Origin of the sequence: Streptomyces sp. NPDC048521 (assembly GCF_043199855.1) — a bacterium.
Classification (GTDB): Bacteria; Actinomycetota; Actinomycetes; order Streptomycetales; family Streptomycetaceae; genus Streptomyces.
Genome location: NZ_JBICWR010000007.1, coordinates 339,675 through 387,454, shown reverse-complemented (window position 1 = coordinate 387,454; position 47,780 = coordinate 339,675). Strand labels below are relative to the sequence as shown.

Here is a 47,780-nt window from a genome sequence, read left to right as displayed (position 1 = left end):
AGCTGAACCCGGTGGAACTGCTGTGGTCCTCGCTCAAGAAGCGTGAACTCGCCAACCTCGCCGGCGACCACCTCGCCGATGTCGCCGACGCCACCCAGCAAGGCATCCACCGCATCAACGCCAACCCCCGACTGCCATGGTCATTCCTCGCCCATACCGGCCTGACCATCCGCCCACCACATCCACCGAACTTACGAAAAGATCAGTAGGGCCCGTATCACGGCACCCCGGCGGAGCCCACGGCACCCCCAGCGGAGTGCCTCGGCTTCCGACTGTCGGTGGGGGATGGCAGGCTAGTTCCGTGACCGAGATTGACGCAAAGATCGATGCTCTCGTCCCCGCCTGGCTCACCCTCCCCGACATCGCCGAACAGCTCGGCGTCGAGGTGACGCGTGTGCGGCAGCTGGTCAAGGAGGGCCAGCTCATCGCCGTACGCCGAGGTGAGAACCGGGCGCTGCACGTCCCCGCCGCCTTCATCGACGGGGACAAGGTCGTCAAGGGCCTGTCCGGGACCCTGACGCTCCTGCGGGACGACGGCTTCACGGTCGAAGAGATGATCGAGTGGCTCTTCACCCCCGACCCGACCCTGCCCGGCACCCCCGCGCAGGCCCTGAGCGAGAATCGCGGCACGGAGGTGAAGCGCCGCGCCCAGGCGCTCGCCGTCTGAGCGAACCGCATCAGGGGGTGGCGTGCGGACCCGAGCCCGCACGCCACCCGTAGCACCACTGGCACACCGACCCCGGGGGGACCCACGCATGCCCGACACCGCCCGCGCCGCGCTCGCCGACGCCCGCCTGTACCTCTGCACGGACGCCCGCAAGCGCCAGGGCGACCTCGCCGAGTTCCTGGACGCGGTCCTGGCCGGCGGTGTCGACATCGTGCAGCTGCGCGACAAGGGGATGGAGGCCGCCGAGGAGCTGGAGCACCTGCGGATCTTCGCCGACGCCTGCGCCCGGCACGGCAAGCTGCTCGCGGTCAACGACCGGGCGGACGTCGCCCACGCCTCCGGCGCCGGCGTGCTGCACCTCGGCCAGGGCGACCTGCCGGTTCCCGCGGCCCGCGCGATCCTCGGCGAGGACGTCCTGATCGGCCGCTCCACGCACGCCGAGGCGGAGGCCGCCGCGGCCGCCGTCCAGGAGGGCGTGGACTACTTCTGCACCGGCCCGTGCTGGCCCACCCCCACCAAGCCCGGTCGGCACGCCCCCGGCCTCGACCTGGTCCGCCACACGGCCGGCCTCGGCAGCGACCGCCCCTGGTTCGCCATCGGCGGCATCGACCTCGGCAACCTGGACGAGGTGCTGGACGCCGGCGCCCGCCGGGTGGTCGTGGTCCGCGCGATCACCGAGGCGGACGACCCGGGCGCCGCGGCGGCACAGTTCGCCAAGCGGCTGCGGGACGCCCGGTAGCGGTCGTCCCGCTGCGGCAGCGGCCCGGTCGGCCCCGCGCCGGGGCGTCCTGTCCACCTGCTGGACAGGAAGTCGACAAATCTGGCAAATTTCCGCTGTCCGGTTGGGGGACCGCCCACCCCTGGCTAACCTGCGGGTATGGCCCTCGGAACCGCATCCACCAGGACTGATCGCGCACGCACCGTGCGCGACATCCTTGCCACCGGCAAGACGACGTACTCGTTCGAGTTCTCGGCGCCGAAGACCGCCAAGGGTGAGCGGAACCTGTGGAGCGCGCTCCGGCGGGTCGAGGCGGTCGCCCCCGACTTCGTCTCCGTGACCTACGGCGCCGGCGGCTCGACCCGCGCGGGCACGGTCAAGGAGACCCAGCAGATCGTCGCCGACACCACGCTCACCCCGGTCGCCCACCTCACGGCGGTCGACCACTCCGTCGCCGAACTGCGCAACATCATCGGCCAGTACGCGGACGCCGGCATCCGCAACATGCTCGCCGTGCGCGGCGACCCGCCCGGCGACCCCATGGGCGACTGGGTGCCGCATCCCCGTGGACTGGCCTACGCGGCCGACCTCGTCCGGCTCATCAAGGAGTCGGGCGACTTCTGCGTGGGCGTGGCCGCGTTCCCGGAGATGCACCCGCGCTCCACGGACTGGGACACCGACGTCGCCCACTTCGTGGCCAAGTGCCGTGCGGGCGCCGACTACGCCATCACACAGATGTTCTTCCAGCCGGAGTCGTATCTGCGGCTGCGCGACCGCGTGGTGGCCGCGGGCTGCGACACCCCGGTCATCCCCGAGGTGCTGCCCGTGACCAGCGTGAAGATGCTGGAACGGTTGCCCAAGCTGAGCAACGCCGTCTTCCCGGACGCCCTGAAAGAGCGGATCCTCGCAGCGAAGGACGATCCGGCGGCGGTACGCTCCATCGGTATCGAGTTCGCCACCGAGTTCTGCGCGCGGCTGCTGGCCGAGGGAGTGCCCGGACTGCACTTCATCACGCTCAACAACTCCACGGCGACCCTGGAAATCTACGAGAACCTGGGCCTGCACCACCCCCCGCAGGCCTAGACCGGCCGCACCGCGATACGACACACTGCGTAGCGGTCACTGGGAGAGGGGCGTACATGGGCTGGACGGTCCTCTACATCGCGTTCGGCGTCGTCGCACTGTGGTTGCTCGGCGAGGTGCTGCTGCAGTACAAGGCGCGCCTGCGCTGGCGGCTGCTCGCCTTCGGCGGCTTCCTCGGTGTCGTGCTGGGCGTGCTGATGCCGTCCGTCATCGTGATCGGCCTGGGCGCGATCGCCTTCGCGATCGGGCAGACCTACGTCACGCTGTCGTTCCGCCGCGGCTTCGCCGCCGGCTGGGCGGTCAAGCGCCCCGACGCCGAGACCGGCGGCGGCAGCAAGCGCCGCCGTGGCAAGGCGGAGCGCCAGGACCCGGCCCGGGACGTCCCCGGCCAGGAGGCAGGCGAGAGCGCCGACGACCACGACGCCGGGTACGGCCGCGAGCGTCCCGCCTACGGCGACGACGACTACGACCGCGACGACGTCTTCACCCCGGCCCGCTCTCCCGAGCCGGCCGCCGCCGAGAGCACCGCCGTGTACGAGCCCCAGCCCCTCCCCGAGGACACCGGCTCCTACGGCGTCTACGGCGACACCGCCGCGTACGCCGGCGCCGCCCAGCCCCAGGGTGCCGACCAGGAGTACGCCTACGACTACTCGGGCTACGGGCAGCAGAACTACGGCTACGACACCGGCGGCCAGCAGGCCTACGCCAACTACTCCGACCCGTACATCGGCACCCAGTCCTACGCCGGCACCGGGTACGACACCGGCTACGAGCAGCAGCAGTACGGCCAGCACGGCTACACCCAGGACCCGTACGCCACCGGCGGCTACGGCGAGACCCCGGCCGGCGGGGTGTGGGTGCCGCAGCAGCGCACCGACGAGACCTACGGCGGCGAACTCCCGCAGGAGCAGCCGTACCCGTACCAGGCGGGCGGACAGCAGCCGCAGCACGGCGCCGATCACGACGAGCAGTACCGCTACTGACGCACCCCGGGGCCGGTACCACCGCGAGCCGGCCCAGCTCCGGGAGCCGCGGGTACTCCGGGAGGACGACGCCGCCGGCGTGACCAGGTCTCAGCTCACTGCGAGCCGCGGAACTCCGGTCCTTCCACGATCAGTCCGGCCACCAGCGCCCCCGACATGCCCGCGTGCGGCAGGCCGCCGCCGGGGTGGGACCAGCCGCCCGCGGCGAACAGGCCCGGCAGGCCCGTGGAGTTGGCCGGGTGCAGCACGCCCTCCGGCCCGGCCAGCGCGGGCGGCGGCACCGCACCGCCCGTGGCGCCCGTCTCCCGCTCGGTGTCCAGGGGCGTGCGCACCTCCCGCCACAGCACCCGCTCGCGCAGTCCCGGCACGGCCCGCTCGGCGGCGGCGACCAGCCGGTCCGCGAAGGCGTCGGCGGCGCCCGGCGCGGCCCAGTCGTACTCCGTCGCCGACGGCACCGTCGCCGTCAGCACCACGGACTCGTGCTCCCCGGCCGGGCGCAGGGCCGGGTCGTCCGGCCGGTCCACGACGACGGTCGGCAGGTCGGGCACCACCCCGTGCCGCATCAGGTCCAGATCGCCCTCGCCGTCGGCCGCGTGCACCACCGTGCGGTGCGTGGCGCCGGGCTCCCGTGCGCCGCGCAGCGCCAGGCACACGACCATCCGGCCCGGGTAGCGGTCCTCGGGTGTTGGGCGCACGTCCTGATCGCCGTACAGCTCCCTGCCCGCGACCAGTCCGCGCAGCCGCCAGGACCCCGTGCCGACGACGAAGTCCGCCTCGGCCACCGTGCCGTCGCCCAGCTCCACCCCGGCCGCCCGGCCGTCCTTCTCCAGGACCCGGCTGACCTCGGCGCCGAAGACGAACTCGACCCGTCGCCTCAGGCACCGCTCGTACACCGCGCGCGCCAACTCCCGGATGCCGCCGCGCACATACCAGCTGCCGAAGGCGTGCTCCATGTACGGCAGCACGGCCGCGCTCGCCGGGGCGGCCCCGGGGTCGACGCCGTACGCGAGCGCGTAGCCGTCGAGCAGTTGTGCCAGCCGTGGGTCCCGCAGCTCCCATCTGCCGATCTCGGACAGCGTGACCGCACGCCTCGTGCGCAACAACCGCTTGTGCGGAACGCCCGGATACGGCTCCTTCTGCTCCAGCACCTGCCAATCGGGCCACAGCGGCTCCTCCAGCAGCGGCCGGCGGGTGCGGTCCCAGGCCTCCCGGGCCCGCACCAGGAAGTCGCCCCAGCGCTCGCCCGCCCCCGCGCCCAGCGCCTCGTCCAGGGCCGCGACCACACCCGCGCGCGAGGCGTTCGGCAGGGACACGTCGGTGCCGTCCGCGAAGACGTGCCGCGCGGCCGGGTCGACCTGGACCAGTTCGACACAGTCCTCCAGCGGCTCCTTGCCGGTCTTGAGGAACAGATCGCGGTACACGGCGGGCAGCGTCAGCAGTCCCGGGCCGGTGTCGAAGGCGAACCCGTCCCGCTCGAACCGGCGCAGCGCACCGCCGTACGTCTCCGTGCGCTCGTACACCACCACCCGGTGGCCCGCGACGGCCAGCCGGGCAGCGGCCGCCATCGCGCCCATGCCGGCGCCGATCACCGCAATCCGTGCCATGCCCGCGACTTTATCGAGCGCCACCGACATTGCGGTCGGCGGGCGGCCGCGGCGCGGGTCAGGGCGACCGCGACGCCAGGCGCCGCTCCTCCCGCCGCTGGGCCCGGCGGCGCAGGAAGCGCCGGATCCGGGAGACCAGGAACAGCAGGGTCAGCAGCCCGCCGGCCAGCAGGACACCCGCGATGATCGCCGCCGCCCACGGGTGGAACATCGCGAACGACACGACGGCACCCACCCCGAGGTCCTCGGCCAGGCTCAGCGCGACGTTGCTGAACGGCTCCGGCGAGGTGTTGACCGCCATCCGTGTTCCGGCCTTGACGGAGTGACTGGCCAGTGCCGTCGAACCACCCAGCAGCCCGGCCGCCACATCGGAGACGGAGCCGCTCTGCCCGGCGAGCAGGGCACCCACCCAGGCGCCCGCGAGCGGCCGGATCACCGTGTGCACGGAGTCCCACGCCGAGTCGACGTACGGGATCTTGTCGGCGACCGCCTCGCACAGGAACAGCACGCCCGCGACGATCAGCACCTCCGGGCGCTGCAACGTCTGCGGGACGTCGTCGCTCACCCCCGTCACGCCGAACAGGCCGAGCAGCAGCACCACCGCGTAGGCGTTGACGCCGCTGGCCCAGCCGCTCGTGAAGACCAGGGGGAGTACGGACACGGACGCGATCGTAGCCAGTCGGCGGGCCGCAGTCGTGGGCACGCGCGCGGACGGCTGAGTACGCGTACCTAGACACCCGGATGAGTACGGGCGCGGATGGGGCGCCGTCCCCGGGGAGGGGAGAGTGGAGGCACGGCAGGGGGCGCGGCCCGGCACCGCCGACACGGGGCGGCGGAACGGCGTCCGCCCACCGGCCGCTCCTTCCGCCGATCCGTCGGCGGAAGCGAGACACGGGGGTCCCGGGGAAGACCACCACGGGGGTCCGCACGGGGGAACCCGTACGGGGGAGTCACGGGGGAACGGGAAGGCGCCGGTCCGGCAGCGGACCGGCGCCTTCCGTGTCGTGTTCGGACAGTGCCCGGGGCGGCTCAGACCTTGCCGCTGACCCGGCCCTGGAGCAGTCGCGACAGGGCCGCGTGGACGTCGTCCAGGGAGCGCTCCGGCTGGAACGACTTCCAGTCCAGCGCCGCCACCAGGACCATGCCGACCAGCGCGGCGGCCGTCAGCTGCACGTCGATCTCGTCGCTGAACTCGCCGGCGGCCACACCCTCGCGCAGCACCCCCTCGACCACCGCGACGGCCTCCTGCCGGACCACCATCAAGGTGGACTGCCAGGCCCGGTTGGTGCGCCACAGCTCGGCGACGTACAGCTGGGTGAAGGCCGGGTAGCGGTCGATGAAGACCAGACCCGCGCGGATCATCGCGTCCAGCGCGTCCACTTTGCTGCCGCCCTCACGTGCCGTCCCCTCGGCGGCCTCCTTCAGGGAGGCGGTGAGCAGGCCCACGCCATGCCTCAGCAACTCCTCGAAGAGGACCGACTTGCTCGCGAAGTTGTAGTAGACGGTGCCCTTCGCGACCCCGGCCCGCTCGGCGATCTCGTCCACCGTGGTCGCGGAGAACCCCTGCTCGGCGATGAGCGTGACGGCCGCCTCGTAGAGCTTCTGCCGGGTGGCCTCGCGGCGCGTGCTGCCGCCGGACCTGGCGCTGCTGCTTTCCATGGCCCCGATTGTCACAGGTACGCGCGCGTGCCGAGGCCCCGCGGGGATCACAGGCTCAGCTCCGGGTGCAACCGGTCCAGCGTCCACACCTGGCGGCGCCGGGCCGCGAGGGCGGTGAGCGCCAGGGCGCCGGCGGTGAACGCGGTGAGCACGCCGCACGCCTGCCAGACCGGGCCGAGCCCGCCGCCCGTGATGAGCCGGCGCAGCGCCTCCACGATGTAGCTCATCGGCAGGAACGGGTGGATCGCGTTGAAGAAGCCCGGGCTGGTCTGCACGGGGTACGTGCCGCCCGCCGAGGTCAGCTGGAGCATCAGCAGGGCGAGGACCAGGATCCGGCCGGCCGCGCCGAAGCGGGCGTTCAGCCACTGCACGATCGCCGCGAAACAGGCCGCGACCAGGAACAGGAAGCCGATCGTGCCCGCCGCGCGCAGCATCTGCAACCCGATCGCCCAGTGCAGGACGGCCATCAGGGCGGCCACCTGCAGCACGCCCAGCGCCACCACCGGCAGCCAGCCGGCCAGGGCGATCCGCCAGGCGGAGGAACCGGCCGACAGGGCGCGCCGGTTGAGCGGCGGGATCAGCATGTAGGCCACCATCGCGCCCACCCACAGCGACAGCGGGATGAAGTACGGGGCGAACCCGGTGCCGTAGTTCGGCGCCCGGTGCAGGTCCCGGGAGGCCAGCTGGACCGGGTCGGCCATCACGCCGGTGCGCCGGTCGCGGTCCTGCTTGTCGTAGTCGGGGATCTTCTTCGCGCCGTCGTGCAGCCCGCCGGCCAGCTTCCCGGAGCCGTCGGAGAGCTTGTACAGGCCGCCGTTCAGGGTCTGGGCGCCCGACTCGGCGGTGCCGATCCCCTTGTCGAGCTCGACCGCGCCGGTGCGGGCGGTGCCGAGGCCGGTGTGCAGCTTCTCGGCTCCGTCGGCGACCTTGTGCGCGCCGGTGTTCAGCTTGTTGATCTTCTTGACGGCGTCGTCCAGGTCCTCCGCGAGGTGCGGTGCGCGCTCGTGGAGGGCCTTGGCCTGCTTCCGCAGCGTGCCGAGGTTGTCCCGCATCGTCCTCAGGTCGCCGTTCTGGTCCGCGATCAGCGTGTTGAGGTCGTCGGCGACGGTGGCCACCTCGGCGGCGGCCTTCTTGGCCCGCTTCAGTTCCGGGCAGGCCGGGTCGGGGACGGTCGCGGCCTCGCAGCGCGCCTGGTAGACCTCGTCGAGGACGGCGGAGGAGGCGTGGGCGGTCTTGGCGGCGCCGGGCGCGAGCTTCACCAGCACGTCGAGGTTGTCCTCGACCGCCTTGGCCGAGTCGGCCACCAGCTCGGCCGTGTCCCCGATGGTCTTCTCGTTGCTCCTCAGGAACGGGCCCGCCTTGGCGTGGACGCCGTTGACCTTGTCGGCGAGCGTCTGGGTGCCGTCGGCGACCTGCCGCGAACCGTCCTCGAGGTCTGCGGCGCCCGTGTCGAGCTTCTTCAGGCCCTTGGCCAGCTTGCCGCTGCCGCTCTTGGCGTCCTTCAGCCCGTCGGCGAGGTCCTTGGAGCCCTTCTCCGCCTTCCCGATGCCGCTGTTCAGCTTGTCGGCGCCCTTGGCGGCCGTGACGGTCTTGTCGTGGATGTCGGAGAACGACACGAAGATCCTGTCCAGGAACGTCCGGGAGGCCTTCGTGGACGCGGCCGAGCGCACCTCGTTGAAGACGGTGCGGGAGATCTGGCCGACGATGTAGTTGTTCGCGTCGTTGGTGCGCACCCGGAGGGCACCGGTCTCGGGGGAGTCGCCCGAACTGGACGCGACGCGCCTGCTGAAGTCGGCCGGCATGGTCAGCGACAGATAGTAGGTGCCGTCCTCGACGCCCGCGCGGGCCTCCTCGTCGCTCACCTCGTGCCACTCGAAGGTCCGGCTGTCGCGCAGCCCGTCGACGATGTCGTCGCCGGCGGTGACCTTCTTCCCGGCCGCCGTGGCGCCCTTGTCGTCGTTGACCAGGGCCACCGGGATGCGGTCCAGCCGGCCGTACGGGTCCCAGAACGACCACAGGTACAGCGCGCCGTAGAGCAGGGGCAGCACGAGCAGTGCGACCAGGGCGGCGCGCGGCAGCCTCCCGCGCCCGAAGCGCCTCAGCTCAAGCGCGGCCAGCCTCGGTGAGCGCATCACCGGCGTCCTCCTTCCGCTCGGCCGGCGTGGTGTCCGCCTCGGTGCCGGCCCGCTCGGTGTCCGTCTGCCGGGTGTCCTCCCGGCCGGCGTCCCGCCGTTCCGTCGAGACGGTCACGCAGTCCCCGGGCGCGGTGCGGCACACGGCCACCACCGTCGTTCCCGCGCGCGTGAGGGACCGCAACAGGTCCCACACCTCGGCGCGTTCGGCGTCCGAGAGCTTCATGTCGATGTCGTCGACACCGAGCAACCGGGGCCGGCCCACGAGGGCCAGGGCCACGGACAGGCGCAGCTCCTGGAGCCGCTCCAGGTCGCGCACGGCCGTCCGGGAGCCCTTGGGCAGCGTGTCGAGGTCGAGTCCGGCGGCGGCGAGGGCCGCGTCGGCCCGCAGCCGCGCCTCGTGCGCGCGCCCTGCGCGAGGCAGCAGCACCTCGCGCAGGGAGGCACCGAACCGGCGCTCCAGCAGGGACCGTTCGCGCAGGTGCTCCCCTACGGTCAGGGCCGGCTCCAGGTCGGTCACGCCGGCCACGTTGGCCACGGCGCCGACGCGGCGCAACGCCGCCATGTTCCGGGGAAGTTTGAACCCGCCCACCGCGGCCACTCCTTCGGTGGGCTTCATCCGTCCCGTGAGCGCGAGCAGCAAAGACGTACGGCCGGAGCCGGACGGTCCCTCGATCGCGATCAGTGAGCCGGGCTCCGCGTCGAGGGTGATGCCACGGAAGGCCCACCCCCGTGGCCCTTTGAGTCCGAGGCCTTCGGCCGTGACGTCCACGCCGTCCACGAGCCCCCTCCTGCCAAATTTGAACTGACTGGTCAGTGCAAAAATACGCCCGAACCTTCGATCGAGGCAAAAGCGCAGGTCAGAACGGATTGTCAGTGCCATACCTCACGATGGGCACATACGGCACCCGTGCCGTCACCCAGACGACAGGAGGTTCGTCATGGCCAACTCGTCCGCAGCCGCCGCCCGTCGGCGCCGCGCCACCGGCCCTGCCCCCTCACTGACCGGCCCGGCGAGCGATGTGCACCCCGTGCTCCGCCGGGCCACGGCCCCACCCGCCGCCCTCGACCTGCTCGCCCAGGCCCGGGCCGGACTGGAGGAGGCCACCGTCCTCGAAACGCCGAACGAGCGCTACGCGACGGCCCACCTCGCGGCCCTGCGCACCGCCGCCGCCGTGCTCGCCTCCCGGGGCCGCCCCGAGACCTCCCCGCGCCGCCGGGCCCGGATCCGCAGCGCCTGGGAGGTGCTGCCCGAGATCGCCCCCGAGCTGGCCGAGTGGAGCGCCTTGTTCGCCTCCGGTGCCGCCCGCCGGGCCCGGGCCGAGGCCGGCATCCAGGGGGCGGCCGGACAGCGGGACGCCGACGACCTCATACGCGACGTGGCGATGTTCATCCGCCTCGTGGAGCGCATGCTGGTCCTCCAGCCGGTCCTGCCCCAGCCCCGCCGCGACGGCGACGAACCGGACGGCCCGAGAACGCCGAGCGGCCTCCCGGACGCGGGCTGACCACCGGTTCGTCCGGCGTGCGAGACGGACCCGGGCGTACGCCGCCGCGATGACCGGGTACGGCGCCGGAGGCAATAGGGTGGACAGCGCCTGAGCCTTCCCGCCTCCCGCATCCGGACCGGGGAGGCATCCCGTTCACGCCGCCGGCAACAGGCGGTGCCGCGCCGAGGAGTCAACTGCCGTGTCGGACCCGATGCGCCCCCGCGCCTCTCTCCGTACCGCCGTGGTCTGGGAGGTCCTCCAGGACGCCCTCGACCGCCGGGTCAAGGCCACGGGACGGGAGTCGCTGGACGTCCTCGACACCGGAGGCGGCAGCGGCAACTTCGCCGTGCCCGTCGCCCGCCTCGGCCACCGCGTCACCGTCGTCGACCCCAGTCCCAACGCGCTGTTCGCGCTGGAGCGCCGCGCCGCCGAGGCCGGCGTCGCCGACCGGGTCAAGGGCGTCCAGGGCGACGCCCACGGACTGTTCGACGTGGTCGAGCGCGGCGGCTACGACGCCGTGCTGTGCCACGGCGTCCTGGAGTACGTGGACGACCCGGCCGAGGGCGTCCGCAACGCCGTCGCCGCGCTGCGCTCCGAAGGCGTCCTCAGCCTGCTCGCGGCCGGTCTCGGCGGTGCCGTGCTCGCCCGCGCCCTCGCCGGCCACTTCAAGGAGGCCGGCCAGGCCCTCCAGGACCCCGACGGCCGCTGGGGCACCGGCGACCCGATGCCGCGCCGCTTCACCGCCGAGCAGCTCACCGCGCTGGTCGAGGGCGCGGGCCTGAAGGTCGGCGCCGTGCACGGCGTGCGGGTCTTCGCCGACCTCGTGCCCGGCGTCCTGGTGGACACCGAGCCCGGCGCCCTCGACGCGCTGCTCAAGCTGGAGGCCGCGGCGGCCGAGTTGCCCGCCTTCCACTCCGTGGCGACCCAGTTGCACGTGCTCGGCGAGACGCCCGGTGCCGCCGAGGCGTGAGCGCACCGCCGGGACCTGCCGCTGATCAGGGGCTCGGCGGCGGATGGAGTACGCCACAAGCCCCCCGTTCGAGGGGTTTGCGCCGTATGATCGAGGTGCACCACCCGGCATGACGGGTCGGCCGCCGGGGAATGGAAGCCTCAGCGAGCCGGGTCGGCCATGACGGATTCCGGTTGGCCGATTGGCGCAGAGGGGCGGGTTTCACGGGGGTGATTCCCTGCCTATCCTGAAGGGACCCCCGGGTCGCCCCGGCGACTGCACGATGAGGAGGACTCCGTGCCGCTCTCGGAGCACGAGCAGCGCATGCTCGAGCAGATGGAGCGAGCGCTGTACGCCGAAGATCCCAAGTTCGCGTCGGCGCTCGAGGGAAGCGGGCTGCGTACGTACACCCGGCGGCGGGTCTACCAGGCGGTCGCAGGCTTCCTCGTGGGTATCGCGCTCCTCATGGCCGGAATGGTCGCGCAGCTGATCTGGGTCAGCGTGGTGGGTTTCCTCGTCATGCTGGGCTGTGCCGTACTCGCCGTCACCGGCTGGCGCAAGGCCCCGAAGCCGGGCGAACAGCCCGTCGGCGTGGCTCGCCGCCCGGTACGGCCGAAGCGCTCCATGATGGACCGGATCGAGCAGCGATGGCAGCGCCGCCGGGACGAACAGGGCCACTGACCGCACCGCGGTCCTCCGGCCGACAACAGCAGACCTCGTGAGGGGTGACCACCAGCCGGTGGTCACCCCTCACACCTGTCTCAGCTCTGTTGCCCCGACGGTCGCCGCAGCGCCGGCCGGGCCGCCGCGGCCCGGGCCGTGAGCGCCGACCAGCGGGCCGAAGCCGACCACAGCACCCGCGCAGCCGAACGGGGCAGGAACCGCGCCCGCAGCCGCGTCCCGGTGCCGACGCTGCCGTGCAGCGCCTCGATCACCCGGCGCACGTCCTGTGCCGCCCCCGCCGCCGGCCGCGGCCGCGGCGCGTACAGCACCTGCTCCACCGCGTCCGCCACCCGGTGCACCGCGGCCCCGGCCGCCGGATCCAGCTGCCCGAGCCGGACGATCCGGGCGGCCGCCCCGCGCGGGGTCAGCGACTCGTCCGGCGGGATGCCGTGGTCCCAGGCGCTGTCCGTCAGCTCCTGCCAGACGGCCAGGGTGTGCGCCGCCGCACCCTCCGCGGTCCGCGGGTGCGCGCCCAGCCGCAGCGACCGCACCCGCGTACGCCACAGCAGCGGCGACAGCGGAACGGCCGGCACGACCAGCACGCCCAGCCCGATCAGCACGTACCACCACGGCCCCGTACCGCCGCTCCCGCTGTGCGGGGCCGCCGCGGCCGACGGGCTGTCGCAGGCCTGCAGCTTGCGCAGCTCGCTGGTGCAGCTCTCGCTGGGCGAGGCCTCCGCCGAGGGTGCCGAGGACGCGTTCTTGGACGGCAGAGCCTCCTCCGGCAGCGCGGTGCCGGGCGTGTCCGACCGGGTGTACGACGGCGTGGTGCCGCGGGTGGGCGTCGGCTCGAAGCGGGTCCAGCCCACACCCTCGAAGTACAGCTCCGGCCAGGCGTGCGCGTCCCGCTGGTTCACCGCGACCGTGCCGTCGGCCTGCGGGGTGCCCGGCGCGAAGCCCACCGCGACCCGGGCCGGGATGCCCAGGGTGCGGGCCATCGCCGCCATCGTGAAGGAGAAGTGGACGCAGAAGCCCTGCTTCTTCTCCAGGAAGGTGGCGATGGCGTTCGGACCGCGGCCCACCTCCACCTGGGTGTCGTACTGGAAGCCGCCGTTGACGGCGAAGTAGTCCTGGAGCCGGACGGCCTGCTCGTAGTGGCTCGTGGCGCCCGAGGTGATCTCCTTGGCGGTGCGGGCCACCACCTTCGGCAGCGAGGACGGCACCTCGGTGTACTCGCGCCTCAGGGCCGCCGGCGGCTGGGGCGCGGCGGCCAGCTGCTCCGCGGTCGGCCGCACGGCCAGGCTGGTCACCTGGTAGGTCGCACCGCGCGTGGTCTGGCCGTGGTCACCGACGAGCGTCATGCCGACGGGCTCGTACCGCCAGCGGCCGCTGATCTTCACACTGCTCGGCGGATAGGGCATCGGCAGCCAGTCCTGGGCGTACCAGTCCGCCGCCGTGACCGTCGTCCTGACCTTGCCGCGCTTGATGTCCGGGCCCAGGCCGGTGGGCGTGGGGAACACGTCCGGCACCCCGACGATGTGCCGCTGGGCCGGTTTCCAGGTGGTGCCGTCGAAGTCGTCCAGGGAGACGATCCGCAGGTACAGGTCCGAGATGTCGTTCGTGCTCGTCCTGAGCGACAGCACCTGGCGGTCGTTGTCCGTGTTCAGGCTGTCGCGCAGGGACACCAGTGGGTTGACCGCCGAGATCGTGCCCCCGTTGCCGTTGCCCACCCCCACGCCGGTGCCGGCGGCGTCCAGCAGCCCGCCCTGCATCGCGGGCAGCGCCAGTGGCACCACCAGGGCCACACCCAGCGCGACCGCGCCGATCCGGCGTCCGGTGCGCACGGGGGCCGCGACGCCGGGCTCCGGGGAGCCCTGGGAGCGGGGCGCGCCGCCGAAGACCCGGCCCCACTGGGCGAGCCGGTCCCGGCCCTCCGCGAGCAGCAGCATCAGATAGCCGGCCGCCGCCACCAGGAACCACAGCCAGTCGGCCCCGCCGTCGGACAGCCCCGCGGCCACCGAGTACAGCGCGAGCAGCGGCAGCCCGGCCGGGGCCGCGCTGCGGAAGGTCACCGCGAGCGCGTCCACCAGCAGGCCGATCAGCAGCACGCCGCCGATCAGCAGCAGCTTGATGCCGTCGGTGAGCGGCGCCGGTATCGCGTACTGACTGACGTCGTCCGAGCCCTGCCGGAGCAGGTCGGCGAAGTACCGGAAGCCGTCCGGGCCGGGGATCAGCCCGAGCACCGCGTGCTCCCGGGCGAAGACCAGCGTCAGCAGCACCAGGGTGACCAGCGCCTGCGCCGCCACCGTCAGCGGCCGGGCCAGCGGCACCCGCCGGGCCGCCGCGCCCGCCCCGGTCTGCACGGCCACCAGCGGGACCAGTTGCAGCAGCCAGCTCGGCTCGGCCACCAGCGGCAGCAGCGCGCACGAGGTCATCAGCGTGGCCGCGGCGGCGCACAGGGTCAGTCGTGCCCGCCCGCTCATCCCAGTGCCTCCCCGCTCACGGCGGTCAGCCCCGAGCGTTCCCGGTCGGCCTGTCGCCACAGCTCGTCCAGTGCGGCGCCGCGCGGCACGCTCAGCGCCGTCCAGCCCGCCTCGCGCAGCATGCGCAGCCGCTCCGCGTGCCGGTCGCCCGGCCGCGGCACGTCGCTCGCCTCGCGCACCCAGGTGTCCGGGTCCAGGACGAAGGCGACGGCACCGCCGCTGCGCCGGCTCATCTTGGCGACCGTGGCGGCCTGCTCCTCGTCCAGGTCGCCGAGGAAGGCGACCAGCAGCCCCTCGTTGCCGCCGCGCAGCACGTCGTACGCCCGGGACAGGCCCGTGCCGTCGGAGTGGTCGATCACCGCGAGGGTGTCCATCATCAGCCCGGCCGCGTCCGCTGTCTCCTGCCCGGCGCCCGCGAACCCGTCGGCGCCCTCGCCGGGCACCGAGCTCCCACCGTCCGTCAGCAGACGGACCGAGAAGCCGCGTTCGAGCATGTGCACCAGGACCGACGCGGTGCCCGCGACGGCCCACTCGAAGGCCGAGTCGGGGCCCGCGCCCTCGTAGGCGCCGCCCCGGGTGTCCAGCAGCACGGTGCAGCGGGAGCGCCGGGGCTGCTCCTCGCGGCGCACCATCAGCTCGCCGTAGCGCGCGGTGGACCGCCAGTGCACCCGGCGCAGGTCGTCGCCGTAGCGGTACCCGCGCGGGATCACGTCGTCCTCGCCCGCGAGGGCCAGGGAGCGCTGCCGCCCGTCGCCGTAGCCCTTGGCCTCGCCGCTGAAGCGGACCGGTGCCAGCGGCTCCACGCGCGGGATGACGGTCAGTGTGTCGTGCGTGGAGAAGGAGCGGGTCAGTTCGCACATCCCGAAGGGGTCCGTGAGCCGCAGCTGCAGCGGGCCCAGCGGATAGCGGCCGCGCAGGTCGGAGCGGACCCGGTAGGACACCTCGCGGCGGCCGCCCGGCTCCACCCGGTCCAGCACGAACCTGGGGCGCGGCCCGAGGACGTAGGGCACCCGGTCCTGGAGCATCAGCAGTCCGGTGGGCAGCCGGGAGACGTTGTCCATGCGCAGGTGCACCCGGGCCTCGCTGCCGGCCGGCACGCGCGCGGGGGAGAGCCGGCGGCCGGCGGCCACCCGGTAGCGCGTGCGGTACAGCACGGTCGCGCAGATCAGCGGCAGCACGGCCAGCAGCAGGCCCACCCGCAGCAGGTCGCTCTGGCCCAGCACGTACGCGCAGATCGCGGCGGCGATCCCGGCCGCCAGGAAGGAGCGGCCGCGGGTGGTGAGCCCCGACAGGGCCGTACGGACGCCGCTCGCCTCCCCGCGATCGGCCTCCACCTGCCCGGTCCCCCCGGCGCTCATCACAGACTCCGCGGGGGCTGCCGGGGATGGGCCGGCAGCGTCCGGCCGAGCCCGCCGAAGCCGCTCTGCTGCCCGGGCGTCGCGGGCACCGGGGTGTGCTGCAAAATCTCCAGCACCACCTGTTCGGCCGTACGGCGGTTGAGCTGGGCCTGGGCGGTGGGCAGCAGGCGATGGGCGAGGACGGCGACGGCCAGGGCCTGGACGTCGTCCGGCAGCGCGTACTCCCGGCCGGCGAGGGCCGCGGACGCCTTCGCCGCACGCAGCAGATGCAGCGTCGCGCGCGGGGAGGCGCCCAGTCTGAGGTCGGGATGGGTGCGCGTGGCCGCGACCAGTTCGACCGCGTACCGCCGGACCGCCTCGGAGACGTGCACGCCGCGCACCGCCTCGACGAGCTTCACGATCTCGTGCGCGTGGGCCACCGGTTGCAGGTCCTCCAGCGGGCTGACGCCGCCGTGGACGTCGAGCATCCGCAGCTCGGCCTCGACGCTCGGGTAGCCGACCGAGACACGGGCCATGAAGCGGTCGCGCTGGGCCTCGGGCAGCGGGTAGGTGCCCTCCATCTCGACCGGGTTCTGCGTGGCCACCACCATGAAGGGGCTGGGCAGTTCGTAGGTCTGCCCGTCGATGGTGACCTGCCGCTCCTCCATGGACTCCAGCAGCGCGGACTGCGTCTTGGGCGAGGCGCGGTTGATCTCGTCGCCGATCACGATCTGCGCGAAGATGGCGCCCGGCTTGAACTCGAAGTCCCGGCGCTGCTGGTCCCAGATGGACACGCCCGTGATGTCCGAGGGCAGCAGGTCGGGCGTGAACTGGATGCGCCGCACCGAGCAGTCGATGGACCGTGCCAGCGCCTTGGCGAGCATCGTCTTGCCCACCCCGGGGACGTCCTCGATCAGCAGGTGGCCCTCGGCGAGCAGCACGGTGAGCGCCAGCCGTACGACCTCGGGCTTGCCCTCGATCACGCTCTCCACCGAACCGCGCACCCGTTCCACCGTGGCGGTCAGATCATCCCCCACCCTCGAATACGCTCGGGCGGGGGCACCTCCATGGCTCGCTGGATCGTCATAGGTCGACACCCGGCCCTCCTCGGCCCGTTCTTTCCGGGCCGACGCTCTGCGATGCGAAACCGGCCCACCCCGAAACACGGACACCACGCGGGAACAGTTCCGCGTGATGCCACACCCGCATTCTTGCTGCCGTTACCGATTCGTGTCACTCGACTGTGGACAACTGCCCGCACGATGTCGGTCTTACGGCCATTTCGACTGCCGTTTTCGATGCCGTGCGACGAAAACGCCTGCGCGGCGCGGGGGTTGCGCGGCGGGCCGGCGAGTCCGTCAGGCGGGGTCGATCTCGCGCAGTCGGCCGGTCTTGACATCGAAGACGAAACCACGCACGTCCTCGGTGTGCAGCAGGAACGGCGAGGTGCGCACGCGCTGCATCGACTGCCGCACGTCCTGGTCGACGTCCCGGAAGGCCTCCACGGCCCAGGAGGGGCGCTGGCCCACCTCCAGCTCCAGGTCGTGTCGGAAGTCCTCGGTGATGGTCTCCATGCCGCACCCGGTGTGGTGGATCAGCACGACGCTGCGGGTGCCGAGGGCCCGCTGGCTGATGGTCAGCGAGCGGATCACGTCGTCGGTGACGACGCCGCCCGCGTTGCGGATGGTGTGACAGTCGCCGAGCTGCAGGCCGAGGGCCTGGTGCAGGTCGAGACGGGCGTCCATACAGGCCACGACCGCGACGCGCAGGACGGGCCGGGCGTCCATGCCCGGGTCGCTGAACGCGGCGGCGTAGCGTTCGTTGGCCTCGACGAGGCGGTCCGTGACGGTGCCGTCCGTTATGGCGCCTTCGGACCCGGTGGGAGTTGCTGCAGAAGTCGTCATACTCAAGACCGTACTGGTCATACGCCCTGCGGGCCTGCTGTGAGATGCGGACAAAGAACGCCATCGTGGCTTGTTGTGAGCGACTCCACACACACCGCGAACCACCGGTACCCCTCCGTCGGGCGACGCGCAGGCCGGTTGATTGACCGGGAGACGGGGTGGACTAAAGTGACGCGAAGCGGGAGGCGCGGCTCTCCCTGCTGGTGAAACCCCCGCAGACCCCGGCACCCGTCCGGACCGTCTCCCCACGTGCGCGGCGCGTACGTACGGCTCGGCCTCCTCCCGCTCCCGGTCGGCTGACGCTTCCGGCGCCGGCAGGCCTTCCGTTCACGAGCGGGCGGGGACCCGGCGGTGCGTGCCGTCGCGCCGGATCCTGAGAGGCCCCCTTGAGCCAGAGTCGACACGTCCCGGTGATGCTCCAGCGGTGCCTGGACCTGCTGGCGCCCGCCCTGGAGCGCCCGGGAGCGGTGGTCGTCGACTGCACCCTCGGCCTCGGCGGCCACAGCGAGGCACTGCTGAGCCGTTTCCCCGAGGCGCGGCTGATCGGCCTCGACCGGGACAAGGAGGCACTGCGCCTGTCCGGCGAGCGGCTGGCGCCGTACCAGGACCGCGCGAGCCTCGTGCACGCCGTGTACGACGAGCTGCCCGACGTCCTGCGCAGGCTCGGCATCGCGCGCGTGCAGGGCGTGCTGTTCGATCTCGGTGTCTCCTCGATGCAGCTCGACGAGGCCGACCGCGGCTTCGCCTACGCCCAGGACGCCCCCCTGGACATGCGCATGGACCAGACGAGCGGCATCAGCGCCGCCGAGGTCCTCAACACCTACCCCGCGGGCGAACTCGTGCGCATCCTGCGCGCGTACGGCGAGGAGAAGCAGGCCAAGCGGATCGTCTCCGCGATCGTCCGCGAGCGCGAGAAGGAGCCGTTCAGCAACAGCGCCCGGCTCGTGGAGCTGATCCGGGACGCCCTGCCGCAGGCCGCCAAGCGCACCGGCGGAAACCCGGCCAAGCGCACCTTCCAGGCGCTGCGGATCGAGGTCAACGGTGAACTGTCCGTCCTGGAGCGGGCGATCCCGGCCGCCGTGAAGGCCCTCGACGTCGGCGGGCGCATCGCCGTGCTGTCGTACCACTCGCTCGAGGACCGCCTGGTCAAGCAGGTGTTCGCGGCCGGCGCCGCGTCCACCGCGCCGCCCGGGCTGCCGGTCGTGCCCGAGCGCTACCAGCCGCGGCTCAAGCTGCTCACCCGTGGTGCCGAACTTCCCACCGAGGAAGAGGTCGCCGAGAACCGCCGGGCCGCACCGGCCCGGCTACGCGGCGCCGAGCGCATCAGGGAGGACGCCGAGTGAGCCAGACGGGTCGGTTGTGTCCTCCACCTCACTGGGGGAGTGGTGAGTAGGAAACCCGAAGTGAACAGGAAACCCGAACCGGGGCGGAACCCCGAGCTGAGGGGGAAACCCGAACTGGGGCGGAAACCCGGACCGAGGGGGAAACCCGCGCTGAAGGGGCGGGCGGCCCGGCTCGCCGGGCTCCTCCCGGCCGGCCGCGCCAAGGCGGCCCGCACTCCGTTCGTCCTGCTCGTCGTCCTGCTCCTCGGCGGCGGTCTCATCGGGCTGCTGGTGCTGAACTCCGCGCTCAGCGAAGGCTCGTTCAAACTCGCCGACCTGCAGAAGCAGACGAAGAACCTCACCGACCAGGAACAGGCCCTCCAGCGGGACATCGACGCCTACTCGTCCCCCGACGCCCTCCAGCGCCGTGCCCACGAACTCGGCATGGTCCCCGGCGGCGACCCGGCCTTCCTCGGCCCCGACGGCACCGTCAAGGGCGTACCGGGCCCGGCGAGCCCCGAGCCCGCTTCCCTCACCGCCCCGGAGACCGGCCGGCCGGCCGGTGACCCCTCCGCGGCCCCCTCGGTCTCGGCGCCGCAGCCCCCCGCCGTCACGCCCGCTCCTTCCGCCCCGGCCGGGACGACGACCGCCCCGGCGGAGGCGGTGGCGCCGCTCTCCACCCTCCAGCCCGCCCCCACCCCGACCCCCGGCAGGTGACGGAAGTGTCCGACAGGGAACCGCCGCGCCGCCGCGTGCCCGGCCCCGCGAAGCCTCCCCGTCCGAGGGGCGCCGTCCGGCGGCAGCCCGGCCCCGGTGCCCGCCCGGCCCGCCGGCCGAGCGGCGCCCGGCCCATGCCCCCGCCGCCGCTCAGGCTCGGCAGCCCCCGGCCCCGGCTGCGCCTGGTCGGCCTCGGCCTGACCCTGGTGCTGCTCGCCTTCGTCGTACGTCTGTTCCAGGTCCAGGCCGTCGAGGCGAGTGCCTACGCGGCACGGGCGGAGCAGAACCGCTACGTCGTGCACACCCTGGCCGCCGCGCGCGGCGGGATCACCGACCGCAACGGCGTGGCCCTCGCGATCAGCGAGGACGCGTACGACATCACGGCCGACCCGACGATGTTCACCGCCGAGGAACTGAAGATCGGCGACGGTCCCGAGCGGGCCGCCGCGCTGCTCGCGCCGATCCTGGGCCAGGACCAGGCCGCGCTGGTCAAGAAGCTCCGGCCGGAGAACAGGAACTCTCGCTACGCCCGGCTCGCCAACCGGCAGACCCCGCAGGTCTGGAAGCAGATCAAGGACCTCAAGAGCGCGCTCGCCAAGAAGGCCGAGACGGACCGCTCCACGGTCAATGTCCTGTCCGGCGTCTTCGCCGACCCCAGCAGCCAGCGCGTGTACCCCAACCACGACCTCGCCGCCGGGATACTGGGCTGGGTCAACGCCGACGGCCAGGGCGGCGGCGGCATCGAGCAGCAGCTGAACAAGCAGCTCGCGGGCAAGGACGGCAAGGTCCGCTACGCGCAGGCCGGCGGCCGCCAGGTGCCGACGGCGGGGTCCACGGAGACGCCCGCCGTGCCCGGCGCCGACGTCGAACTCACCATCGACCGCGACATCCAGTGGGCCGCGCAGAACGCGATCACCGAGCAGGTGAAGAAGTCCAAGGCGGACCGCGGTTACGTCATCGTCCAGGACACCCGCACCGGCCAGATCCTGGCCATGGCCAACTCGCCCGGCTTCGACCCGAATGACCTGGCGAAGGCCGACGGCGACGCCATGGGCAACGCGGCCCTCCAGGACGCCTACGAGCCCGGCTCAACGGCGAAGGTGATGTCGATGGCGGCCGTTCTGGAGCAGAACGTGGCCACGCCCGGCACCCATGTCGTCGTACCCAACCGGCTGCACCGCGGCGACCGGCTCTTCCAGGACGACGTCGACCACGCCACCTGGTACCTCACGCTGAACGGCGTGCTCGCCAAGTCCAGCAACATCGGCACCATCCTGGCCACCGGGGAACTCGGCAAGACGCAGCCCGAGGCCAACAAGGTCCTCTACTCGTACCTGCGCAAGTTCGGCATCGGCGGCTACACCGGGCTGGGCTTCCCCGGCGAGACCCGCGGCATCCTCGCGCCGCCGCAGAAGTGGTCCACCTCGCAGCAGTACACGATCCCTTTCGGCCAGGGCTTCTCCATCAACGCCATGCAGGCCGCCTCCGTGTACTCGACCATCGCCAACGGCGGCGTCCGGGTCGAGCCGACTCTGGTCCGCGGCACCAAGGGCGCCGACGGGCGCTTCACCCCGGCCCCGAAGCCCGAGGAGACACGGGTCGTCAGCGAGAAGACCGCCAAGACCCTGGCCCGGATGCTGGAGTCCGTCGGCGACGACGAGCAGGGCACCGGCATCAAGGCCCGCATCCCCGGGTACCGGGTAGCGGGCAAGACGGGCACGGCCAACCGTGTGGATCCGGCCACCGGCAGGTACCGCGGCTACACCTCGTCGTTCGCCGGGTTCGCCCCCGCGGACAACCCCCGGATCACCGTCTACTGCGCCATCCAGAACGCCACCGCAGGCAGCTACTTCGGCGGCCAGATCTGCGGCCCCATCTACAAGCAGGTGATGGAGTTCGCGCTGAAGACCCTCCAGGTCCCACCGACCGGGGCGGGGCCCGCCAACCTGCCCGTGACCTACAAGCCCTGATCAGCACCGCACAGCACCGCGGAACGACCACCAGGACGAACTCGTGACAACGATCACCCCGGAACCCGGGAACCAGGGCGCCCCCAGCCCCTCACTTCGCTCCGGAGTGGGTGCGCCCGGTACGCTCACCGCCGTGCCACACGCTGATCAGTCCCAAACCACCCAGAAGGGCGCTTCCGTGACATATCCGGGACCGCCGCGACCGGTTCAGGTCTCCGCCGCACCCCTCGCGGAACTGGCCGATCAGCTGGGTATCGCCGCTCCGGCCGGCTCCGCCGAGGTCACGGGGATCACCCACGACTCGCGCGCCGTCCGCCCCGGCGACCTGTACGCCGCCCTGCCGGGCGCCCGCCTGCACGGCGCCGACTTCGTCACCCAGGCCGCGGGCCTCGGCGCGGTCGCCGTGCTCACCGACCCGACGGGCGCCGAGCGCGCCGCCGCGACCGGACTGCCCGTCCTGGTCGTGGACGACCCGCGCGCCCGGATGGGTGAGCTGGCGGCCACGATCTACGGCCGGCCGGGCCGCGACCTGCTCCAGATCGGCATCACGGGCACCTCTGGCAAGACCACCACGGCCTACCTGGTCGAGGGCGGCCTGAAGACGGCCAGGAGCACCGGCCTGATCGGCACGGTGGAGATGCGCATCGGCGAGGAGCGCATCAAGTCCGAGCGCACCACCCCCGAGGCCACCGACCTGCAGGCCCTGTTCGCCGTCATGCGCGAACGCGGCGTCGAGGCGGTCGCCATGGAGGTCTCCAGCCACGCCCTGGTCCTCGGCCGGGTCGACGGCTGCGTCTTCGACATCGCCGTTTTCACCAACCTCAGCCCGGAACACATGGAGTTCCACTCCGACATGGAGGACTACTTCCGGGCCAAGGCGCAGCTGTTCACGCCGGAACGCAGCAAACTCGGCGTGATCAACGCCGACGACGCGTACGGCCGCCGGCTCGCGCGGGAGGCGACCGTCCCGGTCGTCACCTTCTCCGCCGAGGGCCACCCCGACGCCGACTGGCGCGCCCAGGACGTCCAGGTCGGCCCCATGGACTCGACGTTCACCGTCCTCGGCCCGAACGGTGAGCGCCTGCACGCCAAGTCGCCGCTGCCGGGCCCCTTCAACGTGGCGAACACCCTCGCCGCCATCGTCGCCCTCGCCGTGGCCGGCCTCGACCCGCAGGCCGCCGCCGACGGCATCGCCGCCGTACCGGGTGTCCCGGGGCGCCTGGAGCGCGTCGACGCCGGGCAGCCGTATCTCGCGGTCGTGGACTACGCCCACAAGACCGACGCCGTCGAGTCGGTGCTCAAGGCGCTGCGCAAGGTCACCAAGGGCCGTCTGCACGTCGTCCTCGGGTGCGGCGGCGACCGCGACCAGACCAAGCGCGCCCCGATGGGCGCCGCCGCGGCCCGGCTCGCCGACACGGCCGTACTGACCTCCGACAACCCCCGCTCCGAGGACCCCCTCGCGATCCTCGCGACCATGCTCCAGGGCGCGGCCTCCGTGCCCGCGCACGAGCGCGGCGAGGTGCTCCTCTTCGAGGACCGGGCCGCCGCGATCGCCGCCGCCGTCGGCCGCGCGCAGCCCGGCGACACCGTGCTGGTCGCGGGCAAGGGCCACGAGCAGGGCCAGGACATCGCCGGCGTGGTCCGTCCCTTCGACGACCGCCAGGTGCTTCGCGAAGCTATCCAGAAGACCCAGGGATGAACTTGTGATCGCCCTCTCCCTCGCCGAGATCGCAGCAGTCGTCGGCGGGCAGACGCACGACATACCGGATCCGTCCGTCCAGGTCACGGGACCGGTCGTCCGGGACTCCCGCGAGGTGGTGCCCGGCAGCCTGTTCGCCGCCTTCGTCGGCGAGCGCGTGGACGGCCACGACTACGCACCGCAGGTCGTCGAGTCGGGCGCGGTCGCCGTACTGGCGTCCCGGCCGGTCGGCGTCCCCGCGATCGTGGTCGAGGACGTCCAGACGGCCCTCGGCGCCCTCGCCCGGCACGTGGTACGCCGGCTCGGCGCCACCCTCGTCGCCCTGACCGGCTCGGCCGGCAAGACCAGCACCAAGGACCTCATCGCCCAGGTGCTCCAGCGCAAGGCGCCGACCGTCTTCACGCCCGGCTCGCTCAACAACGAGATCGGGCTGCCGCTGACCGCCCTGACCGCCACCGAGGAGACACGGTTCCTCGTGCTGGAGATGGGCGCCCGCGGCATCGGGCACATCCGCTACCTCACCGGCCTCACCCCGCCGAGGATCGGCCTGGTGCTCAACGTCGGCTCCGCCCACATCGGCGAGTTCGGCGGCCGGCAGCAGATCGCGCAGGCCAAGGGCGAACTCGTCGAGGCCCTGCCGGAGGACGGCGCGGCGATCCTCAACGCCGACGACCCGCTGGTGCGGGCCATGGCCTCCCGTACCAAGGCGAAGGTGGTCCTTTTCGGAGAGTCGGCCGAAGCGGACGTACGCGCCGAGAACGTACGACTCACGGACAGCGGACAGCCCGCCTTCAGGCTTCACACACCCTCCGGTGCAAGCGATGTGACCATGCGCCTGTACGGTGAGCATCACGTGTCGAACGCGCTCGCCGCGGCCGCCGTCGCCCATGAGCTGGGCATGTCCGCGCAAGAGATCGCCACCGCGCTCTCCGAGGCGGGCTCCCTCTCCCGCTGGCGCATGGAGGTCACCGAGCGCCCGGACGGCGTGACCATCGTCAACGACGCCTACAACGCCAACCCCGAGTCCATGCGGGCCGCCCTCAGGGCGCTCGCGGCCATGGCCAAGGGGCGCCGCACGTGGGCGGTGCTCGGCAAGATGGCCGAGCTGGGGGACGAGGCGCTCGCCGAGCACGACGCCGTCGGACGGCTCGCCGTCCGGCTCAACGTCAGCAAGCTCGTCGCCGTCGGGGGGATTGAGGCCTCCTGGCTGCAATTGGGCGCATATAACGAGGGTTCGTGGGGTGAGGAGTCGGTGCACGTGTCCGACGCACAGGCGGCGATCGACCTGTTGCGCAGCGAGTTGCGCCCGGGGGACGTGGTACTCGTGAAGGCGTCCCGTTCGGTGGGGCTCGAGAGCGTCGCCCAGGCGCTCGTCGAGGCCGGTACCGGGCGTGGAGTTGATGCCCGATGATGAAGCAGATCCTGTTCTCGGGCGTCATCGGCCTCTTCCTGACGCTGATCGGCACCCCCTTGCTGATCAAGCTTCTCGCCCGCAAGGGCTACGGCCAGTACATCCGCGACGACGGTCCGCGCGAGCACGCCAGCAAGCGCGGTACGCCGACCATGGGCGGTATCGCGTTCATCCTGGCGACCGTCGCCGCCTACTTCCTGTCCAAGGTCCTCACCAGCTGGACCACCGACAAGACGGCCAGCCCGACCCTCTCCGGCGTCCTGGTTCTGGGCCTGATGGTCGGTATGGGCCTGGTCGGCTTCCTGGACGACTACATCAAGATCGTCAAGCGGCGCTCGCTGGGTCTGCGGGCCAAGGCCAAGATGGCCGGCCAGCTGATCGTCGGCATCGCCTTCGCCGTGCTGTCGCTGCAGTTCTCCGACGCCCGCGGTAACACCCCGGCGTCCACCAAGCTGTCGTTCATCACCGACTTCGGCTGGTCGATCGGCCCGGTGCTGTTCGTGGTCTGGGCGCTCTTCATGATCCTCGCCATGTCGAACGGCGTGAACCTCACGGACGGTCTGGACGGTCTCGCCACCGGCGCGTCGGTCCTCGTCTTCGGCGCCTACACGTTCATCGGTGTCTGGCAGTGGCAGGAGTCCTGCGCCAACGCCCAGACGCTTACCAACCCGGGCGCCTGCTACGAGGTGCGCGACCCGCTCGACCTCGCCGTGGTCGCCTCCGCGCTGATGGGCTCCTGCCTCGGCTTCCTGTGGTGGAACACCTCGCCGGCGAAGATCTTCATGGGCGACACCGGCTCGCTCGCCCTAGGCGGCGTCCTCACCGGCCTGGCCATCCTCTCCCGCACGGAGCTGCTGGTGGCCATCATGGGCGGCCTGTTCGTCCTCATCACCATGTCGGTCGTCATCCAGGTCGGCTCGTTCCGGCTCACCGGCAAGCGCGTCTTCCGGATGGCGCCACTGCAGCACCACTTCGAACTCAAGGGCTGGTCCGAGGTCCTGGTGGTGGTCCGCTTCTGGATCATCCAGGGCATCTGTGTGATCGTCGGACTGGGCCTCTTCTACGCGGGATGGGCAGCGGACAAGTGACCTCCTCGGTGCCAGCGGAATTCCAGGGCAAGCACGTCACCGTCGCCGGGCTCGGCGTCTCCGGCGTCCCGGCGGCCAAGGTGCTGCACGCGCGCGGCGCGACCGTCACGGTCGTCAACGACGGCGACGACGCACGCGCGCGTGAGCAGGCCGCGGAGCTCGAGGCGCTCGGCATCACCGTGCGCCTCGGCGACGGGGCCACCCTGCCCGAGGGCACCGAGCTGATCGTCACCGCGCCCGGCTGGAAGCCCGACAAGCCGCTGTTCCTGGCGGCCCAGAAGGCGGGCGTGCCGGTCTGGGGCGACGTGGAGCTGGCCTGGCGGCTCAGGGGGCCCGACGCGGCTCCCTGGCTGGCCGTGACGGGCACCAACGGCAAGACCACGACCGTCCAGATGCTCGCCTCCATCCTGAAGGCGGCGGGCCTGCGCACGGCCGCCGTCGGCAACATCGGCGTCTCCCTGCTGGACGCGGTCCTCGGCGAGGAGGAGTACGACGTCCTCGCCGTGGAGCTGTCCAGCTACCAGCTCCACTGGGCGCCCTCCCTGCGCGCCCACTCCGCGGCCGTGCTGAACCTCGCCCCGGACCACCTCGACTGGCACGGCTCCATGGAGGCCTACGCCGCCGACAAGGGCCGTATCTACGAAGGCAATCGGGTCGCCTGCGTCTACAACGTTGCCGACAAGCTCACCGAGCAGCTGGTGCGCGAGGCCGATGTCGAGGAGGGCTGCCGCGCCGTCGGGTTCACCCTCGGTACGCCGGCGCCCTCCCAACTCGGCGTCGTGGAGGGCATCCTGGTCGACCGCGCCTTCGTGGCGGACCGGCACAAGAACGCGCAGGAGCTGGCCGAGGTCGGCGACGTGAACCCGCCGGCCCCGCACAACATCGCCAACGCCCTTGCCGCGGCGGCCCTCGCGCGCGCCTTCGGGGTGCCCGCCACCGCCGTACGCGACGGCCTGCGGGCCTTCCGTCCCGACGCGCACCGCATCGCGCACGTCGCCGACATCGACGGCGTCGCGTACGTCGACGACTCCAAGGCGACCAACACCCACGCCGCGGAAGCCTCGTTGGCGTCATATGAACCGATCGTATGGATTGCGGGCGGTCTGGCGAAGGGCGCGACCTTCGACGAGCTGGTCGCCAGGTCGGCAAAGCGACTTCGCGGCGCCGTCCTGATCGGTGCCGACCGGGCGCTGATCCGCGACGCCCTCGCGCGACACGCACCGGAAGTACCCGTGGTCGACCTCGACCGGACCGACACTGGGGCGATGCTCCAGGCGGTGACGGAAGCGAGGCGGCTGGCTCAGCCCGGCGACACGGTGCTGCTGGCCCCGGCCTGCGCCTCCATGGACATGTTCACCAACTACAACCAGCGCGGCGACGCGTTCGCGGCGGCGGTCCGCGAACTCGGAGCCTGACCCCGGCCGCCAGCCGGGCGGATCTTGGGAGGGACGCGTGGGACGGTCGACGTATCGTGGAGGCGCCGATGTCCGGTAGCCGTACCGGCCGCCCGCCCGTGCAGCGGGCGTCCCGTCGTCCCGCGCTTACCCGTCCAGCGCGCGAGAACCCCGTCCAACGGTTCTGCACGCGCGCGCGGAAGGCCTGGGACCGGCCGCTGACCGCCTACTACCTGATCGTCGGCGGCAGCGTGCTGATCACCGTGCTGGGCCTGGTGATGGTCTACTCGGCCTCCCAGATCACCGCGCTGCAGCTCTCGCTGCCCGGGTCGTACTTCTTCCGCAAGCAGTTCCTCGCCGCGGTCATCGGCGGCGCACTGCTGTTCGTCGCCTCCCGCATGCCGGTGAAGCTGCACCGGGCGCTGGCCTATCCGATCCTCGCCGGCGCCGTCTTCCTGATGGCCCTGGTGCAGGTGCCCGGGATAGGGGTGGCGGTCAACGGCAACCAGAACTGGATCTCCCTCGGCGGCTCCTTCCAGATCCAGCCCAGTGAGTTCGGCAAGCTCGCCCTGGTGCTGTGGGGCGCGGACCTGATCGCCCGCAAGCAGGAGAAGAAGCTGCTGACCCAGTGGAAGCACATGCTGGTGCCGCTGGTGCCGGTCGCCTTTCTGCTGCTCGGGCTGATCATGCTGGGCGGTGACATGGGCACCGCGATCATTCTCACAGCGATCCTGTTCGGCCTGCTGTGGCTCGCGGGGGCGCCGACCCGGCTGTTCGCGGGTGTGCTGTCGATCGCCGGTCTGATCGGTGTGGTCCTCATCAAGACCAGCCCCAACCGGATGGCCCGGCTCGCCTGCATCGGCGCCACCGAGCCCAAGTCGGGCGTCGCCGACTGCTGGCAGGCCGTGCACGGCATCTACGCTCTGGCCTCCGGCGGACTCTTCGGCTCCGGCCTCGGCGCGAGTGTGGAAAAATGGGGCCAACTCCCGGAAGCCCACACCGACTTCATCTTCGCCGTCACCGGTGAGGAACTGGGCCTGGCGGGGACGCTGTCGGTGCTCGCCCTGTTCGCGGCTCTAGGCTATGCGGGTATCCGCGTGGCCGGACGCACGGAGGACCCCTTCGTGAGGTACGCCGCGGGAGGTGTGACCACCTGGATCACCGCCCAGGCGGTGATCAACATCGGTGCGGTGCTCGGCCTGCTGCCGATCGCCGGCGTCCCCCTCCCGCTGTTCTCCTACGGAGGGTCCGCCCTGCTGCCGACCATGTTCGCCATCGGGCTGCTGATCGCCTTCGCACGCGACGAGCCCGCTGCGCGGGCGGCGCTTGCGATGCGGCAACCTCGCTTTGGTAGAAAGCGGGCGGGAGGCTCCGGTGCCGAGCGGGGGCCTCGGAGATGGAACACGATGCGACGGCGTGCCTCGGCGGCGCGCTCGTCCGGAGAGCGGTGAATTTCGGTGCATGTCGTACTCGCCGGTGGGGGGACCGCCGGCCACATCGAGCCCGCGCTCGCCCTCGCGGACGCCCTGCGCAGGCAGGACCCGACCGTGGGGATCACGGCCCTGGGCACGGAGCGCGGCCTGGAGACCCGGCTCGTCCCTGAGCGCGGCTACGAGCTGGCGCTCATCCCGGCGGTGCCGCTGCCGCGCAAGCCCACCCCCGAGCTGATCACCGTCCCGGGCCGGCTGCGCGGCACCATCAAGGCCGCCGAGCAGATCCTGGAGCGCACCAAGGCGGACGTCGTCGTCGGCTTCGGCGGTTACGTCGCCCTGCCCGGCTATCTGGCCGCCAAGCGCCTCGGTGTGCCCATCGTGATCCATGAGGCCAACGCCCGCCCCGGCCTGGCCAACAAGATCGGCTCGCGGTACGCGGCCCGGGTCGCCGTCTCCACCCCGGACAGCAAGCTGCGCGACGCCCGCTACATCGGCATCCCGCTGCGCCGCTCCATCGCCACCCTGGACCGGGCGGCGGTGCGCCCCGAGGCCCGTGCCGCCTTCGGGCTCGACCCCAATCTGCCCACGCTGCTGGTCACCGGCGGCTCCCAGGGCGCCCGCCGCCTCAACGAGGTGATCCAGCAGGTCGCTCCGTGGCTCCAGCAGGCCGGGATCCAGATCCTGCACGCGGTCGGCCCGAAGAACGAACTGCCGCAAGTGCACCAGATGCCGGGGATGCCCCCCTACATCCCGGTAAGTTACCTGGACCGGATGGACCTCGCGTACGCCGCGGCCGACATGATGCTTTGCCGCGCGGGCGCGATGACCGTTGCCGAACTCTCCGCCGTCGGGCTCCCGGCCGCCTATGTCCCGCTGCCCATCGGCAACGGCGAGCAGCGGCTGAACGCCCAGCCGGTGGTCAAGGCCGGCGGCGGACTCCTCGTCGACGACGCGGAACTGACGCCCGAGTGGGTGCAGCAGAACGTCCTGCCCGTGCTCGCCGACCCGCACCGGCTGTACGAGATGTCCCGCGCGGCAAGCGAGTTCGGGCGCCGGGACGCCGACGAGCTGCTCGTCGGCATGGTGTACGAGGCGATCGCCTCGCGCCGATAGGACCGTATGACGAAAGGGCAGTGAGCGTGGCCGGACCGACGACCGCCGAGCGCGGTGAACGCCAGCAGGAGTCGTCCGGCCCGCCGCTCGTCCGCGGGCTCAAGAGACCGGGCGTTCGTAGGATCGTCATCCTGGCCGTGGTCGTCGTGCTCCTCGGCGCCGGTGGCACGTGGGTGCTGTACGGCTCGAAGTGGCTCCGCCTCGAGCGCGTCTCGGTGTCGGGCACGCGCGTCCTCACCCCCGCACAGGTGCGCGAGGCGGCGGCCGCGCCCGTCGGGGCGCCGATGATTTCCGTCGACACGGCTGCCATCGAAGCCCGACTTCGCCGGAAATTGCCCCGGATCGACACCGTTGAGGTGGTCCGTTCCTGGCCCCATGGAATCGGCCTGAAAGTGATCGAGCGCACTCCGGTTCTGCTTGTCCGAAAGGGCGGGAACTTCGTCGAAGTCGATGACGAAGGTGTCCGTTTCGCTACGGTTTCGCAGGCGCCGAAAGGCGTCCCGATGCTGGAATTGGCCATCTCCCGCACGGGTTCGGGCGCGGCCGGTTTCCGGCGCTTCGGCACCGACCGGCTGGTGCGCGAGGCCGTCCAGGTCGCCGGCGCCCTGCCGGCCGAGGTGGCGCGGAACACCCGGAACGTCCAAGTCCGCTCGTACGACGACATCTCGCTGCAGTTGGGCGGGGGCCGCACGGTCGCGTGGGGAAGCGGCGAGAACGGCCGTGCCAAGGCACGGACCCTCACGGCACTCATGAAAGCAGCTCCCGGCGCGCGGTACTTCGACGTCAGCGTGCCCACCGCCCCTGCGTCATCGGGGAGTTGACGCACATCAGCGCAGGCCAGCACCCTGGTTGGGCGGCGCTATGGCTGATCACATAGGGTGAAAAGAAAAACGGGAGGTTCGGCGTGTTCGTTGAACGGGCGCCACTTGTCGACTTAGTGTCCTGTTCAGAAGACTCCAGGGAACAGACACACTGGTAACCCTAAACTTCAGGGTTAGGGTTCGGGTCGGCGCTACGGACCGTCCCATTCGGCATCTGTCGTCCCGGCGCGGGGCACCCGCACGGCGACGACAACGTAATTCGAGGCGAGAGGCCTTCGACGTGGCAGCACCGCAGAACTACCTCGCAGTCATCAAGGTCATCGGTGTCGGCGGCGGTGGTGTCAATGCCATCAACCGGATGATCGAGGTCGGTCTCAAGGGCGTCGAGTTCATCGCCATCAACACCGACGCACAGGCGCTGTTGATGAGCGACGCCGACGTCAAGCTCGACGTCGGCCGTGAACTGACCCGCGGACTCGGCGCCGGAGCCAACCCGGCCGTCGGCCGCAAGGCCGCCGAGGACCACCGCGAGGAGATCGAGGAGGTCCTCAAGGGGGCCGACATGGTCTTCGTGACGGCCGGTGAAGGCGGCGGCACCGGCACCGGCGGCGCGCCCGTCGTGGCCAACATCGCGCGCTCTCTGGGCGCCCTCACCATCGGCGTGGTCACGCGCCCGTTCACCTTCGAGGGACGGCGCCGCGCCAACCAGGCCGAGGACGGCATCGCCGAACTGCGCGAAGAGGTCGACACCCTCATCGTCATCCCCAACGACCGGCTGCTGTCCATCTCGGACCGCCAGGTCTCGGTCCTGGACGCCTTCAAGTCCGCCGACCAGGTCCTGCTCTCCGGTGTCCAGGGCATCACCGACCTCATCACCACCCCCGGCCTGATCAACCTCGACTTCGCCGACGTCAAGTCGGTCATGTCCGAGGCCGGTTCGGCCCTGATGGGCATCGGCTCGGCCCGCGGCGACGACCGCGCGGTGGCCGCGGCCGAGATGGCGATCTCCTCCCCGCTGCTGGAGGCGTCCATCGACGGGGCGCGCGGCGTCCTCCTGTCCATCTCCGGCGGCTCCGACCTCGGCCTGTTCGAGATCAACGAGGCCGCTCAGCTGGTCAGCGAGGCCGCCCACCCCGAGGCCAACATCATCTTCGGTGCCGTCATCGACGACGCCCTCGGCGACGAGGTCCGGGTCACCGTCATCGCGGCCGGCTTCGACGGCGGCCAGCCCCCGGCCCGCCGGGACAACGTCCTCGGCTCCACCTCCACTTCGGCCCCGAGCCGTCGTGAGGAGCCTGTCGCCCCGGCGCGGCCGGCCGAGCCCAGCCGCCCGTCCTTCGGCTCGCTCGGCAGCGTGAAGCCGAAGGAGGAGCCGGAGCCGGCGCCCGAGCCGGTGGCCGAGATCCCGGTCACCCCGCCGGCCACGCCTGCCCCCCGCACCTACTCGGACAGCGCGGCGGAGGAACTGGACGTCCCGGACTTCCTCAAGTGATAGGACAGCGCGAGAGCGTGAGCGGCGCGCACTTCGCCTTCACCGACCGGTGGGGCGGGGTGAGCGCCGCTCCGTATGAGGAGCTGAACCTCGGCGGAGCGGTCGGCGACGCGCCCGAGGCGGTACGGGGCAACCGGGAGCTGGCGGCGAAGTCGCTGGGCCTGGACGCCGGCCGGGTCGTCTGGATGAACCAGGTGCACGGCGCCGACGTGGCCGTGGTGGACGAGCCGTGGGGCGAACGGCCCGTACCGGAGGTCGACGCGATCGTCACCGCCCGCCGCGGACTCGCCCTCGCCGTCCTCACCGCCGACTGCGTGCCGGTCCTGCTGGCCGACCCCGTCGCCGGGGTCGCCGCGGCGGCCCACGCGGGCCGGCCCGGCATGGTCAAGGGGATCGTCCCCAACGCCGTACGGGCCATGGTCGAACTCGGCGCAGAACCGGAGCGGATCGTCGCCCGCACCGGACCGGCCGTGTGCGGCCGGTGCTACGAGGTGCCGGAGCAGATGCGCGCCGAGGTGGCCGCCGTCGAGCCCGCGGCGCACGCCGAGACGAGCTGGGGCACGCCCGCGGTCGACGTGAGCGCCGGCGTGCACGCGCAGCTCGAACGGCTCGGGGTGTGCGACCGGGCGCAGTCGCCGGTGTGCACGCTGGAGTCGAAGGACCACTTCTCGTACCGCCGCGACCGCGCCACCGGCCGGCTCGCGGGCTATGTCTGGCTGGACTGATAGGGCATGACGGACCGTAGAACCGAACTCGCCGCGAATCTGGCGAAGGTGGAGGAGCGCATCACCGCCGCGTGCGTGGCGGCGGGGCGGAGGCGGGAGGAGGTGACCCTGATCGTGGTCACCAAGACCTACCCGGCGAGCGATGTGCGGATCCTGTCGGAACTCGGTGTGCGCCATGTCGCCGAGAACCGCGACCAGGACGCGGCACCGAAGGCGGCCGCCTGTGCGGATCTGCCCCTTGAATGGCACTTTGTCGGCCAATTGCAGACCAATAAGGTGCGTTCCGTGGTCGGTTACGCCGATGTCGTGCAGTCCGTCGACCGGTCCCGGCTCGTCACGGCTCTGTCGAAGGAGGCCGTGCGGGCCGGGCGTGAGGTGGGCTGTCTCGTCCAGGTCGCGCTCGACGCGGGCGTCGGCGGCAGGGGCGAGCGCGGTGGCGTCGCCCCCGACGGAATCGAAGAGTTGGCCGCCCTCGTCGCCGAGGCGCCCGGGCTGCGGCTCGACGGCCTGATGACCGTCGCTCCGCTCACGGGGGAGTACGCGGGGCGCGAACAGGCTGCGTTCGAGCGGCTCATGGATTTGTCGACTGACCTGCGCCGAGCCCATCCGGCTGCAACCATGGTGTCGGCAGGGATGAGTGCGGACCTCGAACAGGCCGTGGCCGCCGGAGCGACACATGTGCGCGTCGGCACCGCGGTACTCGGAGTCCGCCCCAGGCTCGGGTAACGTCGCCAGGAAGTCGGACCACAGCAGAAAATATGGTCAGTGCCCATGAAGGCGGGCACAACGACCACGTGGATCGCGGGCACTTGGCAGTCGTCAGTCGATCCACCACAGAGCGGAGGACTCAGAGCATGGCCGGCGCGATGCGCAAGATGGCGGTCTACCTCGGCCTCGTGGAGGACGATGGGTACGACGGCCGCGGATTCGACCCCGACGACGACTTCGAGCCCGAACTGGACCCGGAGCCCGAGCGGGACCACCGACGGCACGAGTCGTCACACCAGCCGCACGGCGCACATCAGTCCCAAAGGGACGAAGAGGTGCGAATCGTGCAACCGCCCGCGCCGCGCGAACCGGTGGCCCGTTCGACTTCGCTCGCCGCGGAATCGGGGCGCCCGGCGCGGATCGCGCCCGTGGCATCCATCACACAAGAACGTCAGCCCCTGGAGAAGAACGCACCGGTGATCATGCCCAAGGTCGTGTCGGAACGAGAGCCGTACCGGATCACCACGCTTCACCCGCGGACCTACAACGAGGCCCGTACCATCGGGGAACACTTCCGTGAGGGCACCCCGGTGATCATGAATCTGACTGAGATGGATGACACAGACGCGAAGCGACTTGTCGACTTTGCGGCCGGTTTGGTGTTTGGTCTTCACGGCAGCATCGAGCGGGTGACGCAGAAGGTGTTCCTGTTGTCTCCTGCTAACGTCGATGTCACGGCGGAGGACAAGGCCCGCATCGCAGAGGGCGGGTTCTTCAACCAGAGCTGAGACGCAGGACCGGATCGAAGTACGGAAGAGCACGGAACAGGGGAGAGGGAAGCGCAAGCGATGAGCGTGTTCGCACTGGTGGTTCACTATGCGCTACTCGTGTTCCTCGTCGTGCTCATCTTCCGGCTGGTCATGGACTACGTCTTCCAGTTCGCCCGCTCGTGGCAACCCGGCAAGGCGATGGTGGTCGTACTGGAGGCCACCTACACTGTCACCGATCCACCGCTGAAGCTTCTGCGGCGGTTCATTCCGCCGCTGCGTCTCGGGGGCGTGGCGCTCGACCTGTCCTTCTTCGTACTGATGATCATCGTCTACATCCTCATCTCGCTCACGAGCCTCGCGAGATGAATGTGGACGATACGGTCTTGCCGACTGCCGATGACTACGTTGAGGTGAAGAGATGCCGTTGACCCCCGAGGACGTGCGGAACAAGCAGTTCACGACCGTCCGCCTCCGAGAAGGCTATGACGAGGACGAGGTCGATGCCTTCCTCGACGAGGTCGAAGCCGAACTGACCCGTCTGCTCCGCGAGAACGAGGATCTGCGCGCCAAGCTGGCCGCGGCCACGCGCGCGGCCGCGCAGAACCAGCAGAACATGCGCAAGCCCCCGGAGCAGGACCAGCAGCATCCTCAGCAGCAGGGCATGCGAGGTCCCGGCCAGCCGGTGCCCGCCGGCATATCGGGCCCGCCGCAGCAGCAGATGGGCGGCCCCATGGGTGGCCCGCCCCAGCTGCCGAGCGGTGCCCCGCAGCTGCCCGCCGGTCCCGGCGGCCAGGGCGGCCCGCAGGGTCCCGGTCCGATGGGCCAGGGTCCGATGGGTCAGGGCCCCATGGGCGGTCAGCCGCCCATGCAGCAGCAGATGGGTGGCCCGATGGGCGGCCCCATGGGCGGTCCGATGGGCGGCCACGGTCAGGGCCCCGGTGGCGACAGCGCCGCCCGTGTCCTCTCGCTGGCTCAGCAGACCGCCGACCAGGCGATCGCCGAGGCCCGCTCCGAGGCCAACAAGATCGTCGGCGAGGCCCGCAGCCGCGCCGAGGGTCTGGAGCGTGACGCCCGGGCCAAGGCCGACGCCCTGGAGCGGGACGCGCAGGAGAAGCACCGCGTCGCGATGGGCTCGCTGGAGTCCGCCCGCGCCACGCTGGAGCGCAAGGTCGAGGACCTGCGCGGCTTCGAGCGCGAGTACCGCACGCGTCTGAAGTCGTACCTCGAGTCCCAGCTGCGTCAGCTGGAGACGCAGGCCGACGACTCGCTGGCCCCGCCGCGCACCCCGGCCACCGCGTCCCTGCCGCCGTCCCCGGCGCCCTCCATGGCTCCGGCCGGCGCCAGCGCCCCGTCCTACGGCGGCAACCAGACGATGGGCGGCTCACCCGCTCCGTCCGGCCCGTCCTACGGCGGCGGCCAGCAGCAGATGACCCCGGCCATGACCCAGCCCATGGCCCCGGTCCGTCCGCAGGGTCCGTCCCCGATGGGCCAGGCTCCCTCGCCGATGCGCGGGTTCCTGATCGACGAGGACGACAACTGAGCACCGGGCACGGTGAGTAGTACGCCTTAGGCGTCGGCAGCGTTCAGGGCGCGGCCCCGGGTTTCGATCCGGGGCCGCGCCCTTTTTACGCGGGTTGCACGGGTCGGCGCCGACCGCGCAGACCCCCCGAGGGGCGCGGGCCGCGCACCTAGTGCCTCAACGCGCACCGATGCATCACGGCCGGGGCACCGAGCCGGTCCGCTACGCCTTGGCCGAGATGGCCCAGACGCTGCCGGATCACCTGAAGCGGTCGCTGACCTGGGCCAGGCAGCGAGATCGGCCGCACCGGGAGTGCACCGTCGCCACGACATCCCGGTCTACTTCTGCGACCCGGCCGGCCCTTGGCGACGTGGTTCGTCGCCCACGCGGAACGCCCGGCCGGGAGACCCCGGCCGAGCGCCTGCATGGACTGCTCGCGGCCTGATCGACACGACCACGTGTCGCGGCGACCACCAAAGAGCGCTGTGCGAAGACCGCGCCCCTTGATCGAGGCCGGCTTTATGCCTTGCGCAGCCGGAACGACAAGGAGAGTCCCTCGTCGGTGAAGGCGGAACCGTAGGTGTCATCGGCCTCACCCTGGCCGAAGTCGGTCGCCAGGACCTCGTCGGCGATCAGCTCGGCGTGCTCGGTCAGGGCCGCGATCACCGCCGGGTCCGTGGAGGTCCAGCGCAGGGCGATCCGGTCGGCCACGTCCAGGCCGCTGTTCTTGCGCGCCTCCTGGATGAGGCGGATCGCGTCACGGGCCAGGCCCGCCTGCCGCAGCTCCTCGGTGATCTCCAGGTCCAGCGCGACCGTGGCGCCGGAGTCGGAGGCCACCGACCAGCCCTCACGCGGGGTCTCGGTGATGATCACCTCGTCGGGAGCGAGGCTGACCGTCTCCCCGTCGACCTCCACGGACGCCGTGCCCTCGCGCAGCGCCAGCGACAGCGCGGCGGCGTCGGCCGCGGCGATCGCCTTCGCCACGTCCTGCACCCGCTTGCCGAACCGCTTGCCGAGCGCGCGGAAGTTGGCCTTGGCGGTCGTGTCGACCAGGGAGCCGCCGACCTCGGACAGTGACGCCAGCGAGGAGACGTTCAGTTCCTCGGTGATCTGGACGTGCAGCTCGCGGTCCAGGGCCTCGAAGCCGGTGGCCGCGATCAGCGCACGGGACAGCGGCTGCCGCGTCTTGACGCCCGATTCCGCGCGCGTGGCACGGCCCAGTTCCACCAGCCGGCGGACCAGGACCATCTGCTTCGACAGCTCCGGGTCGATGGAACCGAGGTCCGCCTCCGGCCAGGGGGCCAGGTGGACGGACTCCGGCGCCCCCGGGCTGACCGGAACGACCAGGTCCTGCCACACCCGCTCGGTGATGAACGGGGTGATCGGCGCCATCAGCTTGGTGACCGTCTCCAGCACCTCGTGCAGGGTGCGCAGCGCGGCCTTGTCGCCCTGCCAGAAGCGGCGGCGCGAGCGGCGGACGTACCAGTTCGACAGGTCGTCCACGAACGCGGACAGCAGCTTGCCGGCGCGCTGGGTGTCGTACGCCTCCAGCGCCTGGGTCACCTGGTCGGTGAGCGCGTGCAGCTCCGACAGCAGCCAGCGGTCCAGCAGCGGACGCTCGGCCGGGGCCGGGTCCGCCTCGCCGGGCGCCCAGTTCGACGTACGGGCGTACAGCGCCTGGAAGGCGACCGTGTTCCAGTACGTCAGCAGCGTCTTGCGGACGACCTCCTGGATCGTGCCGTGGCCGACCCGGCGGGCCGCCCACGGGGAACCGCCGGCCGCCATGAACCAGCGCACCGCGTCCGCGCCGTGCTGGTCCATGAGCGGGATCGGCTGCAGGATGTTGCCCAGGTGCTTGGACATCTTGCGGCCGTCCTCGGCCAGGATGTGGCCCAGGCAGACGACGTTCTCGTACGACGACTTGTCGAAGACGAGTGTGCCGACGGCCATCAGCGTGTAGAACCAGCCGCGGGTCTGGTCGATCGCCTCGGAGATGAACTGCGCCGGGTACCGGCTCTCGAAGAGCTCCTTGTTCTTGTACGGGTAGCCCCACTGCGCGAACGGCATCGAACCCGAGTCGTACCAGGCGTCGATGACCTCCGGCACGCGCGTGGCCGTCTTCCCGCAGCCGTCGTGACGGCAGGCGAAGGTGATCTCGTCGATGTACGGGCGGTGCGGGTCGAGGCCGGACTGGTCGGTGCCGGTCAGTTCGGTCAGCTCCGCGCGGGAGCCGACACAGGTGAGGTGGTCGTCCTCGCAGCGCCAGATGGGCAGCGGGGTGCCCCAGTAGCGGTTGCGGGACAGCGCCCAGTCGATGTTGTTGTTCAGCCAGTCGCCGTAGCGGCCGTGCTTGACCGTCTCCGGGAACCAGTTCGTCTTCTCGTTCTCCTGGATCAGGCGGTCCTTGATCGCCGTCGTACGGATGTACCAGGAGGGCTGCGCGTAGTACAGGAGCGCGGTGTGGCAGCGCCAGCAGTGCGGGTAGCTGTGCTCGTACGGCAGGTGCTTGAAGAGCAGGCCGCGGTTGCCGAGGTCCTCGGTGAGCTTCTCGTCGGCCTTCTTGAAGAAGATGCCGCCGACCAGCGGGACGTCCTCCTCGAAGGTGCCGTCCGGGCGGACCGGGTTGACCACGGGCAGGCCGTAGGCGCGGCAGACCTTGAGGTCGTCCTCACCGAAGGCGGGGGACTGGTGGACCAGACCCGTGCCGTCCTCGGTGGTCACGTACTCCGCGTTCACCACGTAGTGGGCCGGCTCCGGGAACTCCACCAGCTCGAACGGGCGCTGGTAGGTCCAGCGCTCCAGCTCGGCGCCGGTGAAGGTCTGGCCGGTGGGCTCCCAGCCCTCGCCGAGCGCCTTGGCGACGAGCGGCTCGGCGACGACGAGCTTCTCCTGGCCGTCGGTCGCGACGACGTAGGTGACCTCCGGGTGCGCGGCGACCGCCGTGTTGGACACCAGGGTCCAGGGGGTCGTCGTCCACACCAGGAGCGCGGCCTCGCCGGCGAGCGGACCGGAGGTGAGCGGGAAACGGACGTACACGGACGGGTCCACGACCGTCTCGTAGCCCTGCGCCAGCTCGTGGTCGGACAGGCCGGTGCCGCAGCGCGGGCACCAGGGGGCGACCCGGTAGTCCTGGACGAGGAGCCCCTTGGTGAAGATCTGCTTCAGCGACCACCACACGGACTCCACGTACTCGGGGTCCATGGTCCGGTAGGCGTCGTCCAGGTCGACCCAGTAGCCCATGCGGGTCGTCAGCTCGGCGAAGGCGTCCGTGTGCCGGGTGACCGACTCGCGGCACTTGGCGTTGAACTCGGCGATGCCGTACGCCTCGATGTCCTGCTTGCCGGAGAAGCCCAGCTCCTTCTCGACGGCCAGCTCGACGGGCAGGCCGTGGCAGTCCCAGCCGGCCTTGCGGGCCACGTGGTAGCCGCGCATGGTGCGGAAGCGGGGGAAGACGTCCTTGAACACCCGCGCCTCGATGTGGTGGGCGCCGGGCATGCCGTTGGCGGTGGGCGGGCCCTCGTAGAACACCCACTCCGGGCGGCCCTCGGACTGCTCCAGGCTCTTGGCGAAGATCTTCTGGTCGCGCCAGAAGTCGAGCACGGCGTGCTCAAGAGCGGGCAGGTCGACCTGTGCGGGCACCTGGCGGTACGTCGGCGCTGTCATCTGCGAGCATCCTCCAACGGACTTGCTGCCTTCCGTCGGAGGGACGAGAGCCTTCGTTCCTGTCTACGCCGTGTGCGGCGCGCTCCCGCGGTACCACCCTCCTTGGCCCTCCGGCGTGCCGTACACGCCGGTGAGCCCCCTCATTGGGGTCGCGAAGCCGGTTCTACTCGCCCCGGCCTGTCGGCGGTGGCTTTCTTCCGGCGGCTCCGGGGTGATCTTCACGTCGCGCTCGCCCCCGGGCTCACACCGTCCCCGGGTCGCTCTGGGCTGCGTACGCCGCTACTCGTCCCCATCCACGCTTTTCGCTCCGCCCAGTGTACGGCGCCGCGCGGACAGTGGCGGACCGGTTTTCCGTGCCGTGCGGGCGGCGGCCGGGCGACCGGCCGGGATGACCCGAATGCCGAGGGCGCGGACGTCCGCGTCCGGGCGCGCCCGGCTCGGCGGATTACCCGGCGGGGAGCTGGGCACAACGGATGCAGGCCCGCTGCGCGGGGGGTGCGGGCGGGCGAATCGGGCGGTGCGCCCCGTTGCCGCGGGACTCAAGTCGATTTATCGTCCCAGCACGATTCGCGAGCAAGATCACAATATGTGAAGGGGCCGCGGCCATGGTGGCGAAAAAGACCGCCGTACAGCAGCCGGCGACTGTCCGGTCCAGGGGCGCGGCCGCCTCCGGAGGTGCGGCCGCCTCGGGTGGTGAGGCCGAAGAGGTGGGCGGGAAGAAGACCACGCGTACGGGTGCTGCCTCGACCGGGCGGGCGGGGCCGGTGGACACGGCGGCGAAGAAGACGGCGGCCGGGAAGACGGCGGCCGGCAAGACGGCGGTGAACGACACGGCCGCCGGGAAGACCGCCAGGAAGACCGTCGCCAAGAAGGCACCGGCGGAGAAGGCGCCGGGCAGGAGAACCGTGGCGAAGAAGACGACCGCCGAGGCGGCGACGGCGGTGAAGGCGGCCACGAAGGAGCCCGCCCCGAAGAAGCCCGCCGCGAAGAAGAAGGCTGCCGCCCGGAAACCGGCCGAGAAGGCGGCGGCGAAGGAAGCGGTGGGCGGCAGGGCGGCCGCGAAGAAGGCACCGGCCGAGAAGGCCGTCGCCAAGAAGGTCGCCGAGGAGAAGTCGGCAGCGAAGGGGGCGGTGACGCAGGAGCCGGCGGCGATGAAGGCCGTCGGCGAGCAGGTGGGCGGCGAGGACGTCTCCACGGAGGCGGCCGCGAAGAGCACGGCCAAGAAAGCGGGCGCGGCGCGGGCCGCGAAGCAGACGGGAGCCACGACAGTGGTTGCGAAGAAGACTCCTGGCACGGCCACGGCGGAGACCGGCGTTCCCAAGGCACGGGTCGGTGCGGTGGAGCCCGGCGAGCTGGCGGTGCGTCCCGGCGAGGACCCCTGGACCCCGGAAGAGGTCGCGGAGGCCCGCGCGGAGCTGCAGTCCGAGGAAAAGCGGCTGCGGGAGGAGATCAGCTCGTCGGAGGCGTCCCTCGTCGGCCTCATGCGGGACTCCGGGGACGGCGCGGGTGACGACCAGGCCGACACCGGCACCAAGAACATCACACGCGAGCACGAGCTGGCGCTGGCCGCCAACGCGCGCGAGATGCTGATCCAGACCGAACGGGCCCTGGAACGGCTGGACGCGGGCACCTACGGCCTGTGCGAGAACTGCGGGAACCCCATCGGCAAGGCCCGGATGCAGGCCTTCCCGCGGGCCACCCTGTGCGTGGAGTGCAAGCAGAAGCAGGAACGCCGCTCCTGAGCGTGAGGGCCCTCAGGGGCGTGCCGTACTCTCATCCTCAGTCAGGCACCTAGGTTGAGGGACTCACGTGGCAGAGGCGGAGCGCATCATCGGTACGCCGGACACCCCGGACGACGGCGGCGAGCGGATGGCGGCGGCCGGAGCGCCCGCCGGAACCGGGGCACCCCGCGAGGCCGGGGCGCCCGGCGCGGGCGAGCGGGAGACGCCGGCGCAGCGGCGGACCGGCCGCGGGCGCCGGATCGCCGTGCTGTTCGCGGTGGCCGCGTTCGCGTACGCCCTCGACCTGATCAGCAAGATGCTCGTGGTCGCGAAGCTGGAGCACCACGCGCCGGTCGAGGTCGTCGGCGACTGGCTGGAGCTGCACGCCATCCGCAACCCGGGCGCCGCCTTCGGCTTCGGCGCGGCCTTCACGATCATCTTCACGCTCATCGCGGCCGCCGTGATCGTGGTGATCATCCGGCTGGCCCGCAAGCTCTACAGCTTCCCCTGGGCGATCGCGCTCGGCCTGCTGCTCGGCGGCGCGCTCGGCAACCTCACCGACCGCATCTTCCGGGCGCCCGGGATCTTCGAGGGCGAGGTCGTGGACTTCATCGCGCCCAAGGGCTTTGCGGTGTTCAACCTCGCCGACTCGGCGATCGTGTGCGGCGGCATCCTGATCGTGCTGCTGTCCTTCCGTGGCCTGGACCCGGACGGCACGGTTCACAAGGACTGAGGTCAGCCCCTTCCACAGCCGGTTTTCCACAGGCTCGTTCGGGGCTGTTCGGCCCGTCCGGCATACTCGACGGGTGAGCACGATTCCCGAGATCCGTACCCTGCCCGTGCCCGACGGCCTGGAGGGCGAGCGCGTCGACGCCGCCATCTCCCGCATGTTCGGCTTCTCCCGCACCAAGGCGGCGGAGCTGGCCGCGGCCGGCAAGGTCCAGGTCGACGGCGCGGTGGTCGGCAAGTCCGAGCGGGTGCGCGGCGGCGCCTGGCTCGAGGTCGAGATGCCGCAGGCGCCCGCGCCGGTGCAGGTGGTCGCCGAGCCCGTCGAGGGCATGGAGATCGTGCACGACGACGATGACGTGGTCGTGATCGTCAAGCCGGTCGGTGTGGCCGCGCACCCCTCGCCGGGCTGGTCCGGCCCCACCGTCATCGGTGGTCTCGCGGCCGCCGGATACCGGATCTCCACCTCGGGCGCCGCCGAGCGCCAGGGCATCGTGCACCGCCTCGACGTCGGCACCTCGGGCCTGATGGTGGTCGCCAAGTCCGAGTACGCGTACACGTCGCTCAAGCGCCAGTTCAAGGAGCGCACGGTCGACAAGCGCTACCACACCCTGGTCCAGGGCCACCCGGACCCGACGAGCGGCACGATCGACGCCCCCATCGGCCGCCACCCGCAGCACGACTACAAGTGGGCGGTCACGGCCGACGGCAAGCCCTCGGTGACCCACTACGACCTCGTGGAGGCCTTCCGCGCCGCCTCCCTGCTGGACGTGAAGCTGGAGACCGGCCGCACCCACCAGATCCGCGTCCACATGGCCGCCCACCGCCACCCCTGCGTCGGCGACCTCACCTACGGGGCCGACCCGACCCTCGCCAAGCGGCTGCGCCTGACCCGCCAGTGGCTGCACGCCGTGCGACTCGGCTTCGAGCACCCCGGGGACGGGCAGTGGGTGGAGTTCGAGAGCGACTATCCCGAGGACCTGCAGCAGGCCCTCGACCAGGTCCGGGAGGAGACGTACGCGTGAGCACGCCGTACACCGTCCGGGTCGCCGAGGACCCCGCCGACCGCGAGGCCTGCTTCGCGGTCCGCAAGGAGGTCTTCGTCGTCGAGCAGGGCGTCGCCGAGGACATCGAGTACGACGCCTACGACACCGTCGCCGTGCATGTCCTCGCCGTCCGCGAGGACGGCGTGCCGCTCGGCACCGGGCGGCTGCTGTACGGCGCGGCGGCGGCCGGGAAGACGGGCGGGGACCCGGCGGTGGGCTCCCTCGGGCGACTCGCGGTCTCCCGGGAGGCACGCGGGCTCGGGGTCGGCGCGGCCCTGGTGCGGGCCATCGAGGACGCGGCACGCGCGCGCGGCCTCACGGCGGTGGACCTGCACGCCCAGACCCACGCCCTGGGCTTCTACGAGCGTCTCGGCTACGCGGCGTACGGCCCTGAGTTCCCGGACGCGGGCATACCGCACCGGGCGATGCGCCGCGCCCTCTAGCGACGCGCCCGCCGGGTGAGGGCCGTGGCAGGCTTGAGGCTTGCCCTGTGATCGTCGACCCCCGGAGCGCCGGCCGTGGACCAGTTGGCTCTGCTGTTCGTACTGTTGCTCGGGGCTCTGGTGAGCGTCCCGCTGGGCGACCGGTTCGGGGTGCCGGCGCCGGTGCTGATGACGCTGTTCGGCGGCGTCCTGGCGGTGGCCGACTTCGTGCCCAACGTGGACATCCCGCCCGATCTGATCCTGCCGGCGCTGCTGCCGCCGCTGCTCTACGCCGCCGTACGCCGAACCTCCTGGCGGCAGTTCGCGGCCAACGTCCGCCCGATCATCCTGCTGGCCGTCGCCCTGGTGTTCGTGACGACGGTGTGCGTGGCGCTCGTCGCCGGCGCGATCGTGCCCGGCCTGCCGATCGCCGCCGCCGTCGCCCTCGGCGCCCTGATCGCGCCGCCCGACCCGGTCGCCGCGACGAGCGTCGCCGGACAGCTCGGGCTGCCCCGCCGCCTGGTGTCGATCCTGGAGGGCGAGGGTCTGTTCAACGACGTCACCGCCATCGTGCTGTACCACGTGGCGATCGCCGCCGCCGTGAGCGGCACGTTCTCGCCCTGGCAGGCCGGCCTGGACCTCGTGCTGTCCGCCGTCGTCGCGGTGGCCGTCGGCCTGGCGCTGGGCTGGGGCGCGAACCGGCTGATGGACCTGCTGGGCGATCCGACCCTCCAGATCGGCATGACCCTGCTGGTGCCGTACGCCTCCTACGTGCTCGCGGAGAAGCTGCACGGCTCCGGGGTGCTCGCCGTGCTCACCACGGCCCTCTTCCTGGCCGAGTACGCCACCGACGCCGACGACGTGATGACCCGGCTCGCCGGGCACACCTTCTGGGACATCATCGACACCCTCGTCACGGGCGTCGCCTTCGGGCTGATCGGCCTGGAGCTGCACAACGCCATCCGTACGGCCGAGGGCCGGTGGGGCGAGATGCTCGGCTGGGCGGCCACCGTCGTGGGCGTGGTGGTCGTCGTACGGCTGCTGTGGCTGCTGCCCGCCACCTGGCTGACCAAGCGGCTGCACGCCCGCCGGGACTACGACGAGGAGATCCCGGTGAGCTGGCGGGAGACCGTCGTGATGTGGTGGTCCGGGATGCGGGGGGTGGCCTCCGTGGCGCTGGCGCTGGCCGTTCCGCTGAAGACCGGCGACGGGGCGCCGTTCCCCGACCGGGACGAGATCATCTTCATCGCCTTCGGGGTGATCGTCGCCACGCTGGTGCTGCAGGGGCTGACGCTGCCGTGGCTGGTCAGGCGGCTCGGGGTGCAGGCCGACTCCGAGCGGGAGAAGGAGTTCGAGAAGGAGCTGGCGGTCCGGGCCGCGAAGGCGGCGAAGCGCCGGCTGCGGGAGATCGAGCAGGTGGAGGACCTGCCCGAGGACCTGTCCGAGCAGATGCTGCGGCGGGCCTTCGACATCGGGATCCGGATCAGTCCGGACATGGGGGAGGAGGAACGGCGGGAGGCGCAGCATCAGCGGGTCAGGCGGCTGAAGCGGGTGCGGCGCATCCAGGGCGAGATGCTGAGCGCCGCGCGCCACGAGGTGCTGGCGGCGCGCAGCGAGCCCGGTGCGGATCCGGAGATCGTGGACCGGGTGCTCCGGCACCTTGACGTGCGTAGCCTGCGCTGACCGTTGCCTCCCACCGCGCACCTCCCACCGCGCGCCGTCCGTTCCAGGTCGGCTGGACAGCGGCTTCGGCCCGCTGCGCGATCACCCCCTGCCGGTGCGTGGGAAGTCGTAGGCCTTGCGGAGGGAGGAGCGGTCGGGGGACGGGACCCGGTAGGGCGGGAGGACGGCATCCGAGGTGTTGACCCGCGGGAGCGCGTAGGGGTGCTCCGCCGACAGCCAGGTGATCATGCGCTCGCGGACCGCGACCCGTACCGTCCAGATGTCGTCGGCGTCCTTCGCGGTCACCAGGGCGCGCACCTGGATGGTGTTGGGGGTCGTGTCCGTCACCTGCAGGCCGTAGGCGCGGCCGTCCCAGGCGGGGCACTCGCGCAGGATGTCACGCAGCTTCTCGCGCATCGCCTCGACGGGCGCGCTGTGGTCGAGGTACCAGAAGACGATGCCGGTCATCTGCGGGGTGCCGCGGGACCAGTTCTCGAACGGCTTGGAGGTGAAGTACGACACCGGCATGGTGATCCGGCGCTCGTCCCAGGTCCGTACCGTCAGGAACGTCAGGGTGATCTCCTCGACCGTGCCCCACTCGCCGTCCACGACGACCGTGTCGCCGATGCGCACCATGTCACCGAAGGCGATCTGCAGGCCCGCGAACAGGTTCGACAGCGTCGACTGGGCGGCGACACCGGCCACGATGCCGAGGATGCCGGCGGAGGCCAGCAGCGAGGCACCGGCCGCGCGCATCGCCGGGAAGGTGAGCAGCATCGAGGCGATCGCCACGACGATGACGATCGCGGACACCACCCGCATGATCAGCTCCACCTGCGTACGCACCCGGCGGACCCGGGCCGCGTCCCGGTGGGCGCGCGCGTAGCGGCTGTAGGAGGTCTCGACGATCGCCGCGGCGATCCGGATCACCAACCAGGCGGCGGAGCCGATCAGCACCAGGGTCAGCGTCCGGCCGATGCCGACCTGGTGCCGCTCCAGCAGCTTCGCCTGGTCGTACGAGCCTCTGAGCAGGGCGGCGCAGAGGACGAGCTGGTAGGGGATGCGGCCGCGCCGCAGCAGCTGCCACAGCGGGGTGTCGGAGTCGCCTTCGTCGGCTTTGCGCAGCAGCCGGTCGGTGGCCCACCCGATGGCCAGGGTGAGCGCGACCGAGCCGCCGAGCACGATCAGGGGGCGGAGTACGTTCTCCATGCCTCCGCGCCTAACCCGGCTGACGGCCCGATGAACATGTGTGTTCCCGGCTCACCTGGGTACGGCGGCTCGGTCGCTGTCGTACCCGGCTGGCACCATGGCCTCATGAACATCATGCTCTTTCACTCGACCTACGGGCTCAGGCCCGCGGTGCGCGAGGCCGCGGACCGGCTGCGCGCGGCGGGCCACGAGGTGTGGACGCCTGACCTCTTCGAGGGGCGCACGTTCGACACCGTCGAGGAGGGCATGGCGTACAAGGAGGAGCTGGGCAAGGAGGAACTGCTCAAGCGGGCGGTGCTGGCGGCGGCGCCGTACTCGGACCGGGGGCTGGTGTACGCCGGGTTCTCGCTCGGTGCCTCCATCGCCCAGACCCTCGCCCTCGGTGACGACAAGGCGCGCGGGCTGCTGCTCGTGCACGGCACCTCGGACATCGCGCCGAACGCGCAGGCGGACGAGCTGCCGGTGCAGCTGCACGTGGCCGAGCCGGACCCGTTCGAGACGGACGACTGGCTGAGCGCCTGGTATCTGCAGATGGGCCGGACGGGCGCCGACGTGGAGATCTACCGCTACGCCGGGGCCGGGCACCTCTACACCGACCCCGGACTGCCGGACTACGACGCGGAGGCCGCCGAGGCCACCTGGCGGGTGGCGCTCGGCTTCCTCGACAGCCTGTAGCGAGCGGTCACACCGGGTCGTAGGCCCGCTCGATCTTCTGCGTGCCGCTGCGGGTGCGGTACGAACGCGCCCAGCTGGACGTGGCGTTCGCGTCGGTGCGGTCGGACAGGACGTAGTAGTCCATCTGTGCGCGGTCGGCGGTGATGTCCAGCACGCCGTAGCCGTGCCGGTCGGTGTCCACCCAGTGGACATGCCGGTTGGCGGCCTTGATGACCGGCGCGGCGACCGCCGAGACCGTGCCCTCGGGGACCTTGACGACGTCGTCGAGGTTGTCGGAGGTCACCGAGGTGATCACGAACTCGGTGGCCGCCGAGGCGGAGAGGGGGTAGGTCCCGGCGTCGACCGGCACGTCGTTGGCCCACGACATGTGGATGTCACCGGTCAGGAAGACGGTGTTGCCGATCGCGTTCGCGCGCAGGTGGCCCAGCAGCTCGCGGCGGTCGTCGGTGTAGCCGTCCCACTGGTCGGTGTTGGCGGCGATGCCCTCCTGCGGCAGCCCGAGCAGCTTGGCGAGCGGCTTGAACAGGTCGGCGGAGAGGGAGCCGAAGGAGAACGGCGAGATCATCACCGAGTTGCCGACCAGCCGCCACTTGGTGTCGGAGGACTTCAGTCCCGCCTTCAGCCAGTCGAGTTGGGCCCGGCCGGTGAGCGTGCGGTCCGGGTCGTCCACCGAACCGCTGGCCGTGGCCGCCTGCTGGGAGCGGAAGGAGCGCAGGTCCAGCAGGGACAGGTCGGCGAGCTTGCCGAAGCGCAGCCGCCGGTAGGTGGTGCCGGCGATCGCCGGGCGGACCGGCATCCACTCGAA

At 71.8% G+C, this 47,780-nt stretch carries 41 protein-coding genes and 1 pseudogene (1 of these 42 only partly in view); 30 read left to right on the top strand and 12 right to left on the bottom strand.

What is annotated here, in order from left to right; translation table 11 throughout:
* From ACGFRF_RS19710 to ACGFRF_RS19690, 5 genes and pseudogenes are all read left to right on the top strand, one after another.
* Nucleotides 1–209 (top strand): annotated as a pseudogene (locus ACGFRF_RS19710) (transposase); the annotation flags it as partial.
* A gap of 92 nt (nucleotides 210–301) precedes the next feature.
* A complete protein-coding gene (locus ACGFRF_RS19705; RefSeq protein WP_055707421.1) occupies nucleotides 302–667 on the top strand; it encodes an Rv2175c family DNA-binding protein in 366 nt (121 codons plus the stop codon).
* A gap of 88 nt (nucleotides 668–755) precedes the next feature.
* On the top strand, nucleotides 756–1,406 hold the full coding sequence (gene thiE / locus ACGFRF_RS19700) for a thiamine phosphate synthase (RefSeq protein WP_393741520.1): 651 nt from the start codon (nucleotides 756–758) through the stop codon (nucleotides 1,404–1,406).
* A gap of 138 nt (nucleotides 1,407–1,544) precedes the next feature.
* Nucleotides 1,545–2,468 carry a methylenetetrahydrofolate reductase [NAD(P)H] gene (metF, locus tag ACGFRF_RS19695; protein WP_393741518.1) on the top strand — a complete coding sequence of 308 codons (924 nt, stop codon included), beginning with the start codon at nucleotides 1,545–1,547 and terminating at the stop codon, nucleotides 2,466–2,468.
* Between the two features lie 56 nt (nucleotides 2,469–2,524).
* Complete coding sequence (locus ACGFRF_RS19690; RefSeq protein ID WP_393741516.1) at nucleotides 2,525–3,451, top strand: hypothetical protein; 927 nt, start codon at nucleotides 2,525–2,527, stop codon at nucleotides 3,449–3,451.
* Nucleotides 3,452–3,546: 95 nt separating this feature from the next.
* Here ACGFRF_RS19690 and ACGFRF_RS19685 read toward each other — a convergent pair whose 3' ends face one another.
* The 5 genes from ACGFRF_RS19685 to ACGFRF_RS19665 all read right to left on the bottom strand — a co-directional run bounded on the left by ACGFRF_RS19685 (nucleotide 3,547) and on the right by ACGFRF_RS19665 (nucleotide 9,627).
* Nucleotides 3,547–5,055 carry a phytoene desaturase family protein gene (locus tag ACGFRF_RS19685; protein ID WP_393741514.1) on the bottom strand — a complete coding sequence of 503 codons (1,509 nt, stop codon included), beginning with the start codon at nucleotides 5,053–5,055 and terminating at the stop codon, nucleotides 3,547–3,549.
* A 58-nt stretch (nucleotides 5,056–5,113) separates the two neighbouring features.
* Nucleotides 5,114–5,716, bottom strand: a complete 603-nt coding sequence (locus ACGFRF_RS19680) for a DUF4126 domain-containing protein (protein ID WP_393741512.1) — start codon at nucleotides 5,714–5,716, stop codon at nucleotides 5,114–5,116.
* 368 nt (nucleotides 5,717–6,084) lie between these two features.
* Nucleotides 6,085–6,714, bottom strand: coding sequence for a TetR/AcrR family transcriptional regulator (locus ACGFRF_RS19675; RefSeq protein WP_393741510.1), 630 nt, complete (start codon nucleotides 6,712–6,714; stop codon nucleotides 6,085–6,087).
* 47 nt (nucleotides 6,715–6,761) lie between these two features.
* Complete coding sequence (locus tag ACGFRF_RS19670; protein ID WP_393741508.1) at nucleotides 6,762–8,846, bottom strand: YhgE/Pip family protein; 2,085 nt, start codon at nucleotides 8,844–8,846, stop codon at nucleotides 6,762–6,764.
* Complete coding sequence (locus ACGFRF_RS19665) at nucleotides 8,818–9,627, bottom strand: ATP-binding cassette domain-containing protein (protein ID WP_393741506.1); 810 nt, start codon at nucleotides 9,625–9,627, stop codon at nucleotides 8,818–8,820. Before ACGFRF_RS19665 ends, ACGFRF_RS19670 begins: the two co-directional genes overlap by 29 nt.
* Before the next feature lie 160 nt (nucleotides 9,628–9,787).
* Between ACGFRF_RS19665 and ACGFRF_RS19660 the strand changes: the two genes are divergently transcribed.
* The 3 genes from ACGFRF_RS19660 to ACGFRF_RS19650 all read left to right on the top strand — a co-directional run bounded on the left by ACGFRF_RS19660 (nucleotide 9,788) and on the right by ACGFRF_RS19650 (nucleotide 11,963).
* Nucleotides 9,788–10,351, top strand: a complete 564-nt coding sequence (locus ACGFRF_RS19660) for an SAV_6107 family HEPN domain-containing protein (protein WP_393741504.1) — start codon at nucleotides 9,788–9,790, stop codon at nucleotides 10,349–10,351.
* 181 nt (nucleotides 10,352–10,532) lie between these two features.
* Entirely contained in the window at nucleotides 10,533–11,303 is a 771-nt protein-coding gene (locus ACGFRF_RS19655; RefSeq protein WP_393741502.1) for a methyltransferase, read from the top strand.
* Between the two features lie 276 nt (nucleotides 11,304–11,579).
* Nucleotides 11,580–11,963, top strand: coding sequence for a DUF3040 domain-containing protein (locus ACGFRF_RS19650; protein ID WP_393741500.1), 384 nt, complete (start codon nucleotides 11,580–11,582; stop codon nucleotides 11,961–11,963).
* Between the two features lie 80 nt (nucleotides 11,964–12,043).
* Here ACGFRF_RS19650 and ACGFRF_RS19645 read toward each other — a convergent pair whose 3' ends face one another.
* From ACGFRF_RS19645 to ACGFRF_RS19630, 4 genes are all read right to left on the bottom strand, one after another.
* Complete coding sequence (locus ACGFRF_RS19645; protein ID WP_393741499.1) at nucleotides 12,044–14,428, bottom strand: DUF3488 and DUF4129 domain-containing transglutaminase family protein; 2,385 nt, start codon at nucleotides 14,426–14,428, stop codon at nucleotides 12,044–12,046.
* Nucleotides 14,425–15,786, bottom strand: a complete 1,362-nt coding sequence (locus ACGFRF_RS19640) for a DUF58 domain-containing protein (RefSeq protein ID WP_393741497.1) — start codon at nucleotides 15,784–15,786, stop codon at nucleotides 14,425–14,427. Before ACGFRF_RS19640 ends, ACGFRF_RS19645 begins: the two co-directional genes overlap by 4 nt.
* Complete coding sequence (locus ACGFRF_RS19635) at nucleotides 15,786–16,862, bottom strand: AAA family ATPase (RefSeq protein ID WP_393741495.1); 1,077 nt, start codon at nucleotides 16,860–16,862, stop codon at nucleotides 15,786–15,788. Before ACGFRF_RS19635 ends, ACGFRF_RS19640 begins: the two co-directional genes overlap by 1 nt.
* Nucleotides 16,863–17,123: 261 nt before the next feature.
* A complete protein-coding gene (locus ACGFRF_RS19630) occupies nucleotides 17,124–17,669 on the bottom strand; it encodes a beta-class carbonic anhydrase (protein ID WP_393741493.1) in 546 nt (181 codons plus the stop codon).
* 386 nt (nucleotides 17,670–18,055) lie between these two features.
* On the opposite strand from ACGFRF_RS19630, the gene rsmH reads away from it, so the two are divergent.
* The 16 genes from rsmH (at nucleotide 18,056) to ACGFRF_RS19550 (ending at nucleotide 35,872) form a co-directional block, all read left to right on the top strand.
* Nucleotides 18,056–19,012: a 16S rRNA (cytosine(1402)-N(4))-methyltransferase RsmH gene (rsmH, locus tag ACGFRF_RS19625; RefSeq protein ID WP_393741491.1), complete on the top strand. Its 957-nt coding sequence runs from the start codon at nucleotides 18,056–18,058 to the stop codon at nucleotides 19,010–19,012.
* A 114-nt stretch (nucleotides 19,013–19,126) separates the two neighbouring features.
* Complete coding sequence (locus ACGFRF_RS19620) at nucleotides 19,127–19,708, top strand: septum formation initiator family protein (protein WP_393741545.1); 582 nt, start codon at nucleotides 19,127–19,129, stop codon at nucleotides 19,706–19,708.
* A gap of 5 nt (nucleotides 19,709–19,713) precedes the next feature.
* Complete coding sequence (locus ACGFRF_RS19615) at nucleotides 19,714–21,678, top strand: peptidoglycan D,D-transpeptidase FtsI family protein (protein ID WP_393741489.1); 1,965 nt, start codon at nucleotides 19,714–19,716, stop codon at nucleotides 21,676–21,678.
* Nucleotides 21,679–21,856: 178 nt separating this feature from the next.
* Nucleotides 21,857–23,377: a UDP-N-acetylmuramoyl-L-alanyl-D-glutamate--2,6-diaminopimelate ligase gene (locus ACGFRF_RS19610; RefSeq protein ID WP_393741487.1), complete on the top strand. Its 1,521-nt coding sequence runs from the start codon at nucleotides 21,857–21,859 to the stop codon at nucleotides 23,375–23,377.
* A 4-nt stretch (nucleotides 23,378–23,381) separates the two neighbouring features.
* Nucleotides 23,382–24,788, top strand: a complete 1,407-nt coding sequence (gene murF, locus ACGFRF_RS19605; RefSeq protein WP_393741485.1) for a UDP-N-acetylmuramoyl-tripeptide--D-alanyl-D-alanine ligase — start codon at nucleotides 23,382–23,384, stop codon at nucleotides 24,786–24,788.
* Entirely contained in the window at nucleotides 24,788–25,876 is a 1,089-nt protein-coding gene (mraY, locus tag ACGFRF_RS19600) for a phospho-N-acetylmuramoyl-pentapeptide-transferase (protein ID WP_393741543.1), read from the top strand. Before murF ends, mraY begins: the two co-directional genes overlap by 1 nt.
* Nucleotides 25,858–27,291 (top strand): UDP-N-acetylmuramoyl-L-alanine--D-glutamate ligase, encoded by a 1,434-nt coding sequence (gene murD, locus ACGFRF_RS19595; RefSeq protein ID WP_393741483.1) that lies wholly within the window; start codon nucleotides 25,858–25,860, stop codon nucleotides 27,289–27,291. The genes mraY and murD overlap by 19 nt, the downstream gene beginning before the upstream one ends.
* A 68-nt stretch (nucleotides 27,292–27,359) precedes the next feature.
* Entirely contained in the window at nucleotides 27,360–28,721 is a 1,362-nt protein-coding gene (ftsW, locus tag ACGFRF_RS19590) for a putative lipid II flippase FtsW (RefSeq protein WP_393741481.1), read from the top strand.
* Nucleotides 28,722–28,727: 6 nt separating this feature from the next.
* On the top strand, nucleotides 28,728–29,816 hold the full coding sequence (murG, locus tag ACGFRF_RS19585; RefSeq protein ID WP_393741480.1) for an undecaprenyldiphospho-muramoylpentapeptide beta-N-acetylglucosaminyltransferase: 1,089 nt from the start codon (nucleotides 28,728–28,730) through the stop codon (nucleotides 29,814–29,816).
* 26 nt (nucleotides 29,817–29,842) lie between these two features.
* Complete coding sequence (locus ACGFRF_RS19580) at nucleotides 29,843–30,637, top strand: cell division protein FtsQ/DivIB (protein WP_393741478.1); 795 nt, start codon at nucleotides 29,843–29,845, stop codon at nucleotides 30,635–30,637.
* Between the two features lie 280 nt (nucleotides 30,638–30,917).
* On the top strand, nucleotides 30,918–32,129 hold the full coding sequence (ftsZ, locus tag ACGFRF_RS19575; protein ID WP_393741476.1) for a cell division protein FtsZ: 1,212 nt from the start codon (nucleotides 30,918–30,920) through the stop codon (nucleotides 32,127–32,129).
* Nucleotides 32,126–32,854: a peptidoglycan editing factor PgeF gene (pgeF, locus tag ACGFRF_RS19570; RefSeq protein ID WP_393741474.1), complete on the top strand. Its 729-nt coding sequence runs from the start codon at nucleotides 32,126–32,128 to the stop codon at nucleotides 32,852–32,854. Before ftsZ ends, pgeF begins: the two co-directional genes overlap by 4 nt.
* Before the next feature lie 6 nt (nucleotides 32,855–32,860).
* A complete protein-coding gene (locus tag ACGFRF_RS19565) occupies nucleotides 32,861–33,580 on the top strand; it encodes a YggS family pyridoxal phosphate-dependent enzyme (protein ID WP_393741472.1) in 720 nt (239 codons plus the stop codon).
* A 128-nt stretch (nucleotides 33,581–33,708) separates the two neighbouring features.
* On the top strand, nucleotides 33,709–34,350 hold the full coding sequence (locus ACGFRF_RS19560) for a cell division protein SepF (protein ID WP_393741470.1): 642 nt from the start codon (nucleotides 33,709–33,711) through the stop codon (nucleotides 34,348–34,350).
* 60 nt (nucleotides 34,351–34,410) lie between these two features.
* A complete protein-coding gene (locus tag ACGFRF_RS19555; protein WP_393741468.1) occupies nucleotides 34,411–34,698 on the top strand; it encodes a YggT family protein in 288 nt (95 codons plus the stop codon).
* Between the two features lie 52 nt (nucleotides 34,699–34,750).
* Entirely contained in the window at nucleotides 34,751–35,872 is a 1,122-nt protein-coding gene (locus ACGFRF_RS19550; RefSeq protein WP_393741466.1) for a DivIVA domain-containing protein, read from the top strand.
* 498 nt (nucleotides 35,873–36,370) lie between these two features.
* Here ACGFRF_RS19550 and ileS read toward each other — a convergent pair whose 3' ends face one another.
* Nucleotides 36,371–39,514: an isoleucine--tRNA ligase gene (gene ileS / locus ACGFRF_RS19545; RefSeq protein ID WP_393741464.1), complete on the bottom strand. Its 3,144-nt coding sequence runs from the start codon at nucleotides 39,512–39,514 to the stop codon at nucleotides 36,371–36,373.
* Between the two features lie 605 nt (nucleotides 39,515–40,119).
* Here ileS and ACGFRF_RS19540 point away from each other — a divergent pair.
* The 5 genes from ACGFRF_RS19540 to ACGFRF_RS19520 all read left to right on the top strand — a co-directional run bounded on the left by ACGFRF_RS19540 (nucleotide 40,120) and on the right by ACGFRF_RS19520 (nucleotide 45,112).
* A complete protein-coding gene (locus ACGFRF_RS19540; RefSeq protein ID WP_393741462.1) occupies nucleotides 40,120–41,256 on the top strand; it encodes a TraR/DksA C4-type zinc finger protein in 1,137 nt (378 codons plus the stop codon).
* A 67-nt stretch (nucleotides 41,257–41,323) separates the two neighbouring features.
* The gene (gene lspA / locus ACGFRF_RS19535) at nucleotides 41,324–41,968 is read left to right on the top strand and encodes a signal peptidase II (protein ID WP_393741460.1); all 645 of its coding nucleotides are present in this window, start codon (nucleotides 41,324–41,326) and stop codon (nucleotides 41,966–41,968) included.
* 73 nt (nucleotides 41,969–42,041) lie between these two features.
* Nucleotides 42,042–42,986, top strand: coding sequence for an RluA family pseudouridine synthase (locus ACGFRF_RS19530; RefSeq protein ID WP_393741458.1), 945 nt, complete (start codon nucleotides 42,042–42,044; stop codon nucleotides 42,984–42,986).
* On the top strand, nucleotides 42,983–43,450 hold the full coding sequence (locus tag ACGFRF_RS19525) for a GNAT family N-acetyltransferase (protein WP_393741456.1): 468 nt from the start codon (nucleotides 42,983–42,985) through the stop codon (nucleotides 43,448–43,450). The genes ACGFRF_RS19530 and ACGFRF_RS19525 overlap by 4 nt, the downstream gene beginning before the upstream one ends.
* Before the next feature lie 75 nt (nucleotides 43,451–43,525).
* Nucleotides 43,526–45,112: a Na+/H+ antiporter gene (locus tag ACGFRF_RS19520; protein WP_393741454.1), complete on the top strand. Its 1,587-nt coding sequence runs from the start codon at nucleotides 43,526–43,528 to the stop codon at nucleotides 45,110–45,112.
* An 81-nt stretch (nucleotides 45,113–45,193) separates the two neighbouring features.
* Here the strand turns inward: ACGFRF_RS19520 and ACGFRF_RS19515 are convergent, their stop codons facing one another.
* Nucleotides 45,194–46,300: a mechanosensitive ion channel family protein gene (locus ACGFRF_RS19515; protein WP_393741452.1), complete on the bottom strand. Its 1,107-nt coding sequence runs from the start codon at nucleotides 46,298–46,300 to the stop codon at nucleotides 45,194–45,196.
* Nucleotides 46,301–46,405: 105 nt separating this feature from the next.
* Between ACGFRF_RS19515 and ACGFRF_RS19510 the strand changes: the two genes are divergently transcribed.
* Nucleotides 46,406–46,975, top strand: a complete 570-nt coding sequence (locus ACGFRF_RS19510) for a dienelactone hydrolase family protein (RefSeq protein ID WP_393741450.1) — start codon at nucleotides 46,406–46,408, stop codon at nucleotides 46,973–46,975.
* A 7-nt stretch (nucleotides 46,976–46,982) separates the two neighbouring features.
* Here ACGFRF_RS19510 and ACGFRF_RS19505 read toward each other — a convergent pair whose 3' ends face one another.
* A protein-coding gene (locus ACGFRF_RS19505) for an alkaline phosphatase D family protein (RefSeq protein WP_393741448.1) crosses the window boundary here: on the bottom strand, nucleotides 46,983–47,780 show its final stretch. It continues 873 nt past the right edge of the window; 798 of the gene's 1,671 nt are visible here — the last part of the coding sequence; the start codon falls outside the window, past its right edge; it ends in the stop codon at nucleotides 46,983–46,985.

Bases quoted from the DNA above. Each gene is read 5' to 3' on its own strand.
- thiE (WP_393741520.1), top strand. From the start codon at position 756: ATGCCCGACACCGCCCGCGCCGCGCTCGCCGACGCCCGCCTGTACCTC.
- metF (WP_393741518.1), top strand. From the start codon at position 1,545: ATGGCCCTCGGAACCGCATCCACCAGGACTGATCGCGCACGCACCGTG.
- ACGFRF_RS19690 (WP_393741516.1), top strand. From the start codon at position 2,525: ATGGGCTGGACGGTCCTCTACATCGCGTTCGGCGTCGTCGCACTGTGG.
- ACGFRF_RS19685 (WP_393741514.1), bottom strand. From the start codon at position 5,055: ATGGCACGGATTGCGGTGATCGGCGCCGGCATGGGCGCGATGGCGGCC.
- ACGFRF_RS19675 (WP_393741510.1), bottom strand. From the start codon at position 6,714: ATGGAAAGCAGCAGCGCCAGGTCCGGCGGCAGCACGCGCCGCGAGGCC.
- ACGFRF_RS19670 (WP_393741508.1), bottom strand. From the start codon at position 8,846: ATGCGCTCACCGAGGCTGGCCGCGCTTGAGCTGAGGCGCTTCGGGCGC.
- ACGFRF_RS19660 (WP_393741504.1), top strand. From the start codon at position 9,788: ATGGCCAACTCGTCCGCAGCCGCCGCCCGTCGGCGCCGCGCCACCGGC.
- ACGFRF_RS19645 (WP_393741499.1), bottom strand. From the start codon at position 14,428: ATGAGCGGGCGGGCACGACTGACCCTGTGCGCCGCCGCGGCCACGCTG.
- ACGFRF_RS19640 (WP_393741497.1), bottom strand. From the start codon at position 15,786: ATGAGCGCCGGGGGGACCGGGCAGGTGGAGGCCGATCGCGGGGAGGCG.
- ACGFRF_RS19630 (WP_393741493.1), bottom strand. From the start codon at position 17,669: ATGACGACTTCTGCAGCAACTCCCACCGGGTCCGAAGGCGCCATAACG.
- mraY (WP_393741543.1), top strand. From the start codon at position 24,788: ATGAAGCAGATCCTGTTCTCGGGCGTCATCGGCCTCTTCCTGACGCTG.
- murD (WP_393741483.1), top strand. From the start codon at position 25,858: ATGGGCAGCGGACAAGTGACCTCCTCGGTGCCAGCGGAATTCCAGGGC.
- ftsW (WP_393741481.1), top strand. From the start codon at position 27,360: ATGTCCGGTAGCCGTACCGGCCGCCCGCCCGTGCAGCGGGCGTCCCGT.
- ACGFRF_RS19565 (WP_393741472.1), top strand. From the start codon at position 32,861: ATGACGGACCGTAGAACCGAACTCGCCGCGAATCTGGCGAAGGTGGAG.
- ACGFRF_RS19560 (WP_393741470.1), top strand. From the start codon at position 33,709: ATGGCCGGCGCGATGCGCAAGATGGCGGTCTACCTCGGCCTCGTGGAG.
- ACGFRF_RS19555 (WP_393741468.1), top strand. From the start codon at position 34,411: ATGAGCGTGTTCGCACTGGTGGTTCACTATGCGCTACTCGTGTTCCTC.
- ACGFRF_RS19550 (WP_393741466.1), top strand. From the start codon at position 34,751: ATGCCGTTGACCCCCGAGGACGTGCGGAACAAGCAGTTCACGACCGTC.
- ileS (WP_393741464.1), bottom strand. From the start codon at position 39,514: ATGACAGCGCCGACGTACCGCCAGGTGCCCGCACAGGTCGACCTGCCC.
- ACGFRF_RS19540 (WP_393741462.1), top strand. From the start codon at position 40,120: ATGGTGGCGAAAAAGACCGCCGTACAGCAGCCGGCGACTGTCCGGTCC.
- ACGFRF_RS19515 (WP_393741452.1), bottom strand. From the start codon at position 46,300: ATGGAGAACGTACTCCGCCCCCTGATCGTGCTCGGCGGCTCGGTCGCG.
- ACGFRF_RS19510 (WP_393741450.1), top strand. From the start codon at position 46,406: ATGAACATCATGCTCTTTCACTCGACCTACGGGCTCAGGCCCGCGGTG.